Below are 41,372 nucleotides of genomic sequence, written 5' to 3'. Positions count from 1 at the left end.
ACGCGGGGCAAGCCCGCTCCCACGCAAACGCTCTCTGCGTCTTACAGCACCTGACGCAGGAACGCCTGGGCGCGCGGATCCTTCGGCGAATCGAAGAACGCCACCGGCGCCGAGTCTTCCAGCAATTTGCCGTGATCGAAGAACAGCACCCGATCAGCCACTTCGCGGGCAAAGCCCATCTCGTGGGTCACGCAGACCATGGTCATGCCTTCCTGCGCCAGGGTCTTCATGACGTCCAGCACTTCGCCAACCATCTCTGGGTCCAGCGCCGAGGTCGGCTCATCAAACAGCATCACCTTCGGGTCCATCGCCAGCGCCCGAGCAATCGCTACCCGCTGTTGCTGGCCACCGGAGAGCCGCGATGGATACTCGTTGGCTTTCTGGCCGATGCCCACCTTTTCCAGCAGCGCCCGCGCCTTGGCTTCGCGGTCCGTCCTGTTGCGCTTGCGCACGACTTTCTGCGCCAGGCACAGGTTCTCCAGCACGGTCATGTGCGGGAACAGGTTGAAATGCTGGAACACCATGCCGACTTCGCGGCGATAGGCGTTGATGTCGGTCTTGGGGTCATCCAGCTGCAGGCCATTGATCGACACATGACCGGCATCGAAGTGCTCCAGGCCATTGAGGCAGCGTAGGAAGGTCGATTTACCCGAGCCCGACGGGCCCAGCACCACCACCACTTCGCCCTTGGCCACCTGCGTGGTGACGTTGTCCACCGCACGCACCACCTGGCCGCGGGTGTCGAACACTTTCAACAGATCACGGACTTCAATCACTTTGCGCAAGCCTCCGCTCGAGCCGGCTGGCAAGGTGCGACAGCGGCAGGTTGATCAGCAGGTACAGGCCTGCCACGCAGAACCAGATCTCGAAGGTCGAGAACGAGGTGGTGATCGCCTCGCGACCGCTCTTGGTCAGCTCGGTGATGGCGATGACCGAGACCAGCGAGGTGTCCTTGACCAGGCTGATGAACTGCCCAGCCAGCGGCGGCAGTACGCGTTTGAACGCCTGCGGCAAAATCACATGACGCATCGACTGCCCGGCATTCAGGCCCAGCGAGCGCGCCGCCTCGTTCTGCCCCTTGGCAATCGACTGCACACCGGCGCGCACGATCTCCGCGACGTAGGCGCCCGTGAACAGCGCCAGCGCCGCCACCCCAGCGAACTCGCGAGACAGATTGAGCACAGTGCCGATGAAGAAGTAGAAGATGAAAATCTGCACCAAAAGTGGTGTGCCGCGTACCAGTTCGACGTAGACCGTCGACAAGTCACGCAGGGTCGGGTTGTTCGACAACCGGCACAAACCGGCGATCAGGCCGATCACCAGGCCCAACGCACCGGACACCACCGACAGCCACAGCGTGGTCCACAGGCCCCAGGCCAGCGGACCGGCCGCCCAGTGCCGGGTTACACCGATCTGATCGCCTTCGGCGACGTCGTCACCGCGGCTCAGTTGCAGGCTGTCCTTGGCCACGTCCAGCACCTGCTCTTGGCCATCCTCGCCCTTGAGCGTGACGCGGGCGCTGTCGCCTTGCAGGACGATGTCCTGCACGGTGCCATAGCTGGCTGCGCGCTGAGCCTCTTCGGCCTGGTAGGCGAAGTACTGGGGAACGCGGTTCCAGCGCCACTCGTAGGACATCAACGAGGTGGCGAAGTACAGGCTGATCGCCAGGCCCACCAGCACCAGCGCGGTCAGCGCGTGCCAGGGCCACTGGGCTTTCTTGTGTTTGATCACGTGGGGTACTTCCGTAAATGCGAACGCGCAGGGTTTGCCTGCGCGTTGGGATCAAAGCCTAGGCTTGTGGCCTGCTTATTCCATTTCCTTCAGCCAGTCCTTGTTCTTGAACCACTTGTCGTGGATACGATCGTAGGTCCCGTCATGCTTGATCTGGTGCAGGAAGTTGTTGATGAAGTTGATGCTGTCGTAGTCGCCTTTCTTCAGGCCGAAAGCCAGCGGCTCGTAGGTGAAAGGTTCTTCGAGGAACAGCAGCTTGCCAGCGCCGGCCTTCTCCACCGCCACCACGTTGTACGGCGCGTCGTAGACGAAGGCATCAGCCTTGCCGTTGACCACGTCCATCACCGCTTCCTGCTCGTTGTCGTAGCCGTGGTACTTGGCTTTGCTGATCAGCTTCTTGGTGACCATCTCGCCGGTGGTGCCGAGCTTGGAGGTAACGCGGTACTTCTCGTTGTTCAGGTCTTTATACGACTTGATCTCACCCGCCAGCTCCTTGCGGATCAGCAGGGTCTGGCCGACGACGATGAACGGTTCGCTGAAGTTCAGGCGCAGGTTGCGCTCTTGGGTCAGGGTCATGCCGCTGCCGATCATGTCGAACTTGTTGGTCAGCAGGGCTGGGATGATGCCGTCGTAGGCGGTGGAGACGGTCTCGAGCTTGACGCCCATGGACTTGGCCATGGCCTTGAGGATGTCCACTTCGAAGCCGATGATTTCACCGCGCTTGTTGGTCATCTGGAAGGGCATGTAGGTCGGGTCCATGCCGACCCGCAGGGTACCGCTCTTGACCGCGTCGTCGATGGCGCCGGCCTGGGCGCTGGCCACTGCGACCAGCGCGGTGACGCCGACCAGCAGTCGCGACAGGTATTTCTTCATCATCACCAAGTCCCCTAGCGAAAAGAGTACGAATCTTATTGTTGGCAGTAACGGTCCTACAGACCGCTGCGAAATATCGGATGGGATGCTAACGCATGCGCGGCTCGGGACCTAGAGCCTGGGGGGACTTTGTTGGCCAAAATAGGCCTATGGGCTGCTTTGCAGCCCATCGCGGGCAAGCCCGCTCCTACAGGTCGTGCATCGAACCCTGTGGGAGCGGGCTTGCCCGCGAAGGGCCGCAAAGCGGCCCCCATGCTGGATCAGGCACCTACCAAGGAAGGCTGTGCCTCATTCTCCGGATGCAACGGCAACAGCGGCGAATGCGGATCGCTGTTGATCGAGTTGCGCCAAACATCGATCCAGGCCGAATTGTGCTCGGCCCAGACCCGCTCATGCAGACGCGACAGCGCCACCGGATCGCTCAACAGCGCCAGACGGGTATTGCCGTCCAGCCCTTTCGGCCCGACTTCCAACGCCTTGGCGATGCGCTCTTCACGCAGCGCTTCGATCGGTGCCGCCTGGCCATGCCGGGCAGTCCCCATCGCGCAGGCCAAAGCGTTCTGGCGTGGGTCGACCACTGCCCGCACGAAGCCGTCATGCAGCGCATGCCAGCGGTTCTCGTGGGTGTACTGGTCGGTCGCCAACAGCTCGTGCGGGGTCGCGTATTCCTCAGGAATGAGGAACAGCTTCTCGTCCTTGGCCCGCAGGCCCAGGCGCACCCGGCTGGAGATCACCGAAACCGGGATCGACAGCACCAGCGAACCAACGATCGGCGCCAACCACCACAGGAAGCTTGGGTTCAACCAGGCCACCAACGCGGCCCAGGCAAAGCCCAACAGGGTCTGTGGACCATGGCGACGCACCGCTTCGCTCCACGGGGTGGAGTCGTCGTCACGCTGCGGCGAGTTCCAGGTCGCCGCCCAGCCGAGGAACGCGGCCAGGACGAAGCGGGTATGGAAGATCATCCGTACCGGCGCCAGCAGCATCGAGAACAGCATCTCGATCAGCATCGACAGGGTGACCTTGATCCGCCCACCGAACTCGGTGGCGCCCTTGGCCCAGATCAGGATGATGCTCAGCAGCTTGGGCAGGAACAGCAGCACGATGGTGGTGGAGAACAGCGCAATGGCCTTCTCCGGGTGCCATTGTGGCCACAACGGGTAGAGCTGGAACGGCTCGATGAAGTACTGCGGCTCCATCAGGGTGTTGGTCGCCAGCAAGGCGGTCGACAGCACCAGGAAGAAGAACCACAACGGCGCCGACAGGTACGACATCACCCCGGTAAGGAACACCGCACGGTGTACCGGGTGCATGCCCTTGACCAGGAACAGGCGGAAGTTCATCAGGTTGCCATGGCACCAACGCCGGTCGCGCTTGAGCTCATCGAGCAGGTTGGGCGGCAACTCTTCATAACTGCCTGGCAGGTCGTAGGCGATCCACACTCCCCAGCCGGCCCGACGCATCAGCGCCGCTTCGACGAAGTCGTGGGACAGAATCGCACCGGCGAAGGCGCCCTTACCGGGCAACGGCGCCAGGGCGCAGTGCTCGATGAACGGCTTCATCCGAATGATCGCGTTGTGCCCCCAATAGTGCGATTCGCCCAGCTGCCAGAAGTGCAGGCCAGCGGTGAACAGCGGGCCGTATACGCGGGTAGCGAACTGCTGCAGTCGCGCGTACAGGGTGTCCATCCCCGAGGCCTTCGGCGCGGTCTGGATGATGCCGGCATCCGGGTTGGCCTCCATCAGGCGCACCAGGCTGCTCAGGCAGTCACCACTCATCACGCTGTCGGCGTCGAGTACCACCATGTACTTGTACTCGCTGCCCCAACGACGGCAGAAGTCGTCAAGGTTGCCGCTCTTGCGTTTGACGCGACGGCGGCGACGGCGGTAGAAGATGCGGCCAAAGCCCTTGGCCTCGCGGCACACGTCCAGCCAGGCCTGCTGTTCGGCAACGGCGATGTCTGGATCGTTGGTGTCGCTGAGCACGAAGAAATCGAACCGATCGAGGTTGCCGGTGGCGGCCACCGACTCGAAGGTCGCGCGCAGACCGGCAAACACCCGTGGCACGTCTTCGTTGCAGATCGGCATTACCAGCGCGGTACGCGCTTCGGCGGCGATCGGCTCGCTACCGGCACTGCTGCCGGAGATCTTGTACTTGTCACGCCCGGTGAGCAGCTCGAGGAAGCCCATCAGCGCGGTCCAGAAGCCCGCCGACACCCAGCAGAAGAGGATACCGAACAGAATCAGGATGGAGGTCTGCAATGCATACGGCCAGACCTGCACGACGGTGTCCCACAGCGACTGGTTCATGATCTCGTCGAGATCGACGAACGACCAGCCCTGGTACGGCAGGATGCCTTTCATGTACCAGCCGGCAACGATGGTCTGACCGAGCATCAGCGCCAGCAAGATATAGCGACGCAGCGAGCCGACCCAGCGCCAGCGCGCTGGCGGCAGTTCGCGTTTGGGCGGCTGCGGTGCGTTGGTGCGGCCCGTCATGCGCCGCCACATGCGCACAAGGATGTTGGTGCGCCATGGCTCGGGCAGAACCCGGGTGCGCTTGATCGGCGGGGCGATCTTCAAGCACAGCCGACCGCTGCCGTCGACGCCGAGCATTTCGGCGTCTTCCAGCTCGGCGGCGCTGCCCACGGTCAGGCGTGGGCCCACAGAGGCCTGTACGGCCTCGGTGGCAGTGGCGGCCGGATTGGCCGCCAGGCGTTGGTGCAGCTCGCTGAACGAGGCGCAGTTGGCGAGTTCCGCCCGCTGCTCGTCGCTCAGTGGTAAGTGGGCCAGGTACTCGCCAAGCGATTCTGGCCTTGCGCTTGAGTTACTCATCGGCAGGCAACTGATAGCTCCAGGTTTCGGTCAGCACCTTCTCGGTGGTGGCCGGGGCCCCGTTGGTGGACGCCGCATCGGCGGCTGGTTGCTCGGCAGGCTTTTCAGCCTTGGCATGCTTGGCCGCAGCCTTGTCATGCTTGGTGTCCTTGGCCGGCTTAGGTGCTTCGACCGGAACGTCCTGCAGCAGGGCAGCGCGCATCTCGGTGGACTTCTTCGGGTCCTGGATCTTCAGGCGCAAGGTCAGGCGCCAGCCCTTGGTCTCTGGGTTATAGCGCAGATTGTTCTCGACCACCTCAGCGTTGTCGCCAACGCTGATCTGGCTACGCACCTTGGCGTCTTCCTTCAACGCAGCCAGGGCGGGGCCAGCGAAATCGACCAGGAAAGCCACGCTGCCGTCCGGCTGACGGATCAGGTTGGACTGCTTGACGTCACCGGTCGAACGCAGGGTCTGCTTGACCCAACCCAGCTCTGGGGCCTGGAACTTAGGCTCGTCGATGGTCCAGTGCAGGCGGTAGTCGTAGTCGGCTGGTTTACCTGGCTCTGGCAGGGTCTCCGGGCTCCAGAAGGCAACGATATTGTCGTTGGTCTCGTCGGCGGTCGGGATCTCGACCAGATCGACGGTGCCTTTGCCCCAGTCGCCCTTAGGCTCGATCCAGGTGCTTGGACGCTTCTGGTAGTTGTCATCGAGGTCTTCATAGTCGCTGAAGGCGCGGTGACGCTGCATCAGGCCGAAACCACGCGGGTTCTCGACGCTGAAGTTGCTCACAGCCAAGTGTTTCGGGTTGTTCAGCGGGCGCCACAGCCATTCGCCGTTGGCGGCATGGATCGACAGGCCTTCGGAGTCGTGCAGGGCCGGACGGTAGTTCATGACCTTGGAGGGCTGGTTAGGGCCAAACAGGTACATGCTGGTCAGCGGCGCGATACCCAGGCGGCTGACGTGATCACGCAGGTAGATGCGCGACTTGACGTCGACGATGGTGTCGTTGCCCGGGCGCACGGTCAGCTTGTAGGCGCCGGTGGAACGCGGCGAGTCGAGCAGGGCGTAGATCACCAGGTGCTTGTCGGCGGGCTTGGGCTTCTCGACCCAGAACTCGGTGAAACGCGGGAATTCTTCGCCGGACGGCAGCGCGGTGTCGATGGCCAGGCCACGGGCCGACAGGCCATAGGCGTGGCCCTTGCCGACGACGCGGAAATAGCTGGCGCCAAGCAAGGTCATGATCTCGTCTTGCTTGTCGGCCTTGTTGATCGGGTAGAGCACGCGGAAACCGGCGTAGCCGAGGTTTTCGACGGTCTTGGCGTCGTGCGGCACGTCCTGGAACTCGAAGCGGCTCGGGTCGTACTTGATTTCCTCGACCTTGGTGGCGGTGACCTGGTTGATCTTCACCGGTGTGTCGAAGTGCATGCCCTGGTGGTAGAAGGACAGCTTGAACGGCGTCTTGTCCTTGGCCCACTCGGCCTTTTCCTGAAGGAAGCGGATTTTCTGGTAATCGGCGTACTTCATGTCGCGGAACACCGCCGGCAGATTGCTCTTCGGTGCTTCGTACTTCTGGCCGGCCAGATCCTTTGCCTTGGCTGCAACATCGTCAAGATTGAATGCCCACAGCTGGCCAGCGCTCATCAGGCCGACCAGTGCTACGCCAGCCGCCAGGGCCTTGCGCAGCCGATTGCCGGGGATTCTTGGTGCATTACAGGGACTTACAATCACGAGCAACCCTCGCCGAAAACAGATCATGAAACCAACGGCCAGCGACCAATGCCGGGTTGGCGAGCACTGTTCGGACCCCGTGAGGGCGTAATGATTCCCCAAACGGATCCAGACAATGCTCGAGTCAAGGTGAAACGAACCTGCGAACGCAGGTTCACGCAGCGCGCGATTATCCAGCAGGCCGCGTTACAACGCATCAGGCTGTACAAACTATTTATCGTACAAACCCCCTTGTTTTCCTGCAAACAGGGGGTTATTTCGCCTCAGATTTGTAACATAAATGTTACGGGGCCATCATTGACCAGGTGCACCTGCATGTCGGCGCCAAAACGACCGCTGGCAACGTCCTCGTGCGAGGTCCGTGCGCGCGCCAGCAGATAGTCGAACAACTCGGCGCCCAGCGCCGGTGGCGCGGCAGTCGAGAAGCCCGGGCGCATGCCGCTACGCGTATCTGCCGCCAGGGTGAACTGGGACACCAGCAGCAAGCCGCCGCCGATGTCCTTGAGCGACAGGTTCATCTTGCCGTCGGCATCGCTGAACACCCGGTAGTTGAGCAGCTTGTGCAACAGCTTATCGGCATGTTCACGGGTATCTTCAGGCTCGACTGCCACCAGCACCAGCAAACCCTGGTCGATGGCACCGACGATCTCCCCCTCTACCTCGACTCGCGCCCCGCGCACTCGCTGCAGCAAACCTTTCATGCTTCTTCCAAGGGCAGGTCGAGCAGGCGCCGGGCCATCTGATCGGCAGCGCGCACCAACGCATCGGTGATACCGGGCTCCGACGCGGCATGACCGGCATCGCGGATAACCTTCAGCTCACTGTTGGGCCAGGCCTGATGCAGCTCCCAGGCGTTGTCCAGCGGACAGATGACGTCGTAGCGGCCATGCACGATCACCGCTGGCAGGTGGGCGATCTTGGGCATGTCGCGGATCAGCTGGTCCGGCTCCAGGAAAGCATTGTTGGTGAAGTAGTGACACTCGATCCGGGCGATCGACAGTGCGCGCTGTGGCTCGGAGAAACGATCGACCACCAGCGGATTGGGGCGCAGGGTCGCGGTCCGGCCCTCCCAGGTCGACCAGGCCTTGGCCGCGTGCATCTGGGCGATCTGGTCGTTGCCGGTCAGGCGCTTGTGGAAGGCCTTGACCAGGTCGTCGCGTTCATCGGCGGGGATCGGCGCGATGTAGTCCTGCCAATAGTCAGGGAACAGGCGGCTGGCACCTTCCTGGTAGAACCAGCGGATCTCCTGCGGGCGGCACAGGAAGATGCCGCGCAGGATCAAGCCATGCACGCGCTCGGGGTGGGTCTGGGCGTAGGCCAGGGCCAGGGTCGAACCCCAGGAGCCGCCAAACAGCACCCACTTGTCGATGCCCAGGTGCTGGCGAATGCGCTCCAGGTCCTCGACCAGATGCCAGGTCGTGTTGTTCTCCAGGCTCGCGTGCGGCGTGGAACGGCCGCAACCGCGCTGATCGAAGGTAATGATGCGATACAGGTTTGGATCGAAATAGCAGCGGCTCTGCGCGTCGCAGCCGGCACCCGGCCCTCCGTGGATGAACACCACTGGCAGACCTTCCGGTGAACCGCTCTCATCGACATACAGCACATGCGGCGCTTGCACGGCCAGATCGTGCCGGGCGTAGGGTTTGATCTGCGGGTACAGGGTCTGCATTGCGCACTCCATGAAGGGCTATTCTTCGGCTGGCGCCATCATAAACCCGAATCATGCCAGGGCGCACCGGCAACGAGTGCTAACAATCGGCGTCGCCCTCTCGGACTTGGCTGCCCTTAAGATAGCGCCCTGCCCATCAACACCGAGGGAGCCCATGAAAACATTGACCATCGCTGTTCTCGCGCTGCTGTCTTTTACCACTCTAGCTGCACCGCCGGAGCCGCGTCTGGAACTGCAAGCTGCCATCGCCATGGCCGACGCCGCGCAGAGCGCCGCTCAAGCCCAGCATTACAACATCGTCATCAGCATCCATGACCAGCACGGCAATCTGAAGTACTTTCGGCGCATGGACAACACCAGCGTCGGTAGTATCCAGGTCGCGCAGTTGAAAGCATCGACGTCAGCCAGCTTCCCAGTCGAGTCCGGTGTGCTCGCTGAGCGCAGTGCGGGACTGCCTGCTAATCCTTATGGCTCGATCCCGGGGTTCTTGCTATTGGAAGGCGGGCTGCCGATTTTCGACCAGCACAAACGTCACGTCGGCAGCATTGGCATCAGCGGCGCCACACCTGAGCTGGACAAGGCGTTCGCCAATGCTGGCGTCGAAGCCTATACAGCCTGCAAAAGTCACCAGTACGCTAAAACCTGCAGCGGGCGGTGACGACAGTCTCCGCTCGCTGCGCCATTATTTGCCGTAGCGCTCCCGGCCCCATGCCAGGAGTGTTTCCAGCAAGCCGTTGAGTACCACCTGAGTAGGCCGGGCCAGATCCTCACGGTAAGTGAACGGCTCGATCTCCTCCATATAGGTGCTCTGGGCCAACTCCAGTTGCACCGCATGGATGTGCTGCGCAGGGTTGCCGTAGTGACGGGTGATGTGCCCGCCCTTGAAGCGTCCGTTGAGCACGTGGCTGTAACCTTCGGCCCCAGCGCACACCCCCTTGAGCCGCTCGGCCAACTGCGCGTCGCAGCTGGCGCCGTTGAACGTGCCAAGGTTGAAGTCCGGTAGTTTGCCCTCGAACAGATGCGGGATATGCGAGCGGATCGAATGTGCATCCCACAGCAGGGCATAGCCAAACGCTTCGCGTAGACGCGCCAACTCGTGCTTGATCGTGTCGTGATAGGGGCGCCAGATCTGCTCCAAGTAGGTCGCACGCTCGTCAGCAGAAGGCGTCAGGCCGTCTTTGAACAGTGGCTCGCCCTCGAACAATGTGGCCGGATACAGGCCCGTGGTTGCTCCGGCGTACAACGGCTTGTCATCCTCAGGCCGATTGAGGTCGATGACAAAGCGTGAGTATTGCGCCGCCACAACACTTGCGCCCAGCTCACGGGCGAAGTCGTACAGCAGGGGAATGTGCCAGTCGGTGTCTGGCAGGCTGCGCGCCTGATCGACCAGCCCATCGCGCACAGCCGGCGTCAGGCCAAGGCCTGCATGCGGCATGCTGATCAGCAGCGGCAGCCGACCTTGATGGAAACTCAATACCTTGTGCATGTCTGCCTCGCTCAATTGGAAATCTCGTGGCCGCGGCGCACCACGCGCTTGGGCAAGTCACCGCCGAGCCAGTAGGCAAGGTCGGCGGGGCGTTCGATCTGCCAGGCGATGAAGTCCGCCAGCTTGCCGACTTCCAGCGAGCCGTGGCTGGCGCCCAGCCCGAGCGCGGTAGCAGCGTGCAGGGTGACGCCGGCCAGGGCCTCCTCCGGGGTCATGCGGAACAACGTGCAGCCCATGTTCAGCATCAAGCGCAGCGACAGGCCTGGCGAAGTGCCTGGGTTAAGGTCGCTGGCCAAGGCGATCTTCACGCCATGCTTGCGCAGCGCGTCCATCGGCGGCAGCTGGGTCTCGCGCAGGAAGTAGAAGGCGCCCGGCAGCAGCACGGCAACAGTGCCAGCCGCAGCCATGGCGATGGCATCCTCTTCGGTCATGAACTCCAGGTGATCGGCAGACAACGCCTGGTAGCGTGCCGCCAGGCTCGATCCATGCAGCGACGACAACTGCTCGGCATGCAGCTTGACCGGCAGGCCCAGTTCTCGGGCCTTGATGAACACCCGCTCGACCTGGGCCGGGGAGAACGCCAGGTGCTCGCAGAATGCATCCACTGCATCTACCAGGCCCTCGGCCGCCAGCGCGGGTAGCAGCTCGTCGCAGATATGCGCGATGTAGTCATCGGCCCTGCCTGCGTATTCCGGCGGCAGCGCATGAGCGGCCAGGCAGGTGCTGCGCACGGTCAGTGGCAGCTCTTCGGCCAGGCGCCGGGCCACGCGCAGCATCTTGCGTTCGTTGGCCAGGTCCAGGCCGTAGCCGGACTTGATCTCCACGGTAGTGACGCCATCGCGCATCAGCGCTTGCACGCGCTGGTGGGCACTGGCGAACAGCTCGTCCTCGCTGGCCGCACGGGTGGCCCGCACGGTGCTGGCAATGCCGCCGCCTTGCGCGGCAATTTCGGCATAGCTGACGCCCTGCAGGCGCTGTTCGAACTCGCCGCTGCGGTTACCGCCGAACACCGCGTGGGTGTGGCAGTCGATCAGCCCTGGGGTAACCCAGGCGCCCGCCAGATCCACCGTGCGCTCGGCATCGACCGGCGGCAGTTCGCGACGCGGGCCGATCCACTCTATCAGGCCTGCGTTGCTGACGATGGCCGCGTCGTCGATGATCGAGTAGCTGCCCTGGGCCATGCTGGCCACGTGGCAATGCTGCCAAAGGGTTCTCATAGAGCGTCTCCGTTACTAGCGATGCAGCTCGGCGTGTTCCCTGGCCAGCTCGCCCTGGCCTGCGCTCGGCTTGCACCACAGCAGGTAGGAGGCCACCAGGAACACCACCCAGACCACACCGACGAGCAATGCCGCCTGGGTATCCGGGAAGTAACCGAGCACCGCAAAGATGAACACCATGAAGGCAATCGCCAGCGCTGGTCCATAAGGCCAGAACGGCACCGGGAACTTGAGCTGGGCCGCCTCTTCGCGCGTCATCCGGCGACGCATGGCGACTTGTGTGACCAGGATCATCAGCCACACCCACACCGTCGCGAAGGTGGCGATCGAGGCGATCAACAGGAACACGTTTTCCGGGATCAGGTAGTTGAGCACCACACCGATCAACAGCGCCGCGCCCATCACCAGCACCGTGAGCCACGGTACGCCGTGTTTCGACAGTTGGGCAAAACCGCGTGGCGCGTGGCCCTGTTGCGCCAGGCCATACATCATCCGGCCCGCGCCGAAGATGTCGCTGTTGATCGCCGACACAGCCGCAGAAATCACCACCACATTGAGCACGGCGGCAGCCGAGCCGATCCCCAGGTTGCTGAAGATCTGCACGAACGGGCTGCCTTGGCTACCGATCTGCGGCCACGGGTACAGGCACATCAACACGAACAGAGTAAGCACATAGAACAGCAGGATGCGCAGCGGCACGGCGTTGATCGCCTTGGGAATCACCCGCTGCGGATCCTTGGCTTCACCGGCGGTGATGCCGATGATTTCAATACCGCCAAAGGCGAACATCACCACGGCAAAGGAGGCGATCAAACCGCCGATACCGTTGGGCATGAAGCCGCCATGCTCGAACAGATTGCCGACCCCCACGGCAGCGCCGTTGCCGACCTGGCCAAAACCGAAGGCCATGATGCCCAGGCCGGCGAGGATCATCGCCACGATGGCGCCGACCTTGAGCAGCGACAGCCAGAACTCCATCTCGCCGAACACCTTGACGTTGCACAGGTTCAGCCCACCGATCAGGAAGACGATGCCCAGCACCCAGATCCAGCGCGGCACGTCGGGGAACCAGAAGCCCATGTAGATACCGAAGGCGGTCACGTCGGCAATGCAGACGATGATCATCTCGAAGGCGTAGGTCCAGCCGAGGATGAAACCGGCCATAGGCCCCAGGTAGGTGCTGGCGTAGTGGCCGAAGGAGCCGGCCACCGGGTTGTGCACGGCCATCTCGCCGAGGGCGCGCATGACCATGAACACCGCAGCGCCGCCAACCAGGTAGGCCAGCAGCACGGCGGGGCCGGCCATCTGGATGGCCGAGGCAGAGCCGTAGAACAGGCCGGTGCCGATCGCAGAGCCGAGAGCCATGAAACGAATGTGGCGGGACGATAGCCCGCGTTTGAGTCCTTGAGCTTGTTGCATTCTGCGTCCCTTTTATTTTTTTTGGACGAACAACCGCGTGTTGGGGCCGCATTGCGGCCCCCGCTATCTCACAGGCTCGGCAACACTCCAGCCGGCAACAACCCTGTCAGCGTGCCCTCAGCCAGCAGTTCACTGGCAATCTCGATATCCGGCGAGAAGAACCGGTCACGCTCGTAGTGCGCGACTTTCTCGCGCAGCGCCTTGCGGGCCTGTTCGAGCTTGGCCGAGGTTTTCAGCCCCTTGCGCAGGTCGAGCCCTTGGCACGCGCCCAGCCATTCGATAGCCAGCACGCCACGGGTGTTCTCGGCCATTTCCCACAACCGCTTGCCCGCCGCCGGGGCCATCGACACATGGTCTTCCTGGTTGGCCGAAGTCGGCAGGCTGTCGACGCTGTGCGGATGCGACAGCGCCTTGTTTTCGCTGGCCAGCGCGGCAGCCGTCACCTGGGCGATCATGAAGCCCGAGTTGACCCCGCCGTTTTCTACCAGGAACGGCGGCAGCTGGGACATGTGCTTGTCCATCATCAGCGAGATGCGCCGCTCGCTCAGCGCACCGATCTCGGCAATCGCCAGCGCCAGGTTGTCAGCCGCCATCGCCACCGGCTCGGCGTGGAAATTACCCCCGGAGATCACATCGCCTTCGGCGGCGAACACCAACGGGTTATCCGACACCGCGTTGGACTCGATGGCCAATACCTCGGCAGCCTGGCGCAACTGGGTCAGGCAGGCGCCCATGACCTGTGGCTGGCAGCGCAGCGAGTAGGGATCCTGGACCTTGCCGCAGTTCTCGTGCGAGCGCGACACCTCGCTGGAATCGCCGAGCAGATCGCGGTAGCAAGCTGCCGCGTCGATCTGGCCGCGCTGGCCACGCACTTCGTGGATGCGTGCATCGAATGGCGAACGCGAACCCAGCGCCGCTTCGACGGTAAGGCCGCCGCAGGTGATCGCCGCAGCGAACAGGTCTTCGGCGTGGAACAACCCACGCAAGGCGTAGGCAGTCGATGCCTGGGTACCATTGAGCAGGGCCAGCCCCTCTTTGGCTGCCAGGGTCAGCGGCTCGAGGCCGGCCACTGCCAGGGCCTCGTTTGCAGGCAACCACTGACCCTGATAACGCGCCTTGCCCTCACCCAGCAGCACCAGCGACATGTGCGCCAATGGTGCCAGGTCGCCCGAGGCGCCTACCGAACCCTTGAGCGGAATGTGCGGATAGACTTCAGCGTTGACCAAGGCGATCAGCGCATCGATGACCTTGCGGCGAATACCGGAGAAACCCCGGCTCAGGCTGTTGATCTTGAGCACCATGATCAAGCGCACCATGGCGTCATCCAGCGGCGCGCCGATGCCGGCAGCGTGCGACAGCACCAGCGAGCGCTGCAGGTTTTCCAGGTCTTCGCGGGCAATGCGGGTCGAGGCCAGCAGGCCAAAACCGGTGTTGATGCCGTAGGCTGTGCGGTCCTCGGCGAGAATCTGTTCGACGCAAGCGACGCTGGCATTGATCGCCGGGCCAGCACTGTCATCCAGGCGCAGTTGCACGGGCGCTGCGTGGATCGCGCGCAGCTGGGCCAGGGTCAGGGTACCGGGCTTGAGGGTCAGTTCGGTCACTTCGCTACTCCATTCGCATGGGGCCCACAGGCCCCTTCTTGTTATTCAGTATCGCCCTTGTTCGGTGCTGACGATCAACCTGTGATCATCGGCAGATCGAGGCCCTGCTCTTTGGCGCAGTCGACAGCGATCGGGTAACCGGCGTCGGCATGGCGCATGACGCCGGTGCCTGGGTCGTTGGTCAGCACGCGGGCAATGCGCTCGGCGGCTTCATCGCTACCATCGCAGACGATGACCATGCCTGAGTGTTGCGAGAAGCCCATGCCCACTCCGCCACCGTGGTGCAGCGAAACCCAGGTAGCGCCGCTGGCGGTATTGAGCAGGGCGTTGAGCAGCGGCCAGTCGGACACCGCGTCGGAGCCATCGCGCATCGATTCGGTTTCGCGGTTCGGGCTGGAGACCGAGCCGGAATCAAGGTGGTCGCGGCCAATGACGATCGGCGCCGACAACTCGCCGCTACGCACCATTTCGTTGAAGGCCAGGCCCAGCTTGGCACGCAGGCCCAGGCCAACCCAGCAGATACGCGCCGGCAGGCCCTGGAAGCTGATGCGCTCGCGGGCCATGTCCAGCCAGCGGTGCAGGTGGGCGTCGTCAGCGATCAGCTCTTTGACCTTGGCATCGGTTTTGTAGATGTCTTCAGCTTCGCCCGACAGCGCGGCCCAGCGGAATGGACCCACGCCGCGGCAGAACAGCGGACGGATATAGGCCGGAACGAAGCCTGGGAAGTCGAAGGCATTGCTCACGCCCTCTTCCTTGGCCATCTGGCGAATGTTGTTGCCGTAGTCGAAGGTCGGCACACCCTGCTTCTGGAAGTCGAGCATGGCCTGCACGTGAACGGCCATGGACTGCTTGGCAGCCTTGACCACTGCGGCCGGTTCGGTCTGGGCGCGGTCGCGGTACTGCTCCCAGGTCCAGCCAGCGGGCAGGTAGCCGTTGAGCGGGTCGTGGGCGCTGGTCTGGTCAGTGACCATGTCCGGACGCACGCCACGCTTGACCAGCTCCGGCAGGATTTCGGCGGCGTTGCCCAGCAGGGCGATGGAGATGGCTTTGCCTTCGGCGGTGTATTTGCCAATGCGCGCCAGCGCGTCGTCCAGATCGCTGGCTTGCTCGTCGACATAGCGGCTGCTCAGGCGGAAATCGATCCGGCTCTGCTGGCACTCGATGTTCAGCGAGCAAGCGCCGGCCAGGGTCGCCGCCAGTGGCTGGGCGCCGCCCATGCCGCCAAGGCCGGCGGTGAGCACCCACTTGCCCTTGAGGCTACCGTTGTAGTGCTGGCGACCGGCTTCGACGAAGGTTTCGTAGGTGCCTTGGACAATGCCCTGGCTGCCGATGTAGATCCAGCTGCCGGCGGTCATCTGACCGTACATGGCCAGGCCCTTGGCATCCAGTTCGTTGAAGTGCTCCCAGTTGGCCCAGTGCGGCACCAGGTTGGAGTTGGCGATCAACACGCGCGGGGCGTTGCTGTGGGTCTTGAACACACCGACCGGCTTGCCAGACTGCACCAGCAGGGTCTCGTCGTCTTCCAGGCGGGTCAGGGTCTCGACGATCTTGTCGTAGCACTCCCAGTTACGTGCGGCGCGGCCAATGCCGCCGTAGACCACCAGTTCCTTGGGGTTCTCGGCCACTTGCGGATCGAGGTTGTTCATCAGCATGCGCAGCGGCGCTTCGGTCAGCCAGCTTTTGGCGGTCAGCTTGTTGCCACGCGGGGCACGGATTTCTACGTCACGGTATTTGTTGTTGTCAGTCACGGGGAAGGTCCTCTGCGGTCATCCGACGGCGGTGTGTCGATGGCCAATATACAAACACACCTTTACTTGTATGTACAAGCATGGACAACCAAAAATCTTTCTATCTTCCCTGCAAATGATTGGGGCCGCTTCGCAGCCCATCGCGGGGCAAGCCCGCTCCCACGTGCGCACTACAGCTTGCGTGGGAGCGGGCTTGCCCCGCGATGGATTGCGAAACGGCCCCGATAATCGTTATCTCAGCGCGCAGTCAGCTCAATCAGGCAAAACCGCCCCTGCACATCCAACCCCAGCAAGCCATCATTGCCTTCCAGCCGCAGGCAGTCGTACAACCCCAGGCTCTGCGACTCATGCCCGGCCAGCCGGACTTCGACATGATTGCTGCCAGCAAACAGCAACACCGTCGGCGCCGAACTGAATAACCGGCTACTGCCATCGAACCACTGCAAGCGCGCCCGATAGCGCTGCGGCGCATAGATCAGGTTGAAATCCCTGATAGGGCCACCCAGCAGCTTGCAGCTGACCTGGCTCTCGCCATTGAAGGCGAAGGCATCGAAGCTAAGTAGCGGTCGGCTAGCCTGGCCATCGACCAACAAGCGCATGCCGTCGCCTTGCAGCACGGTGATGATCCGCTGATAACCGCTGAAGCTTGAGAAACCGCCAGACTCTTCAATATCGGCAATCGACAGGCGCCAGCCAAATCCTTCCAGGCTATCGCCCGCGTCGCGGGCAATCTCCTCGGTGAAACCGCCGCCGTTCTTCCACGGCATGCGTGGGTAGTCGCGAGCACGCAACAACTGCAACTGGCTCATTTGCTGAAACGTCCTTCCAGGCGATGACGGGAGCCGGGGTGGATCAACCGCGCGGCAGTAACTGGCTGGCGACCGGACCAGGTGCGCCGGCGGATCAGCAGGCACGGCTCACCACGTTCGATCTGCAGCAAGCGGCACTCTTCGGGCTCGGCAAGAATGGCTTCGACCACGTGCTCGCCCTCGGTCAGCGGAGCGACCTGGGACAAGTAGGCGTAGGGCGTCTGCCGGGTGAAGTCCTGGCTCAGGTAATCCGGGGCGATCAGGGCGTTGACGTAGCGGTCTTCGATCTGCACCGGGATGCCGTTCTCGTAATGCACGATCAGCGAATGGAACACCCGCTGACCTTCGCGCATGTCCAGCGCCAGGGCGCGCTCGGAGCCTGCCGCTTCTTCGGCCAGGGTAATCACTTGGCAGCTATGCTGATGGCCACGGCTGGCAATCTCGTCGGCAATGTTGTTGACCTCGAACAGCGCCGAACGGGTCTTGGGTTCGGCAACGAAAGTGCCCACCCCTTGCATGCGCACCAACAGGCCATCGGCGGTCAGTTCACGCAGGGCGCGATTGATCGTCATGCGGCTGAATCCCAGTTGGCTGACCAGCTCGCTCTCGGAAGGCACCCGGTGATGGGGCGGCCAAGTGCCGTTTTCGATCTGCTGGATGATCATCTGCTTGACCCGGGCGTACAGCGGCGCCGGACCTTCGCCCATCTGGGCCACCAGCGCGGAGACAGGAGGTGTCGGCACGGCTTTTATCCTTGTGCGGTATGAGTGAACGGTAGCTTGCCGGAGTTTACCGGGCAGGCAAACGCCTGTATATGTATATACAAGCTAACAAGAACAGGAAAAACCCATGCCCGTCTTCTTCGCCGAGCGCGCCCTGCTGTCCACTGGCTGGGCGCGCAACGTCCGTCTTGAGGTCGCCGCCGATGGTCGACTGTCCAGTCTCCAGGCCGATGCCTCGGCCGAGGGCGCCGAGCGACTGGCCGGCCCGCTACTGCCGGGCATGCCCAACTTGCACTCGCACGCCTTCCAGCGCGCCATGGCAGGCCTGGCTGAGGTGGCGGGCAATCCCAACGACAGTTTCTGGACCTGGCGCGATCTGATGTACCGCCTGGTGGGTCGGATCAACCCGGAGCAACTGCAAGTCATCGCCCGCCAGCTGTACATCGAAATGCTCAAGGCCGGCTACACCTCGGTGGCAGAGTTCCACTACGTGCATCATGACCTCGATGGCCAGGCGTATGCCGACCCTGCCGAGCTGTCGCGGCGTATCAGCGCCGCCGCGAGCAGCGCCGGGATTGGCCTGACGCTGCTGCCGGTGTTGTATAGCCATTCGGGCTTTGGTGGCCAGGCGCCCAATGACGGTCAGCGCCGCTTCATCAACTCAAGCGAACAATACCTGCGCTTGCAGGAGCAGCTACAGCCGCTGTTGGCCGCTCAACCAGCACAACAGCTAGGCCTGTGTTTCCACTCCTTGCGCGCGGTGACCCCGACGCAGATTGCCGGTGTCGTGGCGAACGGTGACCAGGCCTGCCCGATCCACATCCATATTGCCGAGCAACAAAAGGAAGTCGACGATTGCCTGGCCTGGAGCGGCCTGCGCCCACTGCAATGGTTGTATGAGCATGTCGATGTCGACCGCCGTTGGTGCCTGGTGCATGCCACCCATGCCGAGCCAGATGAAGTTCGCGCCATGGCTCATAGCGGCGCGGTGGCCGGGTTGTGCCTGAGCACCGAAGCGAACCTTGGGGACGGGATCTTCCCTGCGGTGGATTACCTGGCCCTGGGTGGCCGCATGGGGATTGGCTCGGACAGCCATGTATCGCTCAGCGTGGTCGAGGAGTTGCGCTGGCTGGAGTATGGCCAGCGGCTGCGTGACCAACGACGTAATCGGCTGTACCGGGGCGATCAACCGATGGTTGGCAGAACCCTCTACGATGCCGCGCTCAGTGGTGGCGCGCAGGCGCTGGGGCAGCCGATTGGCGAGCTCAGCGTGGGCAAGCGCGCCGACTGGCTGGTGCTCGATGGGCAGGATCCGTATATCGCTACCGCCGAGGGCGACGCCATTCTCAACCGCTGGCTGTTTGCCGGCGGTGATCGCCAGGTGCGCGATGTGATGGTCAACGGGCAGTGGGTGGTGCGCCAGGGGCGGCATGCGCAGGATGAGGACAGTGGGCGAGCGTTCGTCGAGGTGCTGCGCCAGCTGCTGGACTGATTAAACGCAGTTCCACCGCTATCGCGGGGCAAGCCCGCTCCCACGCTATCTATCTAGGGTCTGTATGAAAAGTCTTGAGACGCCGGTCAGGCAAGGCGAAAACAGCCGAGGAACGGTCGGAGTCGCGCTCGACTTTACTGGAGTAAATGAGCATTCCGAGGCTGTTTTCAACGCAGCATGACAAGTATCAAGGCTTTACGTACAGAGCCTAGGCAAGCGTGGGAGCGGGCTTGCCCCGCGATGACAACCGCATTACCTGGCGGCGATATCCCGATCCGCCACCCGCCAAATCAAGCGATTGGTGTCATACCCCTGCTGGCGCGCCTTGGCCAACAGGTTTTCACGCTGCCACGCCGGCAGCGATGGGGTGCGCGACAGAATCCACAGGTACTTGCGATCAGGGCTGCCGACGATGGCCGTGCGGTAAAGGGCATCCACATACAGCACCCAATACTCACCCTTGGCCACGCCCGGCGCCAGGCGGGTAAACCAGTTATCGAATTCGACCCATAGCTTGTCGGTGTGCCCCGCTTCCTGCGGCTTGGCATTGCCTTCGGCACGAATCCACTCGCCATCGAGCATCCGGCAGCGGTTCAACACACCAAGGGTGCCATCGGGCTTGGCGTTGTAATGCGCCTCGGACTGGGCACAGTCGCGCTGGAAGTACATCGGCAGGCGCGCCAGCTCATACCATTTGCCCTGGTAGCGCTTGAGGTCCACCGCGCCGGCCGTCTTCGGCGCCAGCGGGTCGACGCTGGAGCTGGCACAGCCGCCCAACAGCAGCGCCAGGCAGACGCCCAGCAGCAGGCTCAACCGCCTCATTTGAGGCCCTGCCCGGAGTACATCAGCACCTTGTCCGCCGCGTACTGCACGCTGATGAAACTCTTCTCGTCACCCCAGGTGCAGCTGCTCATGCCCAGCGCTCCGGAGCATTCGGTTGGCGTACCCAACAGTTGCTCGACCTCGGCCTTGTTCATGCCGGCCTTGAGCTTGGAATAGTTTTCCTGATTGATCTTGCTGCACGCAGTCAGGACGACGCACAAGGACAACAGGGCGAGGGAACGCAACGACATGAAGGGACACTCCTGGGACATGGGGCTCAGGCGAGGCGCCTGTGGAGAGCTTAGAAGGCAAAAAGCCTCCTCGGTTCCCTGCCCTGGGTGCTTTGACCCCCTGCCATTGGTCGACTGGTTCGCAATTGATTAATGTTTTACCCGCGCAGGTCGACACAGCTTCCAGCGGTGTGGCCGATTGCCGCACCCTCCCTTCGACGTGCTTCCCTGCGCAGACTTTGCCATGACCAACAACCTCAAGTTCAGCCACAAGATCCTGCTGGCCGCTGCCCTCGTGGTGGCCGTTGCCTTTACCTGCTTCGTGCTGTTCAACGATTACCGACAACGCCAGTCCCTGCGTAGCGATACCGAGTCGACCCTGCAGGACCTGGGCAACCTGACTGCCGGCAACATCCGTAACTGGCTCGACAGCCGTATCCAACTGCTCGACACCTTCGCCCAGCAGATTGCCGTCGACGGCAAGCCTGGCCTGGACCGCGCCCTGGCGCTGCCGGTGTATGCCAACAACTTCCAGCTCACCTACTTTGGCGGCCAGGACGGCAGCATGCAGTCGGTGCCAGTAGGCAACCGCGCCGCTGACTACGATCCGCGCGTGCGCGGCTGGTACAAAGCCGCCAGCGCCGCCAACCAGACCATCGTCACCGAGCCGTACATCTCGGCCTCCGCCGGCAAGCTGGTGATCACCCTGGCTAGCCCCGTGCAGCAAGGCGGCCGACTGATTGGCGTCAGCGGCGTAGACACCGACCTGCAGACCATCAGCAACCTGATCAACGCGCTGGACTTCGACGGCAGTGGTCACGCGTTCATCGTCAATGGCGAAGGCAAGATCCTGATTCATCCCAAGGGAGAGCTGGCGCTCAAGAGCCTCGCCGATATCTACCCGACCGACACCCCGCGCATCGGCAGCGGCCTGAAGGAGGTCGAGTTCGAGGGGCGCAAGCAGTTCATCAGCTTCACCCATGTCGACGGCGTGCCGTCGGCTGACTGGTACGTGGCGCTGGTCCTCGACCAGGACGCAGCCTTCGCCATGCTCAGCGAACTACGTACCTCGGCAGTGGTGGCGACGCTGATCGCGGTAGTGGCGATCATCGCCCTGCTGGGCCTGCTGATCCGCGTCTTGATGGAACCGCTGCACATCATGGGCCGCGCCATGCACGACATCGCCCAGGGCGAAGGCGACCTGACCCGGCGCCTGACCATCCACGCCCAGGACGAGTTCGGCAGCCTCGGCCAGTCGTTCAACCGCTTCGTCGAGCGCATCCATGAGTCGATCCGGGAAGTGTCCTCGGCCACGGGCCAGGTCAATGCGGTGGCGAGCCAGGTGATTACGGCCTCCAACGCCTCGATCCACAATGCCGACCAGCAGTCGAGTCGCACCAGCAGCGTTGCCGCAGCGATCAACCAGCTTGGTGCCGCCGCCCAGGAAATCGCCCAGAACGCCGCGCTCGCCTCGCAGCACTCAAGCGATGCGCGCAACCTGGCCGAGGATGGCCAGCAGGTGGTCGGCCAGACCATCGAGGTGATGAACCAGCTCTCGGCGCGGATCAGCGATTCGTGCGGCAACATCCAGACGCTCAACTCGCACACTGCCAACATCGGTCAGATTCTCGATGTGATCAGCGGTATTTCCCAGCAGACCAACCTGCTGGCACTCAATGCCGCCATCGAAGCCGCCCGTGCCGGCGAGGCTGGGCGTGGGTTTGCCGTGGTCGCCGACGAAGTACGCAACCTCGCGCATCGCACGCAAGAGTCGGCGCAGCAGGTGCAGAGCCTGATCGAAGAGCTGCAGGCGGGCGCCCAGGTGGCGGTCAGTACCATGAACCAGAGCCAGCAACAGAGCGAGCACAGCGTGGGCATCGCCAACCAGGCCGGTGAGCGCCTGGGCAGCGTGACCCAGCGCATTGGCGAGATCGACGGCATGAACCAGTCGGTGGCGACTGCCACTGAAGAGCAGACAGCCGTGGTCGAGTCGATCAATGTCGACATCACCGAGATCAATACGCTGAATCAGGAAGGGGTGCAGAACCTGCAGAGCACCTTGCGCGCCTGCAATGACCTGGAGCACCAGGTGGACCGCTTGAAGCAGTTGGTGGGCAGTTTCAGGATCTGATCCGGCAACTGCTGGTATCAGCTGGATCGTGCGTGGGAGCGGGCTTGCCCTGCGATGGCGAGGGTGAATTCACCACTACTATCGCGGGACAAGCCCGCTCCCACGTTCGATCCAAACGATGGTGCGCCCTTAGAACCTGGAGCCAGGTTCGAGGAGAAAATCCATCTCTTCACTGGTACTAGGGCGCCCCAGCATCAGGTTGCGATGCGGGAAGCGCCCGAACCGGGCAATCACCCGCTGATGCTGTTCGGCATAATCCAGAAAACCTTCGAACAACCGGCGGTTAGCCTCCGGTTGCTCTTCGAGCAGCGTCTGGTAACGCTCGACGCTCAGGTTCTGCCAATCGAGCACCTCGGCATGCTCCAGCACCAGCAGCACGAACACGCGCTGGATCGGCAGCAGCTGGTAATCCCAGCCTTTCTGCAAGCCCTGCATCGCCACCACTTGGGCGCGGCGGTCGCCTTCGAAAGCCAGCGGCGTGTCGCGATGGATCATGCGCGGCAGCTGGTCGAGCAGCAGGATCAGCCCCAGCCAGCCCTGCGGGCTCTGCTGCCACTCATCCAGGCCACCGGCCAAGGCTTGCTCGCATAGATCGCCGAAGCGCTCGCGCGCTTCGTCGTCATGGTGCTTGCCAAACCACAGCGTACTCTTCTCGTCAGCCACGGCCTGGGCACTGGTGCCCCAACCGAACCACCATTCCAACAACGGCTGCCAAGGTGCGAGCATGACTTACTCCTTGTGGTAGGCGGTGACGCGCTCCACCTCTTCCTTCGAGCCAAGGATTACCGACACGCGCTGGTGCAGGCTTTCTGGCTTGATGTCGAGGATACGCTCGTAACCGTTGGTGGAGGCGCCGCCGGCCTGCTCGATGATGAACGACATCGGGTTGGCTTCGTACATCAGGCGCAGCTTGCCCGGCTTGCTCGGCTCGCGGGCATCGCGCGGGTACATGAACAGGCCGCCACGGGTGAGGATGCGGTGCACGTCGGCCACCATCGAGGCGATCCAACGCATGTTGTAGTTCTTCTTCAGCGGGCCGGTCTCACCTGCCAGCAGCTCGCCGACGTAACGCTGCACCGGGGCTTCCCAGTGGCGTTGGTTGGACATGTTGATGGCGAACTCGGCGGTGCTGGTCGGCACCTGGATGTTTTCGTGAGTCAGGACGAAGCTGCCCAGCTCGCGGTCCAGGGTGAAGCCCTTGACGCCATTACCCAGGGTCAGGATCAGCATGGTCTGCGGACCATAGATCGCGTAACCGGCGGCGACCTGCTCGGTGCCAGGCTGGAGGAAGGCGTTCTCGTTGAGGGTTTCGTTCTGGCTCAGGTATTCGTTGGGGCAGCGCAGCACCGAGAAGATGGTGCCGACCGAGACGTTGACGTCGATGTTCGACGAACCGTCCAGTGGGTCGAAGACCAGCAGGTAGGCGCCTTTGGGGTATTTACCGGGGATCTGGTAGGCATTGTCCATTTCTTCGGACGCCATGCCGGCCAGGTGACCGCCCCATTCGTTGGCTTCGAGCAGGATCTCGTTGGAGATCACGTCGAGCTTCTTCTGCACTTCGCCCTGCACGTTTTCGGTGCCCATGCTGCCCAGTACGCCGCCCAGGGCGCCTTTGGACACGTTGTGGCTGATCTCCTTGCACGCACGCGCCACCACCTCGATCAGGAAGCGCAGATCGGCAGGGGTATTGTTGCTGCGGGTCTGCTCAATCAGATAGCGACTCAGGGTAACGCGGGACATGTATGGCTCCGAAAAGGATAGGGGGAGAAAAACCCCCGCAGTTTACAGGGAGAGTGACGGCCTAGCGAGTAAAGAGACGCGCCTGGCGGATCAGACGGTAGATTGGGGGTTGAGTTCATTGACTGCAGGGCCGATGGTCGGTGGGGGCCTCATCGCGGGGGCAAGCCCGCTCCCACGCAGCCATGAGCGACGCATGACAGCCACAGCCGCTGCGTAGCAGCGGCTGCGTGGGAGCGGCTGATAGTAGCTGCTGCGTGGGAGCGGGCTTGCCCCGCGATAGCATGGCTCAATCCAACGCCTTCCAGATTTCCGTCGCATACTCGCGAATGGTCCGATCCGACGAGAACCAGCCCATCCGCGCAGTATTGAGCACCGCCATGCGCCACCATTCCTGCGGCTTGTGCCAAAGCTCCTCGACCCGGCGCTGGGCATCCCAGTAGGCATCGAAGTCGGCACAGACCAGGAAGCGGTCATGGGCGATCAGCGAATCGATCAAGTGCACATAGCGCGACGGATCATCCGGCGAGAACACCCCACTGCGAATCGCCTGCAAGACATCCCCCAGACGATGGGAAGCGGCAATCGCCGCATTGGCACCGAAATCCCCTGCCCGCTTGCGCGCCTCGACCTGCTGAGCGGTCAGGCCGAAGATGAACATGTTTTCCTCGCCGACCTGCTCACACATCTCGACGTTGGCACCATCCAGAGTGCCGATGGTCAGCGCGCCGTTGAGGCCGAATTTCATGTTGCTGGTACCGGACGCTTCATAGCCGGCGGTGGAGATCTGCTCGGAAAGGTCCGCCGCCGGAATGATGCTCTCGGCCAGGCTGACGTTGTAGTTGGGCAGGAACACCACCTTGAGCAAGCCGCGCACGGTCGGGTCGTTGTTGACCACCCGGGCGATGTCGTTGGCCAGCTTGATGATCAACTTGGCCTGGTGATAACTGGCCGCCGCCTTGCCGGCGAAGATCTTCACCCGCGGCACCCAGTCGGTGCCAGGCTCAGAGCGCATCGCCTGATACAGCGCCACGGTGTGCAGCAGGTTGAGCAACTGGCGCTTGTATTCGTGGATGCGCTTGACCTGAACGTCGAACAACGCCTCCGGATTGACCGTCACCCCCAGGCGATCCTGAATGATGCTGGCCAGCGCGCGCTTGCTATGCAGGCGCTGGGCGGCGAACTGCTTGCGAAACGCCGGCTTGTCGGCGAATGGGGCAAGGTTGGTCAGGCGTGTTTCCGAATCGTCCAGCACCTCTGCCCCCAGCGACTCGATGAGCATGCTGGTCAACTGAGGGTTGGCTTGGTACAGCCAACGACGGAAGGTGATGCCGTTGGTCTTGTTATTGATCCGCTGCGGGTACAGCTTGTGCAATTCGGCGAACACCGTGCTCTTCATCAGCTTGCTGTGCAGTGCCGACACGCCATTGACGCTGTGCGAGCCGAGGAAGGCCAGGTTGCCCATGCGCACCCGTCGGCCGTTGTCTTCTTCGATCAGCGATACCGCGCGCAGCACGTCGAAGTCGTGCAGGCCTTTGGCCCGCAACGCGTCGATATGGTAGGCGTTGATCAAATAGATGATCTGCATGTGCCGCGGCAGCATGCGCTCCATCAGGGCGACCGGCCAGGTTTCCAGCGCTTCCGGCAGCAGGGTGTGGTTGGTGTAGGCCAACGTGCCGACTGTGACTTCCCAGGCTTTTTCCCACGGAATTTCATGCTGGTCGACCAGTAGCCGCATCAGCTCGGCCACAGCGATCGAGGGGTGGGTGTCGTTGAGCTGGATCGCCGCAGCGTCTGGCAGGTTGAGCAGGGTATCGTGCATGTTCAGGTGCCGGCGCAGCAAATCCTGCAGCGAGGCGGAAACGAAGAAGTACTCCTGGCGCAGGCGCAACTCCTGCCCAGCTTCAGTGCTATCGGCCGGGTACAGCACCCGCGAGATACTTTCGGCCCGCGCCACTTCCGCCACCGCCCCTAAATGGTCGCCGGCATTGAAGCGTTCCAGATGCAGCTCTTCCAGCGCCCGCGCACGCCACAGGCGCAGGGTATTGACGCTGGCACCCCGCCAGCCGACCACCGGCGTGTCGTAGGCCACCGCCCGCACCGTCTCGCCCGGCCACCAGACCTGGCGCTGCTGGCCGGCGCTGTCTTGCACGGTTTCAACGCTGCCGCCAAAGCTGATCGGGTAGATCACCTCGGCGCGCTCGAACTCCCAGGGGTTGCCGAAATCCAGCCAGTTTTCGGTCTGCTCCTGCTGCCAGCCATCGACCACCGCCTGGCGGAACAGGCCGTGCTCGTAGCGGATGCCATAGCCATGCGCGGCAATGCCGAGGGTCGACATGCTTTCCATGAAGCAAGCCGCCAAGCGGCCCAGGCCGCCATTACCCAGCGCCGCGTCGGGTTCGAGCAGACGGATTCGCTCAAGGTCGACATCCAGCCCATCGAGGGCTTCCCGGGCAATATCCAGCAGCCCGAGATTGCTCAGGCTGTCGAACAGCAAACGGCCAATCAGGAACTCCAGGGAGAGGTAATAGACGCGCTTCTGGCTGCGTCGATAGGCCTGTCGGGTGTGATCCATCCAGTGGTCGACCATATGGTCGCGCGCGGCCAGGGCGATGGCCTCGAACCAGTCATGATCGAAGGCGTGCTCCGGGTCCTTGCCGACCGCGTAGGTCAGCTTGGCCAATACAGCGGCACGAAATTCGGCCACCTCGGCGTCACGTGCTTTAGGTTCCTGGGACATGCGGCATCCTCGGGCAAGTTGACGAAAGCGGAGGGAGATTGTTGAGACTAGACCCTTCGACAGGGAGTGACAGTTCCCGTTCGCAGTTTTCATGCCCATAACGGCAATCGGGCAAAAGGTTGTTCACAAATTGAACAACTCCGGTATGATCGCGCGCCCCAAGACCGTGATCTGCCCCCCATAACTATGAAACCGACCCTGATTGCCGCGGCCGAAGTCGACCGCCTGGAAACCTGGCAGCGCTATGCCAGCCATATGTGCGGGGGCTGCCATTCGACCTGCTGCACCCTGCCTGTTGAAGTGAAGATCAAAGACCTGATCCGTATTGGCGTGGTGGATGAGTTCGAAAAGGACGAGCCGCCCAAGAACGTCGCCAAACGCCTGCAGAAGGAAGGCATCATCGAACGCTTCAACCAGAAGTCGGGGATCTTCACCCTGACCCGGATGAGCAACGATGACTGCATGTATCTGGATCGTAAAAGCCGCCTGTGCACCATTTATGACAAGCGCCCGGATACCTGCCGCAACCATCCCAAGGTCGGGCCGCGGCCGGGATACTGCGCTTACAAGCCCAAAGCCGTTGCGCGCTAATAGCAGGACTGTCTGTTAGCACGCCGAGCTTACTGCGTGAGAGCGGGCTTGCCCCGCGATTAGCCCTCTGACTGACACCCCGCACAAACAAAAACGCCCCCGGCCTTTCGACCGGGGGCGTTTTCATTCAGCCTGAGCTAACTCAGTTCTTGGCTTTCTTGGCAGCGCGGGTACGCTCGCCTTCGTCCAGGATCTTCTTGCGCAGACGGATCGACTTCGGCGTGACTTCGCACAGCTCGTCGTCCTGGATGAATTCCAGGGCCTGTTCGAGGGTGTGGCGAACTGGCGGAACCAGGGCGATGACTTCGTCCTTGCCCGAAGCGCGCATGTTGTCGAGCTTCTTGCCTTTGGTCGGGTTCACGCCCAGGTCATTGTCACGGCTGTTCAGGCCGATGATCTGACCGTTGTAGATCTCTTGGCCGTGTTCAACGAACAGCTTGCCACGAGCCTGCAGGGTTTCCAGCGAGTAGGTCAGAGCCTTGCCAGTCTCGACCGACACCAGAACGCCGTTCAGGCGGCCGGACATCTGGCCCGACTTCATGGTGTCGTAGCGATCGAAGATCGAGGTCAGGATGCCTGCACCGTTGGTCAGGGTCAGGAACTGGTTACGGAAACCGATCAGTCCACGAGCTGGAATGTTGTACTCCAGGCGAACACGGCCTTTGCCATCCGGAACCATGTTGGTCAGGTCGCCTTTACGCAGACCCATCTCTTCCATGACCTTGCCCTGGGATTCTTCAGGGATGTCGATGGTGACGTTCTCGAACGGCTCCTGCTTGACGCCGTCGACTTCGCGGATGATCACTTCAGGACGGCCTACGGCCATCTCGAAACCTTCACGACGCATGGTTTCGATCAACACCGACAGGTGCAGTTCGCCACGGCCCGATACCTTGAACTTGTCAGGGGAATCGGTTTCCTGAACGCGCAGAGCAACGTTGTACAGCAGCTCTTTGTCCAGACGGTCCTTGATGTTACGGCTGGTGACGAACTTGCCTTCCTTGCCGCAGAACGGCGAGTCGTTGACCTGGAAGGTCATCGAAACGGTCGGCTCGTCAACGGTCAGCGGCTTCATCGCTTCTACCGCGTCAGGAGCGCACAGGGTGTCGGAGATGAACAGCTCATCGAAACCGCTGATGCAGACGATGTCGCCCGCTTGGGCTTCTTCGACGTCGATGCGGTGCAGACCGTGGTGGCCCATCAGCTTGAGGATACGGCCGTTACGCTTCTTGCCGTTGGTGTCGATGGCGACAACCGGGGTGTTCGGCTTGACGCGACCACGGGCGATACGGCCAACGCCGATAACACCGAGGAAGCTGTTGTAGTCCAGTGCGGAGATCTGCATCTGGAACGGACCTTCACGGTCGACAGACGGCGCTGGTACGTTGTCGATGATCGACTGGTACAGCGGGGTCATGTCTTCGGCCATGTCGGTGTGGTCCAGACCGGCGATGCCGTTCAGGGCCGAGGCGTAGACGACTTTGAAGTCCAGCTGTTCGTCGGTAGCACCGAGGTTGTCGAACAGGTCGAAGATCTGGTCCAGAACCCAGTCAGGACGCGCGCCCGGACGGTCGACCTTGTTGATCACGACGATTGGCTTCAGGCCTGCTTCGAAAGCCTTTTTGGTCACAAAGCGGGTTTGCGGCATCGGGCCGTCTTGGGCGTCGACCAGCAGCAGCACCGAGTCAACCATCGACATTACACGCTCAACCTCGCCACCGAAGTCGGCGTGGCCGGGGGTGTCGACGATGTTGATGTGGTAGCCGTTCCAGTTGATGGCGGTGTTTTTCGCCAGAATGGTAATGCCGCGCTCTTTTTCCTGGTCGTTGGAGTCCATCACGCGCTCGTCGTTGAGCTCGTTACGCTCCAGAGTGCCGGACTGGCGCAGGAGTTTGTCGACCAGGGTGGTTTTACCATGGTCAACGTGGGCGATGATGGCGATGTTACGCAGATTTTCGATCACAAATGTATCTCGATCAGAGGATTCGGTTTGCTGCCCAGTCTAGGCAGCCAATATGAAGGTAAAAGGCTCAGCGGGCCCATTGGTCGGGAGGGCGATGGCGGATGCTGCCGCCATACAGCCCTGGCGTCTTATGCCGGACGATAAACACGCACATTGGCATGTCCCTCACTGAGCAGGTGATGCGCATGCAGGCGGCTCATGACGCCCTTGTCGCAATAAAGAAGGTACTGACGATTGCCATCGAGGTGCTTGAAGCGACTGTTGATGGCATAGAAAGGCATGACCTGGACCTCGACGCCGTCGATCACCAGGGGTTCGTCTTCCTGGGCATCGGGGTGGCGAATGTCGATGACGATCTGGCCAGGCAGGGCTTCGCCCACTTCCTCGACCTGAATGTCCTGGCCCAGCTCGTCGATAACGTGGTCGATCGAGATGAAACGGGCACGCTCCAAGGCGCGCTCGAGTACCTGCATGTCGAACTGGTTTTCTTCGTGCACGACCCGGTGCGGTTTGGCACAGGTGGTCGGGTTCACCGAGATCACGCCGCAGTATTCTGGCATGTGCTTGGCGAACTCGGCGGTACCGATCTGATAAGCGGTGTCGATGATGTCCTGCTTGTGGCTGGCCAACAGCGGGCGCAGTACCAACTTGTCGGTGGCTTGGTCGATCACTGCCAGGTTTGGCAGGGTCTGGCTGGACACCTGGGAGATCGCCTCGCCGGTGACCAGGGCGTCGATTTCCAGACGGTCGGCGATTTTCGCCGAGGCGCGCAACATCATGCGCTTGAGGGTGACGCCCATGTAGCTGTTGTCGACCTTGCCGAGAATCTCGCCGACCACTTCTTCGAACGGCACGCTGATGAACAGCACGCGCTGGCTGCTGCCGTATTTCTTCCACAGGTAGTGGGCAACTTCCATCACCCCCAGCTCGTGGGCACGGCCGCCGAGGTTGAAGAAGCAGAAGTGGGTCATCAGGCCGCGGCGCATCATCTGGTAGGCGGCCACCGTGGAGTCGAAGCCACCGGACATCAACACCAACGTCTGCTCCAGGGCGCCCAGCGGATAGCCGCCGATGCCCTGGTGCTGGTTGTGGATCACGTACAGGCGCTGGTCGCGGATCTCGATGCGCACCATCACTTCTGGGGTCTTCAGGTCGATCCCGGAGGCGCCGCACTGCTGGCGCAGTTGGCTGCCGACGTAGCGATCGACGTCCATCGAAGTGAAGTCATGGTGGCCGCCGCGCTTGCAGCGTACGGCGAAGCGTTTACCGGCCAGCAGATGACCGAAGTGCTGCTTGCACTTCTCGACGATATCGTCGAAGTCGCCCAGCGGGTATTCCTCCACTTGCAGGAAGTGGGTGATCCCCGGCATGCAGGACAGGCGCTCGATCATCTCGCGCTGGACTTTTTCGTCTTCGACGCGGGTGACCACTTCGAGGTTGTCCCAGACACCATCGACCTTCAGCTCAGGGTCCAGATCCTTGAGCACATTGCGAATGTTCTTCGCGAGCTGACGGATGAAGCGCTTGCGCACCGGCCGGCTCTTGATGGTGATTTCTGGGAAGACTTTGACGATAAGTTTCATGGGTAAACAGCGCGCCCAGGGCCTGCCGAAAATGAGGGGCGCGAATTATAGCGGAAATTGCTCAGGATTTGACCAACTTTTGTACAGAAGGTTTGACTTTCTCTGCCAAGCCCTGTTTTACAGGCCTGCAGCTATCGCGGGGCAAGCCCGCTCCTATGTAGCCTGCACGTTCTCCTGTATAGGCTGCGTGGGAGCGGGCTTGCCCCGCGATAGAGCCCGGACAATGAGCGATAGCTGAGTTACGCACCATTACGGTGCGCAACCTTTCAAAAACGCCTCTTATCAGTGCGTCGCAGCCCGCCCATCCCTGAATAAATGCCCCTAAACGCCTGCTTTTGTCCCGCCCTCGCCATTTTTGGGCACTGGCATGCAATTTGCTCCCTTGTGAGGCAGGTAAGCTTGGCCGACTATGCGCGCCCGGCGACACCCTTTTTCCAGGGCAGCGGCCCACCGCGCTCTAGACCATCCGGAGGACAACATGTCGAAGTCGGTTCAGCTCATCAAAGATCATGACGTCAAGTGGATTGATCTGCGTTTCACGGACACCAAAGGCAAGCAGCAACACGTCACCATGCCAGCTCGCGATGCGCTGGATGATGAGTTCTTCGAAGCTGGCAAGATGTTCGATGGCTCCTCCATCGAAGGTTGGAAAGGCATCGAAGCCTCCGACATGATCCTGCTGCCGGATGACAGCACCGCCGTGCTGGACCCGTTCACCGAAGAGCCGACCCTGATCCTGGTCTGCGACGTGATCGAGCCGTCCACCATGCAAGGCTACGACCGCGACCCACGCGCTATCGCTCGTCGCGCCGAAGAGTACCTGAAGACCACCGGTATCGGTGACACCGTCTTCGTCGGTCCAGAGCCTGAGTTCTTCATCTTCGACGACGTCAAGTTCAAGTCCGACATCTCCGGTTCGATGTTCAAGATCTTCTCCGAGCAAGGCTCGTGGATGACCGACCAGGACGTCGAAGGCGGCAACAAAGGCCACCGTCCAGGCGTCAAAGGCGGCTACTTCCCGCTGCCGCCGGTCGACCACGACCACGAAATCCGCACCGCAATGTGCAACGCCCTGGAAGAAATGGGCCAGGTCGTCGAAGTTCACCACCACGAAGTGGCAACTGCCGGCCAGAACGAAATCGGCGTCAAGTTCAACACCCTGGTAGCCAAGGCTGACGAAGTTCAGACACTGAAGTACTGCGTGCACAACGTTGCCGACGCCTACGGCCGCACCGCGACCTTCATGCCTAAGCCACTGTACGGTGACAACGGCTCGGGCATGCACGTGCACATGTCGATCGCCAAAGAAGGCAAGAACACCTTCGCTGGTGAAGGCTATGCCGGCCTGTCGGAAACCGCCCTGTACTTCATCGGCGGCATCATCAAGCACGGTAAAGCCCTGAACGGCTTCACCAACCCGGCTACCAACTCCTACAAGCGTCTGGTACCAGGCTTCGAAGCTCCGGTCATGCTGGCCTACTCGGCCCGTAACCGTTCGGCTTCGATCCGTATCCCTTACGTTTCCAGCCCGAAAGCCCGCCGCATCGAAGCGCGCTTCCCGGACCCAGCTGCCAACCCATACCTGTGCTTCGCCGCACTGCTGATGGCTGGCCTGGACGGCATCCAGAACAAGATCCACCCAGGCGATGCCGCCGACAAGAACCTGTACGACCTGCCGCCTGAAGAGGCCAAGGAAATCCCACAGGTTTGCGGTAGCCTGAAAGAAGCCCTGGAAGAGCTGGACAAGGGCCGTGCGTTCCTGACCAAGGGCGGCGTGTTCTCCGACGACTTCATCGATGCCTACATCGAACTGAAGTCGGAAGAAGAAATCCGCGTTCGCACCTTCGTCCACCCGCTGGAATACGATCTGTACTACAGCGTCTGATGCAAGCGGCGCCTGGCGCCGCAATCATCACCAAGAAACGGCCTCCTTCGCGAGGCCGTTTCTGTTTTCAGGGGCACATTTTTCGGAAGTGTCTGACTGCCGCTATTTCAGACTGACTGCACACTTCGAGGCTCCACTGCCACAGGAGACTCATCATGCGCCTTGCCTCATTTGCGCTGTGCTGCGCACTCGCCCTCACTGGCTGCAGTGCCGAGCCAGTCGATCCCGCCCTGTCCCGATTACTCGACAACATCGAACGCCGGCTGGCGATCGCCGAAGCCGTGGCCCTGCACAAGTGGGACCGCCAGCAACCGGTCCAGGCCACTGCCCGCGAGCAATCGGTGCTCGACGCCGTGCGCCGCTCAGCCCCCGCCCATCAACTCAACGCCGAACACGCCGAGGCGTTCTTCGCCGACCAGATGGAAGCCAACAAGCTGCTGCAATACGCCTTGTTGTCGCAATGGCGACTGGATGGCGAAGCCCCTGACCTGCCGCGCCAAGACCTGCAAAGCAAGATTCGCCCGCGCCTGGATGTCCTGCAGGATGATCTGCTGCGCAACCTGGCGCGGTTCCGCCAGAGCCGCTCTGCCCTTTGCCCGGAACAAGTCGCCGTGGCACTGCGACAGCGCGAGGGCGACTTCCTGCATTACCTGGCGATGATCCGCGCCACTGGCCAGCTGTGTGAATGAGCCGAGCGTCGCTATGCTCTATATTGGTGCATACAAAGTCTAAGTGCCCCGTGGTGCAGCCCAATTTGGGTCACGTGAAACGATAAACCACGATTTAAATCCCCCGAATGGCGCGGCCGCAGGTGTTTCTCGGGAAATTGCGCTTCTTTTCGGAGCCTTGGTTTGTTTCTTGCATTTTCAAGCCATCACGCGGATCACCAGCGCGCCCGCCCTTGGCCCAGCCAACGGCGGCCCATGTGCCAAAAGAGGTCAACGACGCCCCATGACCATCAGCGATGCACAGCACCGTCTGCTTCTGGACAACCTGACCACCGCCACGCTGCTGCTCAATGCCGAGCTGCGCCTGGAGTACATGAACCCGGCTGCGGAAATGCTCCTGGCCGTCAGTGGCCAGCGCAGCCATGGCCAGTTCATCAGCGAGCTGTTCACCGAGTCGACTGAAGCGCTCAACTCGCTGCGTCAGGCGGTGGAACAAGCCCACCCGTTTACCAAGCGCGAAGCCCAACTGACCTCGTTGACCGGCCAGAGTATCACCGTCGACTACGCCGTCACGCCGATCCTGCATCAGGGTCAAACCCTGCTGCTGCTTGAAGTACACCCGCGCGACCGACTGCTGCGCATCACAAAAGAAGAAGCCCAGCTGTCCAAGCAGGAAACCACCAAGATGCTGGTGCGCGGCCTGGCCCACGAGATCAAGAACCCGCTAGGCGGTATTCGCGGCGCGGCACAACTGCTCGCGCGCGAACTGCCCGAGGATGGCCTGCGCGACTACACCAACGTGATCATCGAAGAGGCCGACCGCCTGCGCAACCTGGTCGACCGTATGCTCGGCTCGAACAAACTGCCGTCGCTTGCGATGACCAACGTGCATGAAGTGCTGGAGCGGGTGTGCAGCCTGGTCGAGGCCGAGAGCCAGGGCGGCATCACTTTGGTGCGCGATTACGACCCAAGCCTGCCGGACGTGCTGATCGACCGCGAACAGATGATCCAGGCCGTCCTCAATATCGTGCGTAACGCCATGCAGGCGATCAGCGGCCAGAACGAGCTGCGCCTGGGTCGTATCACCCTGCGCAGCCGTGCAGTGCGCCAGTTCACCATCGGCCACATCCGTCATCGCCTGGTGGCTCGGGTCGAAATCACCGACAACGGCCCCGGCATCCCGGCAGAACTGCAAGACACCCTCTTCTATCCCATGGTCAGCGGACGCCCGGACGGCACCGGGCTCGGCCTGGCCATCACCCAGAACATCATCAGCCAGCACCAGGGCCTGATCGAATGTGAAAGCCACGCCGGCCACACCACCTTCTCGATCTTCCTGCCCCTGGAACAAGGAGCCACAGCCCAATGAGCCGCAGTGAAACCGTCTGGATCGTCGACGATGATCGCTCCATCCGCTGGGTCCTGGAAAAAGCCCTGCAACAAGAAGGCATGACCACCCAGAGCTTCGATAGCGCCGACGGCGTCATGGGCCGCCTGGCCCGGCAGCAGCCGGACGTGATCATCTCCGACATCCGCATGCCTGGTGCCAGTGGCCTGGACCTGTTGGCGCAGATCCGCGAACAGCATCCGCGCCTGCCGGTGATCATCATGACCGCCCATTCGGACCTGGACAGCGCCGTTGCCTCGTACCAAGGCGGCGCGTTCGAGTACCTGCCCAAGCCATTCGACGTGGACGAAGCGGTATCGCTGGTCAAGCGCGCCAATCAGCATGCCCAGGAGCAGCAAGGCCTGGACGTACCGGCAACCCTGACCCGCACCCCGGAGATCATCGGTGAAGCGCCGGCGATGCAGGAGGTGTTCCGCGCCATTGGCCGGCTCAGCCACTCCAACATCACCGTGCTGATCAACGGCGAGTCGGGCACCGGTAAAGAGCTGGTGGCCCACGCCCTGCACCGCCACAGCCCGCGCGCGGCGTCGCCGTTCATCGCCTTGAACATGGCGGCGATCCCCAAGGACTTGATGGAGTCCGAGCTGTTCGGCCACGAGAAGGGCGCCTTCACCGGCGCGGCCAACCTGCGCCGTGGCCGCTTCGAACAGGCCGACGGTGGCACCCTGTTCCTCGACGAGATCGGCGACATGCCCGCCGACACCCAGACCCGCCTGTTGCGGGTGCTGGCTGACGGCGAGTTCTACCGGGTTGGTGGCCATGTGCCGGTCAAGGTCGACGTGCGCATCATTGCTGCGACCCACCAGAATCTGGAAACCCTGGTGCAGGCCGGCAAGTTCCGGGAAGACTTGTTCCATCGCCTGAACGTCATCCGCATCCATATCCCGCGCCTGGCGGATCGCCGCGAAGATATTCCGACCTTGGCGCGACACTTCCTCGGGCGTGCGGCCCAGGAGTTGGCGGTCGAGCCCAAACTGCTCAAGCCGGAGACCGAAGAGTTCATTCGCAACCTGCCGTGGCCAGGCAACGTGCGCCAGTTGGAGAACACCTGCCGCTGGATCACCGTAATGGCCTCCAGCCGCGAAGTGCTGATCGGCGACCTGCCGCCCGAGCTACTCAACCTGCCGCAGGATGCCGCGCCGGTGACCAACTGGGAGCAGGCGCTGCGTCAGTGGGCCGACCAGGCGCTGGCCCGGGGTCAGTCGAACCTGCTCGATAGCGCAGTGCCCAGTTTTGAACGGATCATGATCGAGACGGCGCTCAAGCATACGGCGGGGCGTCGGCGTGATGCTGCGGTGTTGCTGGGTTGGGGGCGCAATACCCTGACGCGCAAGATCAAGGAACTGGGGATGAAGGTCGATGGCGGGGATGATGATGAAGGCGATGAGCATTGATCTACGCTAGCCATTGACCGGCATCGCGCGCAGCCCCTCCTCACGTGGGAGCGGGCTTGCTCCGCGATAGCATTGTTGCAGACACATCCTGCTCCAATCATGCCTGGCAACGGTTCACATTGCGGCCTACCGTGAGAGTTCATCATTCAAGGAGACCGACATGGATCGTCCCGCCTCCAACCACCTGCGCCGAGGCCGCTTTTCAGAGCCCGGCCGTATCTACCTGCTGACCAGCACAACGAAGGACCGGCGGCCCATATTCGCCGATTTCGGTGCTGCCCGCTGCCTCCCCCCGCTCCTCCACCAAGCCGAAATTGAAAACGCCCTTCGCTCTCTTGCCTGGGTAATCATGCCCGATCACTTCCACTGGCTGATCGAACTGCGCGACAGCACGCTGTGTAGCTTGATGCGGCGATTCAAATCCAGAAGCCGTTGCTCGCTATACAAACAAGGCAAGGTAGAGGGACGGTTATGGCAGTCTGGCTACCATGACCAGGCACTGAGGCGCGATGAGGATGTGCGCGACTTTGCGCGCTATATCGTGTGCAATCCGCTGCGGGCAGGCCTGGCAGAGCGCCTTGGCGATTACCCTCATTGGGACGCTGTTTGGCTGTGAGGATGTGATCGCGGGGCAAGCCCGCTCCCACGTTAATGCTCGATGTTACGGGCTGAACCGCCCCACCATGCCCCGCAATTGCTGCTGCAACTGCCCCAACTCGCCTTGCTTCCGGTGCTGTAAGGCCAACATGACTTTGCGTGGGAGCGTTTGCGTGGGAGGCCTTAACTTTGTCTGGGATCGATCTGTCTGCATGCACCGTTGCTGTGCTTCATGCACCTCGCAAAGGCACAAATCCCCTCAAACACTGGCCGAACTGTCTTGAAACGCAATGTTTCCGGGCTTTCCGAAACTGGCACGACACCTGCAATAAGTACTGTATCTCCAGTTTCGGGGACCTCGGTACAGGCAGGCCGGGAATCCCCTCTTTTATTCGTGCAGCCTCACCTGCACTCGCCAGCGTCCCGCGTCCTCTGCACCGACCCAGTCGCCCTGCAGAGGGCGCGCGGCGACCACCGTCAGCAGCAAGCCTTCCTCGCTCTTCTGCACCCGCCAACCCACTGGCTTACCCTGCAACGTCAGCTGCCCACGTTGGGATTTGCCCTGCGCTTCGAAGACCACTGCAACCGTGCCTTCGACATTCTCGCCATGCAGCTTGGGCTCTTCGTTAAACCACAGGTCCAGGCCGCCCTGCACCACTTCTATCTGCTCCAGCACGCGCTCTTCAGGGGTGGTCAAGCGGCCGATCATCAGCCCGACCATCACCCCGACGATGGCCAGGGAAAACATCACGCGCGGGAAGGCTTTCGAACGCAGGTCGGGTTCGGGGGTAGAATGCCCGTCATCTTCATGCTTGGAGCCGTGCATGTTTCACGTCATCCTTTTTCAACCAGAAATTCCGCCGAATACCGGCAATATCATCCGCCTATGTGCCAACAGCGGCTGCGCCCTGCACCTGATCGAGCCGATCGGCTTCGAGCTGGACGACAAGCGCTTGCGCCGGGCCGGACTGGATTACCATGAGTATGCCACGCTCAAGCGCCACCAGAGCCTGGCCGGATGCCTGGAAAGCCTCGGCCAGCCGCGCCTGTTCGCCTTCACCACCAAGGGCTCGCATCCGTTTCACGAGGTCGCCTACCAGCCAGGCGATGCATTCTTGTTTGGGCCTGAAAGTCGCGGGTTGCCCGCCGAAGTGCTGGACAATTTGCCGGCTGAGCAGAAGCTGCGCCTGCCGATGCGGCCGGGCTGTCGCAGCTTGAACCTGTCCAATACCGTTGCAGTGACGGTCTACGAGGCGTGGCGTCAGCAAGGGTTTGCCTGACGGCCATGAAAAAAGCGCCCCAAGGGGCGCTTTTTGTTTCTCGCAAGCAGTACTTACTGCAGCGACGGTGCTTCGCCAGCGGCCTGCATGCGCTCCATCTCTTGCGCGTACAGGGCGTCGAAGTTGACCGGCGACAGCATCAGGGCCGGGAACGAACCACGGGTCACCAGGCTGTCCAGGGTTTCGCGCGCGTACGGGAACAGGATGTTCGGGCAGAACGCACCCAGGGTGTGGCTCATCGATGGCGCGTCGAGGTTCTTGATCAGGAAGATACCCGCCTGCTGAACTTCGGCAATGAACGCCACTTCGTCACCGTTCTTGACGGTTACCGACAGGGTCAGTACGACTTCGTGGAAGTCACCTTCCAGGGCTTTCTGACGGGTGTTCAGGTCCAGCGAAACAGCCGGTTCCCACTGCTGACGGAAGATCTGCGGGCTCTTTGGCGCTTCGAACGACAGGTCGCGCACATAGATGCGCTGCATGGAAAATTGTGGGGCGTTTTCGTCGGCGGCGGCGCCGTTATTTTGTTGGTCAGTCATGGCAGATCCTTTTCCTAATGGGGTTCTAAGCGGTGTGAATCAGGCCGCGAGAAGGCTGTCGAGCTTGCCCGCCCGCTCCAGGGCATAGAGGTCATCGCAACCACCGACATGGGTACTGCCGATCCAGATCTGCGGCACCGAGGTACGGCCGGCCTTCTGGCTCATTTCGGCGCGAACCTGTGGTTTGCCGTCGACCTTGATTTCCTCGAACGCCACGCCCTTGCTCTCGAGCAGGTACTTGGCGCGCATGCAGTAGGGGCAGTAGTCGCTGGAGTAAACGATGACGGGCTTCATATCACTTCACCAGGGGCAGGTTATCGGCTTTCCAGCTGGAAATGCCACCGCTGAGCTTGGCGGCGGTGTAACCAGCCTTGAGCAGTTCACGGCAATGGGTACCAGACTGCTGGCCCATGCTATCGACCACGATCAGGGTCTTGTCTTTGTGTTTTTCAAGCTCTGCCATGCGAGTGGCGAGCTTGTCTTGCGGGATGTTCAGCGCACCGACGATGTGCCCTGCCGAATATTCCTTGCTCGGGCGGATGTCGATCACCAGACCCTTGTCGGCATTGACCAGGGCGGTCAATTGGCCGTTGCTCAGGCTCTGCCCGCCGCGACGAATTTCATTGACCAGCAGCAGGATCAGCAGAACGAAGAAGATCGCCACCAGAATGAAGTGGTTTGTGGCAAAAGTGATCAGGTTAGCAACCATCAGGTGTGTTCCACGCGATTGAAAATGGCGGCCAGTATACACAGCCCCAAAGGCCCACCAAAGCCCGTAGGCCAGGCAGGCGAACAGCTTTCATTGCAGCTGGTCGGGACGATGGTCGGGTAGCACGATGAATTTTCGCCCCAGATGGCGTATTTGCCCTAAAATGCGTGTCTTTATCATCTTCTAGCAACCGTGAGTGGGATTGATGACGAGCACGCCTAAACCCCTGGTCCTGATCATCCTGGATGGTTTCGGTCACAGCGAAAGCCCCGAGTACAACGCCATCTTTGCAGCCAACACCCCGGTCTACGATCGCCTGCGGGCTACCCAGCCCAACGGCTTGATCTCCGGTTCTGGCATGGATGTCGGCTTGCCCGACGGCCAGATGGGCAACTCTGAGGTCGGTCACATGAACCTCGGTGCCGGGCGCGTGGTGTACCAGGACTTCACCCGGGTGACCAAGGCCATCCGTGACGGCGAGTTCTTCCACAACCCCGTGCTGACCGGTGCCGTGGACAAGGCCGCCAGCGCCGGCAAGGCCGTGCACATCCTCGGCCTGCTCTCCGACGGCGGCGTACACAGCCATCAGGACCACCTGGTCGCCATGGCCGAACTGGCCGCACAACGTGGCGCCGAGAAAATCTACCTGCACGCCTTCCTCGATGGTCGCGACACCCCGCCCCGCAGCGCCCAGTCGTCGATCGAACTGCTCGACGCGACCTTCGCCAAGTTGGGTAAAGGCCGCATCGCCAGCCTGATCGGCCGCTACTTCGCAATGGACCGTGACAACCGCTGGGACCGCGTCAGCGCCGCCTACAACCTGATCGTCGACTCGGTGGCCGATTACACTGCCGATACCGCCGTGGCAGGCCTTGAAGCCGCCTACGCACGCGACGAAAGCGATGAGTTCGTCAAAGCCACGCGCATTGGCGAAGCGGTCAAGGTCGAAGATGGCGATGCGGTGATCTTCATGAACTTCCGCGCCGACCGTGCCCGCGAGCTGTCGCGCGTGTTCGTCGAGCCGGACTTCAACGAATTCCCGCGTGCCCGCCTGCCCAAGCTTGCCGCCTACATCGGCCTGACCCAGTACTCGGCCAAGATCGCTGCCCCTGCGGCCTTTGCCCCAGCCAGCCTGGACAACGTACTGGGCGAGTACCTGGCGAAAAACGGCAAGACCCAGCTGCGTATCGCCGAGACCGAGAAGTATGCCCACGTGACGTTCTTCTTCTCGGGCGGGCGTGAAGAGCCGTTCGAAGGCGAAGAGCGCATCCTGATCCCGTCGCCGAAGGTCGCCACTTACGACCTGCAGCCTGAAATGAACGCCCCTGAAGTGACCGACCGCATCGTCGAAGCCATCGAGCAGCAGCGCTTCGATGTCATCGTGGTCAACTACGCCAACGGCGACATGGTCGGCCATACCGGCGTGTTCGAGGCGGCGGTCAAGGCTGTCGAGGCGCTGGACACCTGCGTTGGGCGCATCGTCGAGGCACTGGACAAGGTTGGCGGCGAAGCGCTGATTACCGCCGACCACGGCAACGTTGAACAAATGGAAGACGAGTGCACCGGCCAGGCGCACACCGCTCATACCACCGAGCCGGTGCCGTTCATCTATGTGGGCAAGCGCAAGCTCAAGGTCCGCGAAGGCGGCGTGCTGGCGGACGTGGCGCCGACCATGCTGCAACTGCTGGGCCTGGAAAAGCCAGCAGAGATGACCGGAACCTCGATCCTGGTTGACTAATTCACGTGGGAGCGGGCTTGCCCCGCGATAGCGCCGACAGGTTCACCC

General features: G+C 62.1%; 36 protein-coding genes and 1 pseudogene. 12 read left to right on the top strand and 25 right to left on the bottom strand.

Annotated features, from left to right (window positions below):
- Positions 1 to 41: 41 nt before the first annotated feature.
- From AAZU54_RS23555 to pip, 7 genes are all read right to left on the bottom strand, one after another.
- Positions 42 to 776, bottom strand: coding sequence for an amino acid ABC transporter ATP-binding protein (locus AAZU54_RS23555; protein ID WP_186557390.1), 735 nt, complete (start codon positions 774 to 776; stop codon positions 42 to 44).
- Complete coding sequence (locus AAZU54_RS23550) at positions 769 to 1,731, bottom strand: amino acid ABC transporter permease (RefSeq protein WP_186557343.1); 963 nt, start codon at positions 1,729 to 1,731, stop codon at positions 769 to 771. The genes AAZU54_RS23555 and AAZU54_RS23550 overlap by 8 nt, the downstream gene beginning before the upstream one ends.
- Positions 1,732 to 1,806: 75 nt before the next feature.
- Complete coding sequence (locus AAZU54_RS23545) at positions 1,807 to 2,604, bottom strand: transporter substrate-binding domain-containing protein (RefSeq protein WP_186557389.1); 798 nt, start codon at positions 2,602 to 2,604, stop codon at positions 1,807 to 1,809.
- Between the two features lie 260 nt (positions 2,605 to 2,864).
- Positions 2,865 to 5,438, bottom strand: coding sequence for a glucans biosynthesis glucosyltransferase MdoH (mdoH, locus tag AAZU54_RS23540; protein ID WP_186557636.1), 2,574 nt, complete (start codon positions 5,436 to 5,438; stop codon positions 2,865 to 2,867).
- On the bottom strand, positions 5,431 to 7,146 hold the full coding sequence (locus AAZU54_RS23535) for a glucan biosynthesis protein G (protein ID WP_217838544.1): 1,716 nt from the start codon (positions 7,144 to 7,146) through the stop codon (positions 5,431 to 5,433). Before AAZU54_RS23535 ends, mdoH begins: the two co-directional genes overlap by 8 nt.
- A gap of 263 nt (positions 7,147 to 7,409) precedes the next feature.
- A complete protein-coding gene (gene dtd, locus AAZU54_RS23530; RefSeq protein ID WP_186557635.1) occupies positions 7,410 to 7,847 on the bottom strand; it encodes a D-aminoacyl-tRNA deacylase in 438 nt (145 codons plus the stop codon).
- Positions 7,844 to 8,815, bottom strand: a complete 972-nt coding sequence (gene pip, locus AAZU54_RS23525; RefSeq protein WP_312151336.1) for a prolyl aminopeptidase — start codon at positions 8,813 to 8,815, stop codon at positions 7,844 to 7,846. Before pip ends, dtd begins: the two co-directional genes overlap by 4 nt.
- Positions 8,816 to 8,969: 154 nt before the next feature.
- On the opposite strand from pip, the gene AAZU54_RS23520 reads away from it, so the two are divergent.
- Positions 8,970 to 9,473: a GlcG/HbpS family heme-binding protein gene (locus AAZU54_RS23520; RefSeq protein WP_434727741.1), complete on the top strand. Its 504-nt coding sequence runs from the start codon at positions 8,970 to 8,972 to the stop codon at positions 9,471 to 9,473.
- 24 nt (positions 9,474 to 9,497) lie between these two features.
- Here the strand turns inward: AAZU54_RS23520 and hutG are convergent, their stop codons facing one another.
- The 7 genes from hutG to hutC form a co-directional block, all read right to left on the bottom strand.
- Entirely contained in the window at positions 9,498 to 10,301 is an 804-nt protein-coding gene (gene hutG, locus AAZU54_RS23515) for an N-formylglutamate deformylase (protein WP_405129215.1), read from the bottom strand.
- 11 nt (positions 10,302 to 10,312) lie between these two features.
- Positions 10,313 to 11,518 carry an imidazolonepropionase gene (hutI, locus tag AAZU54_RS23510; protein ID WP_186557631.1) on the bottom strand — a complete coding sequence of 402 codons (1,206 nt, stop codon included), beginning with the start codon at positions 11,516 to 11,518 and terminating at the stop codon, positions 10,313 to 10,315.
- Between the two features lie 15 nt (positions 11,519 to 11,533).
- Complete coding sequence (locus tag AAZU54_RS23505) at positions 11,534 to 12,937, bottom strand: amino acid permease (RefSeq protein ID WP_434727740.1); 1,404 nt, start codon at positions 12,935 to 12,937, stop codon at positions 11,534 to 11,536.
- A 68-nt stretch (positions 12,938 to 13,005) separates the two neighbouring features.
- A complete protein-coding gene (gene hutH / locus AAZU54_RS23500) occupies positions 13,006 to 14,538 on the bottom strand; it encodes a histidine ammonia-lyase (protein WP_312151342.1) in 1,533 nt (510 codons plus the stop codon).
- 74 nt (positions 14,539 to 14,612) lie between these two features.
- Entirely contained in the window at positions 14,613 to 16,286 is a 1,674-nt protein-coding gene (hutU, locus tag AAZU54_RS23495) for a urocanate hydratase (protein WP_186557628.1), read from the bottom strand.
- A 236-nt stretch (positions 16,287 to 16,522) separates the two neighbouring features.
- Positions 16,523 to 17,095, bottom strand: coding sequence for a HutD/Ves family protein (locus tag AAZU54_RS23490; protein WP_434727739.1), 573 nt, complete (start codon positions 17,093 to 17,095; stop codon positions 16,523 to 16,525).
- Complete coding sequence (gene hutC / locus AAZU54_RS23485) at positions 17,092 to 17,802, bottom strand: histidine utilization repressor (protein ID WP_186557637.1); 711 nt, start codon at positions 17,800 to 17,802, stop codon at positions 17,092 to 17,094. The genes AAZU54_RS23490 and hutC overlap by 4 nt, the downstream gene beginning before the upstream one ends.
- A gap of 142 nt (positions 17,803 to 17,944) precedes the next feature.
- On the opposite strand from hutC, the gene AAZU54_RS23480 reads away from it, so the two are divergent.
- A complete protein-coding gene (locus tag AAZU54_RS23480; RefSeq protein ID WP_405129216.1) occupies positions 17,945 to 19,309 on the top strand; it encodes a formimidoylglutamate deiminase in 1,365 nt (454 codons plus the stop codon).
- Between the two features lie 252 nt (positions 19,310 to 19,561).
- Here AAZU54_RS23480 and AAZU54_RS23475 read toward each other — a convergent pair whose 3' ends face one another.
- Both AAZU54_RS23475 and bamE read right to left on the bottom strand, forming a co-directional pair.
- Positions 19,562 to 20,131, bottom strand: a complete 570-nt coding sequence (locus tag AAZU54_RS23475; protein ID WP_434727738.1) for a lipocalin family protein — start codon at positions 20,129 to 20,131, stop codon at positions 19,562 to 19,564.
- The gene (bamE, locus tag AAZU54_RS23470) at positions 20,128 to 20,382 is read right to left on the bottom strand and encodes an outer membrane protein assembly factor BamE domain-containing protein (RefSeq protein ID WP_079230016.1); all 255 of its coding nucleotides are present in this window, start codon (positions 20,380 to 20,382) and stop codon (positions 20,128 to 20,130) included. The genes AAZU54_RS23475 and bamE overlap by 4 nt, the downstream gene beginning before the upstream one ends.
- A gap of 223 nt (positions 20,383 to 20,605) precedes the next feature.
- Here bamE and AAZU54_RS23465 point away from each other — a divergent pair.
- A pseudogene (locus tag AAZU54_RS23465) lies at positions 20,606 to 21,637 on the top strand (HAMP domain-containing protein); the annotation flags it as partial.
- Between the two features lie 24 nt (positions 21,638 to 21,661).
- Positions 21,662 to 22,492 carry a methyl-accepting chemotaxis protein gene (locus AAZU54_RS23460; RefSeq protein WP_392467953.1) on the top strand — a complete coding sequence of 277 codons (831 nt, stop codon included), beginning with the start codon at positions 21,662 to 21,664 and terminating at the stop codon, positions 22,490 to 22,492.
- Between the two features lie 129 nt (positions 22,493 to 22,621).
- On the opposite strand, the gene AAZU54_RS23455 is transcribed toward AAZU54_RS23460, so the two are convergent.
- The 3 genes from AAZU54_RS23455 to AAZU54_RS23445 form a co-directional block, all read right to left on the bottom strand.
- Complete coding sequence (locus tag AAZU54_RS23455; RefSeq protein ID WP_264235630.1) at positions 22,622 to 23,218, bottom strand: DUF924 family protein; 597 nt, start codon at positions 23,216 to 23,218, stop codon at positions 22,622 to 22,624.
- Between the two features lie 3 nt (positions 23,219 to 23,221).
- A complete protein-coding gene (locus AAZU54_RS23450; RefSeq protein ID WP_186557622.1) occupies positions 23,222 to 24,232 on the bottom strand; it encodes a class 1 fructose-bisphosphatase in 1,011 nt (336 codons plus the stop codon).
- A gap of 286 nt (positions 24,233 to 24,518) precedes the next feature.
- Positions 24,519 to 26,969, bottom strand: coding sequence for a glycogen/starch/alpha-glucan phosphorylase (locus AAZU54_RS23445; RefSeq protein WP_312151349.1), 2,451 nt, complete (start codon positions 26,967 to 26,969; stop codon positions 24,519 to 24,521).
- 186 nt (positions 26,970 to 27,155) lie between these two features.
- Between AAZU54_RS23445 and AAZU54_RS23440 the strand changes: the two genes are divergently transcribed.
- The gene (locus AAZU54_RS23440; protein ID WP_186557620.1) at positions 27,156 to 27,560 is read left to right on the top strand and encodes a YkgJ family cysteine cluster protein; all 405 of its coding nucleotides are present in this window, start codon (positions 27,156 to 27,158) and stop codon (positions 27,558 to 27,560) included.
- 142 nt (positions 27,561 to 27,702) lie between these two features.
- Here AAZU54_RS23440 and typA read toward each other — a convergent pair whose 3' ends face one another.
- Together typA and thiI are read right to left on the bottom strand one after the other, a co-directional pair.
- Entirely contained in the window at positions 27,703 to 29,523 is a 1,821-nt protein-coding gene (typA, locus tag AAZU54_RS23435) for a translational GTPase TypA (RefSeq protein ID WP_312151350.1), read from the bottom strand.
- A gap of 128 nt (positions 29,524 to 29,651) precedes the next feature.
- Positions 29,652 to 31,106 carry a tRNA uracil 4-sulfurtransferase ThiI gene (gene thiI / locus AAZU54_RS23430; RefSeq protein WP_312151352.1) on the bottom strand — a complete coding sequence of 485 codons (1,455 nt, stop codon included), beginning with the start codon at positions 31,104 to 31,106 and terminating at the stop codon, positions 29,652 to 29,654.
- A gap of 478 nt (positions 31,107 to 31,584) precedes the next feature.
- Here thiI and glnA point away from each other — a divergent pair, with 478 nt between their 5' ends.
- From glnA to AAZU54_RS23405, 5 genes are all read left to right on the top strand, one after another.
- A complete protein-coding gene (glnA, locus tag AAZU54_RS23425; protein ID WP_186557617.1) occupies positions 31,585 to 32,991 on the top strand; it encodes a glutamate--ammonia ligase in 1,407 nt (468 codons plus the stop codon).
- 155 nt (positions 32,992 to 33,146) lie between these two features.
- Positions 33,147 to 33,680: a chorismate mutase gene (locus AAZU54_RS23420; protein ID WP_434727737.1), complete on the top strand. Its 534-nt coding sequence runs from the start codon at positions 33,147 to 33,149 to the stop codon at positions 33,678 to 33,680.
- A gap of 262 nt (positions 33,681 to 33,942) precedes the next feature.
- The gene (gene glnL, locus AAZU54_RS23415; RefSeq protein WP_186557615.1) at positions 33,943 to 35,028 is read left to right on the top strand and encodes a nitrogen regulation protein NR(II); all 1,086 of its coding nucleotides are present in this window, start codon (positions 33,943 to 33,945) and stop codon (positions 35,026 to 35,028) included.
- On the top strand, positions 35,025 to 36,461 hold the full coding sequence (gene ntrC / locus AAZU54_RS23410) for a nitrogen regulation protein NR(I) (RefSeq protein WP_186557614.1): 1,437 nt from the start codon (positions 35,025 to 35,027) through the stop codon (positions 36,459 to 36,461). Before glnL ends, ntrC begins: the two co-directional genes overlap by 4 nt.
- Before the next feature lie 160 nt (positions 36,462 to 36,621).
- The gene (locus AAZU54_RS23405) at positions 36,622 to 37,077 is read left to right on the top strand and encodes an REP-associated tyrosine transposase (protein WP_186557613.1); all 456 of its coding nucleotides are present in this window, start codon (positions 36,622 to 36,624) and stop codon (positions 37,075 to 37,077) included.
- Between the two features lie 369 nt (positions 37,078 to 37,446).
- Here AAZU54_RS23405 and AAZU54_RS23400 read toward each other — a convergent pair whose 3' ends face one another.
- Positions 37,447 to 37,884 carry a hypothetical protein gene (locus AAZU54_RS23400; protein ID WP_186557612.1) on the bottom strand — a complete coding sequence of 146 codons (438 nt, stop codon included), beginning with the start codon at positions 37,882 to 37,884 and terminating at the stop codon, positions 37,447 to 37,449.
- Between AAZU54_RS23400 and trmL the strand changes: the two genes are divergently transcribed.
- Positions 37,883 to 38,338, top strand: a complete 456-nt coding sequence (gene trmL, locus AAZU54_RS23395; protein ID WP_186557611.1) for a tRNA (uridine(34)/cytosine(34)/5-carboxymethylaminomethyluridine(34)-2'-O)-methyltransferase TrmL — start codon at positions 37,883 to 37,885, stop codon at positions 38,336 to 38,338. The genes AAZU54_RS23400 and trmL overlap by 2 nt on opposite strands.
- Positions 38,339 to 38,391: 53 nt before the next feature.
- Here trmL and secB read toward each other — a convergent pair whose 3' ends face one another.
- Genes secB through AAZU54_RS23380 form a run of 3 tightly spaced genes read right to left on the bottom strand, consistent with a single transcriptional unit; the run spans position 38,392 to position 39,586 of the window.
- Positions 38,392 to 38,877: a protein-export chaperone SecB gene (secB, locus tag AAZU54_RS23390; RefSeq protein WP_186557610.1), complete on the bottom strand. Its 486-nt coding sequence runs from the start codon at positions 38,875 to 38,877 to the stop codon at positions 38,392 to 38,394.
- Positions 38,878 to 38,916: 39 nt separating this feature from the next.
- Entirely contained in the window at positions 38,917 to 39,171 is a 255-nt protein-coding gene (grxC, locus tag AAZU54_RS23385) for a glutaredoxin 3 (RefSeq protein ID WP_186557609.1), read from the bottom strand.
- A 1-nt stretch (position 39,172) separates the two neighbouring features.
- Positions 39,173 to 39,586 (bottom strand): rhodanese-like domain-containing protein, encoded by a 414-nt coding sequence (locus AAZU54_RS23380; RefSeq protein ID WP_186557608.1) that lies wholly within the window; start codon positions 39,584 to 39,586, stop codon positions 39,173 to 39,175.
- 205 nt (positions 39,587 to 39,791) lie between these two features.
- Here AAZU54_RS23380 and gpmI point away from each other — a divergent pair, with 205 nt between their 5' ends.
- The gene (gpmI, locus tag AAZU54_RS23375; protein ID WP_186557607.1) at positions 39,792 to 41,324 is read left to right on the top strand and encodes a 2,3-bisphosphoglycerate-independent phosphoglycerate mutase; all 1,533 of its coding nucleotides are present in this window, start codon (positions 39,792 to 39,794) and stop codon (positions 41,322 to 41,324) included.
- The last annotated feature ends 48 nt before the right edge of the window (positions 41,325 to 41,372 follow it).

It is taken from the genome of Pseudomonas sp. Je.1.5.c (assembly GCF_051129895.1).
Classification (GTDB): Bacteria; Pseudomonadota; Gammaproteobacteria; order Pseudomonadales; family Pseudomonadaceae; genus Aquipseudomonas; species Aquipseudomonas urmiensis.
This window is presented reverse-complemented; position numbering and strand designations above follow the sequence as displayed.

What these genes read in the sequence shown, in the direction of transcription:
- AAZU54_RS23545 (WP_186557389.1), bottom strand. Translation starts at nt 2,604, where the DNA reads ATGAAGAAATACCTGTCGCGACTGCTGGTCGGCGTCACCGCGCTGGTC.
- mdoH (WP_186557636.1), bottom strand. Translation starts at nt 5,438, where the DNA reads ATGAGTAACTCAAGCGCAAGGCCAGAATCGCTTGGCGAGTACCTGGCC.
- dtd (WP_186557635.1), bottom strand. Translation starts at nt 7,847, where the DNA reads ATGAAAGGTTTGCTGCAGCGAGTGCGCGGGGCGCGAGTCGAGGTAGAG.
- pip (WP_312151336.1), bottom strand. Translation starts at nt 8,815, where the DNA reads ATGCAGACCCTGTACCCGCAGATCAAACCCTACGCCCGGCACGATCTG.
- AAZU54_RS23520 (WP_434727741.1), top strand. Translation starts at nt 8,970, where the DNA reads ATGAAAACATTGACCATCGCTGTTCTCGCGCTGCTGTCTTTTACCACT.
- hutG (WP_405129215.1), bottom strand. Translation starts at nt 10,301, where the DNA reads ATGCACAAGGTATTGAGTTTCCATCAAGGTCGGCTGCCGCTGCTGATC.
- hutI (WP_186557631.1), bottom strand. Translation starts at nt 11,518, where the DNA reads ATGAGAACCCTTTGGCAGCATTGCCACGTGGCCAGCATGGCCCAGGGC.
- AAZU54_RS23505 (WP_434727740.1), bottom strand. Translation starts at nt 12,937, where the DNA reads ATGCAACAAGCTCAAGGACTCAAACGCGGGCTATCGTCCCGCCACATT.
- AAZU54_RS23490 (WP_434727739.1), bottom strand. Translation starts at nt 17,095, where the DNA reads ATGAGCCAGTTGCAGTTGTTGCGTGCTCGCGACTACCCACGCATGCCG.
- hutC (WP_186557637.1), bottom strand. Translation starts at nt 17,802, where the DNA reads ATGGGCGAAGGTCCGGCGCCGCTGTACGCCCGGGTCAAGCAGATGATC.
- AAZU54_RS23480 (WP_405129216.1), top strand. Translation starts at nt 17,945, where the DNA reads ATGCCCGTCTTCTTCGCCGAGCGCGCCCTGCTGTCCACTGGCTGGGCG.
- AAZU54_RS23475 (WP_434727738.1), bottom strand. Translation starts at nt 20,131, where the DNA reads ATGAGGCGGTTGAGCCTGCTGCTGGGCGTCTGCCTGGCGCTGCTGTTG.
- bamE (WP_079230016.1), bottom strand. Translation starts at nt 20,382, where the DNA reads ATGTCGTTGCGTTCCCTCGCCCTGTTGTCCTTGTGCGTCGTCCTGACT.
- AAZU54_RS23455 (WP_264235630.1), bottom strand. Translation starts at nt 23,218, where the DNA reads ATGCTCGCACCTTGGCAGCCGTTGTTGGAATGGTGGTTCGGTTGGGGC.
- AAZU54_RS23450 (WP_186557622.1), bottom strand. Translation starts at nt 24,232, where the DNA reads ATGTCCCGCGTTACCCTGAGTCGCTATCTGATTGAGCAGACCCGCAGC.
- AAZU54_RS23445 (WP_312151349.1), bottom strand. Translation starts at nt 26,969, where the DNA reads ATGTCCCAGGAACCTAAAGCACGTGACGCCGAGGTGGCCGAATTTCGT.
- AAZU54_RS23440 (WP_186557620.1), top strand. Translation starts at nt 27,156, where the DNA reads ATGAAACCGACCCTGATTGCCGCGGCCGAAGTCGACCGCCTGGAAACC.
- thiI (WP_312151352.1), bottom strand. Translation starts at nt 31,106, where the DNA reads ATGAAACTTATCGTCAAAGTCTTCCCAGAAATCACCATCAAGAGCCGG.
- glnA (WP_186557617.1), top strand. Translation starts at nt 31,585, where the DNA reads ATGTCGAAGTCGGTTCAGCTCATCAAAGATCATGACGTCAAGTGGATT.
- AAZU54_RS23420 (WP_434727737.1), top strand. Translation starts at nt 33,147, where the DNA reads ATGCGCCTTGCCTCATTTGCGCTGTGCTGCGCACTCGCCCTCACTGGC.
- glnL (WP_186557615.1), top strand. Translation starts at nt 33,943, where the DNA reads ATGACCATCAGCGATGCACAGCACCGTCTGCTTCTGGACAACCTGACC.
- ntrC (WP_186557614.1), top strand. Translation starts at nt 35,025, where the DNA reads ATGAGCCGCAGTGAAACCGTCTGGATCGTCGACGATGATCGCTCCATC.
- AAZU54_RS23405 (WP_186557613.1), top strand. Translation starts at nt 36,622, where the DNA reads ATGGATCGTCCCGCCTCCAACCACCTGCGCCGAGGCCGCTTTTCAGAG.
- trmL (WP_186557611.1), top strand. Translation starts at nt 37,883, where the DNA reads ATGTTTCACGTCATCCTTTTTCAACCAGAAATTCCGCCGAATACCGGC.
- AAZU54_RS23400 (WP_186557612.1), bottom strand. Translation starts at nt 37,884, where the DNA reads ATGCACGGCTCCAAGCATGAAGATGACGGGCATTCTACCCCCGAACCC.
- secB (WP_186557610.1), bottom strand. Translation starts at nt 38,877, where the DNA reads ATGACTGACCAACAAAATAACGGCGCCGCCGCCGACGAAAACGCCCCA.
- grxC (WP_186557609.1), bottom strand. Translation starts at nt 39,171, where the DNA reads ATGAAGCCCGTCATCGTTTACTCCAGCGACTACTGCCCCTACTGCATG.
- AAZU54_RS23380 (WP_186557608.1), bottom strand. Translation starts at nt 39,586, where the DNA reads ATGGTTGCTAACCTGATCACTTTTGCCACAAACCACTTCATTCTGGTG.
- gpmI (WP_186557607.1), top strand. Translation starts at nt 39,792, where the DNA reads ATGACGAGCACGCCTAAACCCCTGGTCCTGATCATCCTGGATGGTTTC.